This window comes from Citrobacter cronae (assembly GCF_016893685.1).
GTDB classification, from domain to species: domain Bacteria; phylum Pseudomonadota; class Gammaproteobacteria; order Enterobacterales; family Enterobacteriaceae; genus Citrobacter; species Citrobacter werkmanii.
On the sequence record NZ_CP069763.1, the window covers coordinates 3544186 to 3601630 of the forward strand.

Here is a 57445-nt window from a genome sequence, read left to right on the forward strand (position 1 = left end):
ATTCGTGTTCAGAACACCGGTAAACCCAGCCCTTGTTTCACTTCTCTTAATGTCTGCTGTGTGACTTCGTGCGCCTGTTCACTGCCTTTTTTCAGCATCGCCATCAGCATGCCTTTATCCTGAATGTAAGTTGCCCGACGCTCACGCATCGGCGCGATGAGTTCTTGCAAGCACATCTCCAGCTCATTTTTGCATGCCCTGTCACCTAATCCGCCGCGCTGATAATGCGCTTTCATCTCCGCAACTTTGATTTTATCTGGGTGAAACGCGTCGAGGTAGGTGAATACGATATTGCCGTCAATCTGCCCCGGATCGGACACTTTCAGATGATTAGGGTCGGTGTACATTGCGCTGACGGCGCGATGAATGGTTTCCTCGCTGGCGGACAACAGAATTGTATTACCTAGTGATTTCGACATCTTGGCGTTACCGTCGATACCGGGCAGACGACTGGTTTCACTCAGCAACGCTTTGCAATGCGACAAGACTGGGGCAGGTAACAAGCTATTCATTTTGTGCACGATTTCATTGGTCTGTTCGATCATCGGCAGTTGATCGTCGCCGACCGGAACCACTTCAGCTTTGAAGGCTGAAATATCTGCCGCCTGACTGATGGGATAAACCAGAAAGCCAACCGGTAACGAGCGGGCGAACCCTTTCTGCGCAATTTCGTTTTTGACCGTAGGATTACGTTCCACGCGCGCCACGGTAACGATGTTCATATAAAGCGCGGTCAGTTCGGCAAGGGCGGGCAAGGCCGATTGCAAACAAATGGTGGTGAGTGAGGGGTCTATGCCCGCGGCGAGATAGTCAGCCAGCACTTCGGGAATGTTGTTTTGGATCTTTTGTGGCGTACTGCCGTTATCGGTCAGTCCTTGCAGGTCTGCGACCAATATAAACTGCTGATAATCGTACTGCAGCGTGGCGCGTTGGCGCAACGAGCCAACATAGTGGCCGAGGTGCAACGGGCCAGTAGGACGATCGCCAGTGAGGATGATGGTTTTGTTGTTCATATAAGACTCCTTAAGCGTAAAACCGAAAGGGGTCTTCAAATGCAAATAACCGCCTTTCGGCGGTTATTTAAAATGGGGAAACACATTCTGACCGCCTTTAAGAAGGCAGCCACCACAGATTATGAGTAAAAGCGTTGATATCGTGTCTGGTGTTCATCCCGTCAACTTACCACTACCTGACGTAGAGGTAAAGCAATGCGCCGACAACTGACATAGTTCAGCTCGCTTCCAGCATGCCAAAGCTCACAATGCGCGAGCGCCCCAGTTCTTTTGCGCGATACAGCGCGACGTCTGCGGCACGCAGCAGATTATCGCTTTGGGCATGCTGCGGGTAGCTGGCAACACCGATAGAGACATCCACGTGGCCAATATCGGATACGCCAAAGCGCAGTGACAATTCGCGTACGCCGTTGTAAATATCCGTCGCAAAACTATTGGCCGCCTGTTCATCCGCACCTGCCAGCAGTACCAGAAACTCTTCGCCACCGTAACGGAAAGCCATGCCGCTGTCGTGGACAACACGCTGAATAACGGCGGCGATACTTTTTATCACACTATCGCCGGCCTCATGACCAAAGCGGTCATTGATGTTTTTGAAATGGTCGATATCGATCATCAGGCAACTGATCGGTTCTTGGGTACGAACCGCCTGGCTCATCTGGGTACGGAGAGTATCTTCAAGATGATGACGATTGCGCAGGCCGGTTAGGGGGTCGTACAGCGCTTTCTCCAGCAACGCATCGCGCAGGCGTTGGTTGGCTAATGCCAGACCGAGTGCTTCTGCCATCAGTTCCAGGTAGGCGCGAGATGAGGTGGAATCCTCGCTGAGATTCTGGAATGAGAGCAGGCCGATGGCTTCACCCTGGGCAATCAGCGGCACGCATAAGGTATGCCGCTGGCACGATTCTGGCAGATGGTAGCAGGCGATATCCGGTTCGTCTTGTACCGGTGGATGGCTCTGGCCGCGGCGTACCGCCCAGCATTCGTCCGGGTGAAACGCATCGGCTTTACCCTCTGGTGAGAGCCACTGCGCAACGCAGCGCATCTGCCAAGGCTCCCGATCCAGTATGTACAGTCGGCCGGCGATACCTGGAGCAATATTCGGCGCGAACAGTTCCGCCACATTAATAACATCGGCAAAACTTTCGCACCCCTGCAGACGCTGCGTCATGCGCGCCAGTAGTTCGCGGATCCCCCAGTCGGCGTCTCTCTCTTTCTCCAGCCGCTGACGGGCCAGCCCGTTCTCGCGAAAAATCCGGATCGCCTGGGCCATATCGCCAATTTCATCGATCTGGTTAAAGCTGGGTGTCTCGACAGCATAATCTTGCGATGCCAGACGGTTAACTACATCGCTCAAACGCACCACCGGGCGCAACACACGGCGCTTCAATATAAACCCAAGAACGAACAAAAATAGCAGCGCCGTAAGACCGACCATCACTTCAGAGGCTGTGCGCAGTGTACGTGACGCCTGAGTGGCATCTTCAATGGCATTGAGTACACGGTTGTCGAGCAACTGGCGGAAATGGTCTATCCGGTCCTGTGCCCGCTCCAGTTCCTGTTCATAGGTTTTGCTGAAGAGCAGGGCAATCGCTTGTGTGTGTTCTCCCCGCGCGACGCTGGCCAGCGCTGCAGTTTGTTCGTCCTGCAGAGCATCAACAATCTGCAATCCTTCATGCAATAGCGCCAGTTCTTCACCTGTCGCTCCGGCATCTTTCAACGCTGCCAGGCGATGCTCAACGGCTTTCAGTGACGCCTCTTTCTGACGATAGTTGTTCAAAGCATCAGGGTCTTTACTGACCACGTAGAGACGCGCCATATCAGACAGCGACCAGGCGTCGAGTTCCACTTCTTCGGTCAGTTGGTCAAATTTATAACGTTGTTCCACCACCTGGCGTTCGGTGTTATCGGCGTTGGACGCCATCAGCATGACAACGCCGGAGGCGATGGTCAGGCATACCGTCGCGCTGTAGGCCCAGTTGGTGATTGTGGCTATTCGCACTGATTAGTTCCTTCTGCGACGATTAATCAATTAGCATGATTGAAATTATAGGAAACGTATGATTTTGCGTGAAAATAAAAAAGGCGGCTCTGGGCCGCCTTCTGTTATCGTCCTGACATCATAAATCTGGAGGATTTTTTCCTTCTTCCATAAAGGCTTCGTCGATACCTTCCACGTTACCGGCATGATCGCGCCCGGAAAACAGGTTCCAGCAGGTAATGAACAGCGCGGCGATCAGCGGGCCAATCACAAACCCGTTAATGCCGTAAATCTCCATCCCGCCGAGGGTGGTTATCAGAATCAGGTAGTCCGGCATTTTGGTGTCTTTTCCTACCAAAAGCGGGCGCAGGATGTTGTCCACCAGACCGACGATAATCACGAAGAACCCGACGATAAACAGCCCTTGCCAAAGTTGGTGCGTAGCGAAGAGGAATATGGCTGCGGGTACCCAGACGATTGCCGAGCCGACGGCAGGCACCAGAGAGAGAAACGCCATTAATGCGCCCCACAGAACGCTGCCGTCGATATCCACAATCGCAAACGCGATGCCGCCAAGAATCCCCTGAACTAAAGCCACAACTGCTGTGCCCTTGACGGTTGCGCGCGTTACACCGACAAATTTGGCGAACAAATGCTGTTTGGCAAAATCAGAAAGTGGTAATGAGTCCAGAATCTGGCGTACCAGATAAGGTCCATCTTTTAACAAGAAAAACAGCAGATACAGCATGATGCCAAAGCTGATGGCAAAGCCGAATGTCCCTTTACCGATCAGGAACGCGCTGCCCGCAAGGTACTGGCCGCCTTGCAACACAATGTCGGACAGCTTTTTCTGGATTTCTGCAACATTATCCAGATTGTGTTCTGCGAGGAATCCTCGCGCCCAGCCAGGAAGATACGAAAGAATAGAGGTGACGACTTCGGGAAACTGCGTGTCGTTTTGTTGCAGTTTGTTGTAAACCACATTGAGTTCAATGGCCAGCGATGACAGGATCACCATGAGTGGGATAAAGACAATTAAACAGATAATGGCGATGGTTATTAACGATGCCAGCCCGTTGCGTTCGCCAAGTGCGCTGCGCAACCTGTTTTTTACCGGGTTAAAAATAGTCGTTAAGATCGCGGCCCACAAAATGGCGGAAAAGTAGGGGGACAGCACGTCGAAGAACGCCCAGGTAACGAGGGCAAGTATGAAAATGAAGAAACCTTTGGTCAGTCCGTTAAATCGCATCGGTGAATCCTGTAATGAGAAGCAGTCCCGACTATAGAACCGTTCTGAGGATTTACCAACTTTTGCTGAAGATCTCTGCTCAATACTTGCGGATACCGACTCACGTAAGCTCAGAGAGGATATCGTCCCATCATTTTTTTTAAACAGGTAATGAAACAGGTCATTTCCGTAAAACCTACATAGTGGGGCAACAGTGTTGTTGCCCCACTTTAGCTGCCAGGGATATCCGTTCTGATTTAGCCGTGTCTGATTTTCCCATCAATTCCCGGTTGAGGTTTACCAAACAGATATCCTTGTGCGAAATCACAGCCCAGTGCCTGAAGTTTTTCCAGTTGTTCCTGTGTTTCAACGCCTTCTGCAACAGCCTTCATATTAAGGGATTTCGCCATGCCTGTAATGAGTTTGATAATATTAAGGGCATCGTCCTGGGTAGATAGTGAATGTACAAAGGACTTATCTATTTTTATTTTATCGAAGGCCAGCCGGCTCAACCGGGAAAGAGAAGAATACCCGGTACCAAAATCATCGATGGAGATTTTCACGCCCAGCGCCCTGAGTTTATTCAGCGTATTCATCGGTGTATTACTCTCAGTAAAGATGGAGGATTCAGTGACCTCCAGTTCAAGGCGTTGAGCGGGGAGTCCTGTTTCTTTCAGAATAGTCAGCACTATTCCGGCAAAGGCTTTGCTGCTTAGCTGTACCGGCGAGACATTGACTGAAATTTTGGCCGGAATCGCCCAGGAAGCCGCTTCCGTACAGGCAATTTCCAGCACAAATTTTCCCATCTCGTTAATCATGCCTGTTTTTTCAGCAACAGGAATAAAACTATCCGGCGACAGGAGGCCCTTTAGAGGGTGAACCCAACGAATAAGGGCTTCATAGCTGTAAATTTCCCGGCTGAAAGAATCCACAATAGGCTGATAATAAACCACGAATTCTTTATTCACTATGGCCATCGCCATATCATGCTCAAGCGTTCTGCTTTCTTGCAGCTTTTCTAACATCCATTGCCGGAAGACTTTTATCTTACCTGAACCTTCATTTTTGGCTTCATACAGGGCCAGATCTGCAAATTTATAAAGATAATCGGAGCGGCGTTCTGTTTCTGATATAACAATCCCAACACAGGTAGTTATGTTTATAATTGTGTTATAAATCGTGTAGGGTTGGCTGATAAAATCGCATATCTTTTGGGCGCGCGAAACGGCCTGGCTCTCTGTCAGACCACTTGAGAGAAACGCAAACTCATCTCCACCTAAGCGATACAGCGTATCTGAAGTGTGGCTCATTGAAATCAGACGGTCCGATATCTGGCGTAATAAAATATCACCGGCATCATGACCATAGGTATCATTTACCTCTTTGAATCGGTCTAAATCAAACAGCATCACAGTCACGGAATCGTTGTTTTTTTCTGCCATCTCGATTGTTTGATTTAAATTCCCCCAGAAGAATTGGCGGTTATTCATATCAGTAAGCGAGTCATGGTAGACGTCATATTCCAGTTTTGCATTCTGGATTTGCAACTTTTCTTTAGAATTCTGAAGTTCTTCAGCGAGACTCTTTACCTGAAGATGCGCTCGCAGAATATTTCTGTTCTGAAAGAATATCAGTACACCCAGTATCGCACTCAGTATGATCAGCAGAACAGAGGTTGCCGAGTAAATATAGTACAGCGTTTGAATTTTAAGGTTGGCGTTATTGATCGAGTTAACATCCTTATTTAACGCACCGGATGAAAGGCGGCCAAGTTGCGAATCCAGCGCATGCATTTTTTTCACGTATGCCTGGAGTTCTGAACGGTTCATTTTCTCGAGGTTAACGTCCAGATAGTTAAGCGTATTTTCAAGTTTTAACGCCAGTTCACTGTGCGCCTGATTGCTCGCTATATAGTGCCCTAAATCACCTTCTTTTATCAAATCACTCTGGCTAAGCATAATGTCGAGGCGCAGGCGTACCTCATCGAGGCCCATCGTTTCATCGATAGTGTAAAGACCAAGCAATGATTCGAATCGGTAATATTGCGATACCATTTGCGCAGCGGACCATGAATCGGTGTAATGCGTTAATTTCTGTAACTCTTGCTGCCTTTCATGCACCAGGAAGGAAATATACCCAGTAGATATAAAAAGAAAAAATATGATGCCAGCCAGTATTCTGTTCATGATGTTCCTCTGAACGCTTACTCAATATCCATTCTACTGACCTGCCATGCTGACCTTGAGTAATAAATCTGATTATTCAGTTCAGATATGCTGTCATAGGGATACACAATGAATAACGGCCCTTTATCACGGATTTGCATATATTTTCCGTTGATTTTTAAAGCAAGAATGACATTGTACTTCTTGAAATCATTGAGAGGGATAACGGTGGTGTAGTCATTGAGCGCAGTAACTTTTACAACCGTGCCTTTCGCCCCAACAAAATCCATGAGCTTTTGTAGTGGAATACCCGTAAAAGTCGTGCGTCCATTATACCAGGGAGAAGTGGTCTGAAAACTTACCATGCCCAGTTTCTCGAGGCTGGCGGTATCAAAAGTGGCTTTCCCGTCTTCATTTGTATTTTCTATATTACCGGACACGGTTAAAAGGACTTTGCCCGTAGGTTTGGAAAGTTCACCCGCCCAGAGCTGTGTGGAGACGACCAAGCTTAACAACATGACAAATAACCGCATTCTGACCTCACCTGACTTCCGGATGTAAAAAGATTATAATTTAGATATTATGCTATTTATATATACTGTATGGACATTATTTTACAGTACGCCTGTTTCTTTTTTAACTTAATGAAATCAGTGGGTTAGTGTGGGGTCATTTTATGCATTGATTAAGTAAGGCCGATGCTGTCATTTAAAGTACCGCTAAAATTTACCCCGTCTGTATAAAAATAAGCTATCAATTCAGTCAGCGCAAATAAATACCTACGAATGCCAAGGTTTATTTTTTGCAGTCATAAGGTGACGTTTTTTCGTTGGATGATAATTTCTGGCTGTAAAGCAGCCCCGTAAGTGGGCTTGCTGCGTGCCAGCAATGATTGACAGGCAAGTTGAGGCAGTTATGCCTGTCTGATCAGCTTAATCGCGCATGTGTGCCGACTGGCGCGCATACAGGTAAGCGGTGGCTCGCGACACGCCTAAATGCTGCGCGACGGTATCCATTGATTTTCGTACGTTCAGCAAACCTTCTTTACGGAGTTGTTGAATCAATAACTTACGGTCTTCAGGTTTGAGCGCGCGCGCCGTGGTCGCGCGTTTAGCGGCAAAGTCATCAATACGCTGGCGAATAACTTCATTACTACCGGGATCGATATGTTCTTTTATGGGGGAGTCTTCGGTTTCAGTAAATTGTGCAAGCGCGCTCTGTATACCCCGAAACAACGTCATATCAACATTAAGGCACAGCGCCGCGACGTATTTACCGTCCTCATCCTTGATACCAATGGAAGTGCTTTTTACCGGACGACCATCAGCAAACTGATTGCTATAGTTGGCGATGATGCTGGGAAAGTCTGGTGATGCTATGCGCGCCAGACCCAGTTCTGTTGCTGGTTGGCCTGGTTTACGTCCGGAAAGATTATTATGGATGGATAAAATGGCATGTTCAGGTTTTTTGAGGTCGTGAACAACCACTTCACAAAAGGGAGAAAAGGTCTCGCTTAACCCTCTGGCGATAGTATCAAGTTGGCTGAGAAGCGAGTTATTGTCGGTTTTTGGCATGCCAGTCTCCTGCAGTGGTGGCTTTTGCCACGATGACGAGCAGTTTACAGTGAGCAGGGCTCGCTTTTCCAGACGGGAATGTACAGACAGGAATAAGGTATCTGCATGGCAGATACCTTGCTTATCATCCAGCCAGCAATTCACCATAGCGGCTGATGTCCACGTTTCCACCGCTGATAATAATGCCGATTTTCTTACCCTGAAGTTCAGATTTCCGTGCTCTGGCGGCGGCAAACCCCAGACAGCCAGTTGGCTCTACGACGATTTTCATTCGTTCTGCGATAAATTTCATCGCGGTGACTAATTCAGTATCTGAGACAGTCAGAATATCGTTCACGTTTTGCTGAATAATCGCAAACGTATATTGCCCAAGGTGTTGAGTCTGAGCGCCATCGGCTATGGTTTTCGGTGTATCAATATGAACAATGTTGCCGCTGCGAAACGACTGCTGACCGTCATTGCCTGCCTCAGGTTCTACGCCATAGACCACACAGTCAGAGGAAAGATGCCTCGCTGCCAGTGCGGAACCGGATAGCAGGCCGCCACCACCCAGACATACGAAAAGGACGTCTAACGGTCCCACTTCCTCAATCAACTCTTTCGTTGCGGTGCCCTGGCCCGCAATAACGTGCGGATGATCGTAAGGAGGGATCAGCGTCAGCCCTTGTTTCTCAGCCAGGTCCTGACCAATTTTTTCTCTGTCTTCAGTATAGCGATCGTAAATCACTACATTTCCGCCATACCCTTTGGTCGCGGCAACTTTGGCAGCCGGGGCATCATGCGGCATGATAATTGTCGCCGGAATCCCCAATAATTTTGCCGACAAGGCTATGGCTTGCGCATGATTCCCCGAAGAAAAGGTCACGACGCCCGCAGCCCGTTGTTGTGGCGTGAACTGGCGTAGCGCATTCATAGCGCCGCGAAATTTGAACGCGCCCATCCTCTGGAAGTTTTCGCATTTAAAGAAGACTTCAGCGCCAAATTCTTCATTAACCGTGCGGGACGTCATTACCGGCGTTTTGTTGGCATAATTTGCGATGCGCTCTGCCGCAGCGACAATATCATTATAATCAGGCAGTGTCATATCAGTCATTTTTATTCACCTGTATGCAGTTAAAAATCAGGCCTGTGGGGCCAAAGCCATCGCTTCGATTTCTACGGCAAAACCGTAATGAAGTTCGGCAACGCCAGCGACAGCACGGGCAGGGCGAAAATCACCGATCCACTCACCATAGATCCTGTTAAATGTCGGCCACTGGTTGATATCCGTCACATAGACACGCACTGAAACCAGATGTTGCCGCGAGACTCCAGCACCAGCCAGACAGGCATCGACATTTTGTAAGGCCAGTCTGGTTTGTTCTTCAAAAGACGCATCGGCTTTTTTTTCGCCATCCAGGGGGACTGGCAGTTGCCCGGAAATGAACACAAAACCACCTGCCGTTGTACTGTGCGAGTAATGACCCGCCGGGGGGAAACTTCCTGGTGAAGCATTGAGCGTAATGTCTGGGGACATAAGCGATCTCCTGTGTTTTTGGTAATTCATTTTGTATAAAATAATACTGTTTGTATCATTTATACGCCTTCATGCTCCGGTCGGCTAGTGATAGTTTTCATGGGCGCTGATTTTGTGAACTAAAACAAACGTGACACACGCTATATAGCGGATGTTGGGATATGAGTGAGGGGAAAACTGGGGGGGGAGGTATCGCCCCACAACGGGGCGTTTAAGCCAATAACGTTAGCCAATATGACCGTGGTTAATCTTACTCAATGGCTCATTGATATCGAAGATTTTGAAAAACACTTCTTCCACACCCAGATGTTTCAGGCGGGCAGTATGTTTTTTGATATAAGCCTGTGCGGAGTCTTGATCCTGAAACAGATAGATGCCACCAGCTTCATGATTGGCTTCGTTCTCGGTCCAGATTTTCCAGATAAAGCCCGGCTCCTGATTGATGGATTCGGCCAGTTCGACAAGTTGTTGCGACATCTCGGCGCCAAACGGACCATGAAAATTAAAGTGAATCTGCACCAGTTTGTTCGACATATATCCTCCCTGGATTGGGTTGTGTAACGGATAAGAGGGTTAGCGTAGCAGCACTTTACCCGTCAGGTAAGTTGTTGCCTGCCCGCCAATATAAACGCGAGAGTCCGCCAATTGACAGCGTAAATCTCCCCCGCGTTCAGATACCTGACGCGCCAACATTTCTGTTTTATTCAGTTTTGCGGCCCAGTAAGGAATGAGCATGCTATGCGCCGAACCCGTGACGGGATCTTCTGCGACGGCCTCGCCCGGGCAGAAGAAACGGCTGACAAAATCATATTCCCCGTCGCCAGGCGCGGTAATACAAACCATTTTGCCTAGTGGAACCATGGCGTGGATATTCGGACGTACAGCCTCGACCTGGTGCTGATCCTCCAACACCACCATGTAATCGCGCCCCACGCGAACTTCTTTATATTCTGCGATGCCTAACGCTTCCAGCAGTAAGGCGGGCGGTACGACAGGCTCGCTTTGCCAGGCAGGAAAATCAAGCGTCAGCCATTCACCGCTGCGTGTGACCATCAGCGGACCTACAAATCGGGTGGCAAAATGGATCGTCGTGTCCGGGTAATCCAGATGTTCGAAAATCACATGCGCCGCGGCAAGCGTGGCATGCCCACAGAGATTAATTTCTCCCTGCGTGGTAAACCAACGTAGCTCAAAGCCATTATCATTGGCGACAAAGAAAGCGGTTTCCGACTGGTTATGCTGCTGCGCCATTTTTAATAATGTTTCATCGGGCAGCCAGTCCGTGAGGGGACATACAGCGGCGGCATTACCTGCAAACGTCGTGGTGCTAAAGGCGTCTACCATATAAAAATCGATTTGTTGCACTGTGTAACCCTCTCTTTGCACTCGGGATAACCTCCACTCTACCATGTAATGATTGCCATTAGTTACGCGGGTCGATTCGCCAGTGCAGTGAAAATTCGTTATCATCCGTGCCCACATTCCATCCTGGCTGTCTGATGTCTACAATCCTTGATACCTTTATTGCCCCGCCTTGTCATGACGAGATAGAGATTCTCTATCAGGACGAGCATCTGGTGCTTATCAATAAACCCACAGGGCTGCTTAGCTTGTCGGGGAAAAATCCGCAGAATCTCGATTCGGTACATCACCGGCTGGTACAGATTTATCCCGGTTGCACGTTGGTCCATCGGCTTGATTTCGGCACCTCCGGGCTGATGGTGGTGGCACGTAACAAGGGTATTAACGCCGCGCTGTGCCAGCAGTTTAGTCAGCGCATGGTGACGAAGGTATACAGCGCGCTGTTATGCGGGCATTTGGAAAACAATGCAGGGGTTATCGACGCAGCGATTAGCAAAGATCCGGCGCGGTTTCCGCTGATGACGATTTGCGCCGTTAACGGCAAGCCCGCGCGTTCGCGTTATCAGGTTGTTGAGCGTTTTCTCCATCGCCAGAAGGACGGGGGATTACTCCCCTTAACGCGGGTACAACTGACGCCTGAAACCGGGCGTACCCATCAACTCCGGATCCACTGTCAGCAGTTGGGACATCCTATTTTGGGGTGCGATTTGTATGGTGGGCGTTTGCTGCCAGGTACAGAACTCACCCCGCGACTGATGCTGCATGCCAGCGCATTGCGTTTCAGGCATCCTGTCAGCGAACAGTGGGTGAATGCCGAAAACGCCAGTCCCTTTTGAAGGCGTAAAAAAGCCGCCTGACGGCGGCTATTGTGAGCTTATCGTGCAGCGCGTTGCAAAATGACGGCAGACGGCTGGCGTTGCAGATAACGCATCCGCAGCATCATTAATACGGCCGCAGAGGTCAGACCGATAATAAAGCCCATCCAAAAACCTGCAGGTCCCATCCTGTCGACCACCAGATCGGTAAGCGCCAGAATATAGCCGCTTGGCAGACCCAGCACCCAGTAGGCTGTAAAGGTGATAAAGAAGATAGAGCGCGTGTCTTTATAACCGCGCAGGACACCGCTGCCAATAACCTGGATAGAGTCCGATATTTGATACACTGCGGCCAGCAACATGAGTTGCGCCGCCAGAGCGACAACTTCCGGATTATCGTTGTAGAGCAGGGCAATGTGCTCACGGAAGGTCACGGTGAAAATCGCCGTTATTACCGCCATGCAGACACCAACGCCCAAACCCGTTCTGGCCGCCGTTTGCGCCTCAAGCGTGGAACCTTGACCCAAACGATAACCGACACGAATAGTGACGGCGGCAGCCAGCGACATCGGCAAAACGAACATTAACGAACTAAAGTTCAGCGCGATTTGGTGCCCGGCCACATCGACGATCCCCAGCGGGGAAACCAGTAGCGCAACCACAGCAAACAACGTCACTTCAAAAAATAACGCCAGCGCGATGGGTAAACCCAGTTGTACCAGACGCTTCATCACTGCAGTGTCTGGCTTCTGGAATCCTCGCTCATTACGGATGTCACGCATTGAACGCGCGTGTTTGACGTAAGACAGCATGGCGGCAAACATCACCCAGTAAACCGCCGCCGTGGCCACGCCACAGCCTACGCCGCCAAGTTCCGGCATACCTAAATGACCATAGATGAAAACATAGTTAACCGGGATGTTCACCAGCAGGCCGATAAACCCCATCACCATCGCCGGTTTAGTCTTGGCCAGGCCTTCGCATTGGTTACGGGCTACCTGGAAAAACAAATATCCCGGCGCGCCCCACAGCAATGCGCGCAGATAACCGACGGCTTTATCGGCCAACGCCGGGTCGATGTTATGCATGGAGCGGATGATATAACCCGCATTCCACAGCACGACCATAATCAAAACGGAGACGCTACCAGCCAGCCAGAATCCCTGGCGTATCTGATGGGCGATACGATCGCGGCGGCCGGAGCCATTGAGTTGGGCGATTACCGGCGTCAACGCCAGCAGGAGTCCGTGGCCAAACAGAATAGCCGGCAGCCAGATCGACGTACCAATGGCGACGGCCGCCATATCCGTCGCGCTGTATCCGCCCGCCATGACGGTATCGACGAACCCCATTGCGGTTTGAGCGATTTGCGCAAGAATCACCGGTATTGCCAGAGCTAATAACTGACGCGCTTCACTTACATACTTTTGCACGTGTACACCACTATATTGTTGTTATTTGAGAGACTAAAAAAGCCGCCTTATATGGCAGCAAGGAGAAAAAGCTGGGGAAATTTCAGTCTATTGTAGCGAGGAATACGTAATTCTCCAGTGAAAAAACAGGCAGCGGTGGCGCACTGCTGGCAACCTGAATTTCCACCTGCTATTGTGCTGGGCAGAGATGTCTTAATTGAGTTCAGGAGTGAGAAGTATGTTTACGGGTATTGTGCAGGGCACCGCAAAATTGGTGTCCATTGATGAAAAACCAAATTTTCGTACGCATGTCGTGGAGTTGCCTGAATATATGCTGGATGCGCTGGAGACCGGCGCATCGGTTGCCCACAATGGCTGTTGTCTGACGGTAACCGAAATCAACGGTAATCACATAAGCTTCGATCTGATGAAAGAGACGCTGCGTATCACCAACCTGGGCGACCTTAAGGTCGGGGATATGGTTAACGTTGAGCGTGCGGCAAAATTCAGCGATGAGATTGGCGGGCATTTAATGTCAGGCCATATTATGACCACCGCCGAGGTGTCGAAAATTCTGACTTCTGAAAATAACCGGCAGGTATGGTTTAAAGTTCAGGACCCATCGCTGATGAAATATATCCTGTATAAGGGGTTTATCGGCATTGACGGCATCAGCCTGACGGTCGGCGAAGTCACGCCAACGCGCTTTTGCGTGCATTTGATCCCGGAAACGCTGGAGCGTACGACGCTGGGTAAGAAAAAGCTGGGCGCGCGGGTTAATATCGAAATCGATCCGCAAACGCAAGCGGTTGTTGATACCGTTGAACGTGTGCTGGCTGCGCGTGAAAGCGCCATCAGTAACATAGCGGGCGAGGCCTGAGTCCGGCCTGAAACAAAATGCCCCCGTGAGTACGGGGGCGGCAGCCATTAGCGGGGGACGCGCAGACCGTGTTCGACACCGCGGGAGAAAACCACCTGCCAAAGCTGGATATCGCGAGCACGAAACGCACCGGCGCAGGCGTTCAGGTAATAGCTGAACATCCGTTTAAAACGCTCGGTATAGTTATCGGCGATTTCAGGCCAGGAACGCATGAAGCGTTCGTGCCATGCCATCAGCGTGGTATCGTAATCCGCGCCAAAATTATGCCAGTCTTCCATCACAAAATGCGGCTCGCTGGCGTTGGCAATCTGGCGAACTGACGGTAAACAGCCGTTCGGGAAGATGTATTTATTGATCCACGGATCAACATTATTGTCGGTTTTATTCGAACCGATGCTGTGCAGTAAAAACAGACCGTCCGGCTTTAAATTGCGATCGACAACGTCGAAATAGGTGTTGTAATTTTTCGGGCCGACATGCTCAAACATGCCGACGGAGACAATGCGATCAAATTTGTCGTTCAGGTCGCGGTAATCCTGCAGCAAAATGGTGACGTCCAGTCCCGCGCAACGCGCTTGCGCCATTTTCTGCTGCTCTGCTGAGATGGTCACACCTACCACGCTCACACCGTATTGCGATGCCATAAAATGGGACAAGCCACCCCAGCCGCAACCAATATCGAGCACCCGCATTCCCGGCTTTAACTGCAATTTTTCGGCAATCATTTTTAACTTCGCCTGTTGGGCAGATTCCAGGGTATCGGCATCTTTCCAGTAGGCGCAGGAATACTGCATGTAAGGATCAAGCATGCGGCTAAAGAGGTCGTTGCCCAGATCGTAATGTTCTTTGCCGACAACCCAGGCGCGCTTTTTGGTCTGTAAATTAAACAGTCGTGCCGTGGCGATACGTAAGGTATCTTTGAAGTGGCGGGGGAGTTGATTTTCAAGCCCGGCGCGCAATACCTTGGTGAAAAATATGTCCAGCCGATCGCACTCCCACCAGCCGTCCATATAGCTCTCACCCAAACCTAACGATCCTTCCTGCAGTACGCGTTTGAAAAAATCGGGGTTCTTGACACGAATATCCGCCGCAGCCGAACCATTAATGGTAATGCCTGCACGGCTCAATAATTCATTGGTGATGCGGTACCAGTCATCATCCGGTACGCTGACGTCTTCTATACACGATGAACTCATAGCTTCTCCATCACTGGTCGGTGATCAGAACCTTAAAACAGCGTAGACGCTTTTTTGGGCTTTGTGAGAAATCTCACGGAATTAATCCGCGAATCTTTAATCCGACGTAGAACAGAGGAAGGGAGGAACCCTTACCGAAAAGGCCATCCGTGGAAAAACGGGAACGTTCTTGTCCCCGTTAATACCTAAAAATTATCGTTTTTGTAACAACTGGAAATCAGTATAAGCCTGATTTTTTGACGATTCAATAGAAAATTGTTAGCGGGCTAACTATGTGCCCGCGACAATGATTAGTGAGACTCACCGTGGGCAATTTGCGCCCGGTCATCTGTTTGACGGGTGTTATCGGTCTGCGATTGCATTTTGTAACCGATGGCTGCCAGCAGCACTGTTGTCAGCATCACGCTGGTGGTGGTGAGCAGCGGGGTGGCGATCAGCCACGACACCACAAGACTTGCCAGGAAGCATAAACCCAGTTGCAGGGTATTTTGCAATGCGGCTGCGCGTCCTGTGGCCTGTGGGAAAGGACGTAACGCCTGAGCGACAACGATAGGATAGATTGCGCCGTTGGCAATCGCCATTACGCAGAATGGGATCAGAATTTCAGCCAGCGCAACATGATGAATAAAGCCGGTAGCCCAGGTGGCAACAACGCTGATGGCATAAAGAATCAGTAACCATGGCAGCATCTGACAACCTTGCCATTTTTGCAGCGCCGCACGACAGCCGTAACCACCAATTAAGAAGGCGATAGTTTGCGGAACATAGCTCAGGCCAATCACTGCCGGGCTGTAGCCCATTTCGCTGAGGATAAACGGTGAACCCGTCAGCCATGCGAAAAAGCTTGCGGAGCAGGCGGCATAAATCAGTACGTTTCCACGATAAGCTTTCGAGCGCAACAGTGTGGCGAAAGTCAGTTTATCCTGGCTGTCGTCGCGTGCTTTAACCGTCGGTTTTAAACGCAGGGCCGGAAGCATCAGAATCAGGGTAATAGCAAACAGGGTGGCGAAAATGGCCTGCCAGGAGAAATGGACCAGAATCCAGCTGCCCAATAACGGCGCGAGAGCCGGTGATAACCCGACCAGCGGCATAATGGTGGCAAAGATGCGGTTTACTTTTTGTGAAGGGTAATAGTCTGTAACCAGCGCCTGCCAGATAACCGACGCGGCACAGACGCCAACGGCCTGAATAAAGCGTAGCGCCAGCAAACCAGTGGCGTTTTCAACCCACAGCATACCCAGACTACCCAGCGCAAAAATAGATAAACCCAACAGTAAAATCGGTTTACGGCCATAGCGGTCCGAGAGCGGTCCCCACAGTAGTTGTGCGACGGCGAAACCCGCTAAAAATAAACTTAGGCTGGCGCTGACGGCAGATGCAGGTGTTTGCAGATCGGACTGAATCGCGGCAAAGGCGGGCAGATACATATCCGTCGCCAGAAAGCCGAGCACGCTAAGGCCCGCCAACCAGACTAAAAAACCTTTCCCAGGTTGCATCATCATTTCTCTTTTTTTAGCAATAGAACAATGCCGCTGAGTGTAGTGAGTGTAATTCACGCTGTGAAACGCTAATATTTGCTTACTGATTTCAAATTTTTTGTAGGCAGAATATGTGGTCGGAATATTCACTTGAAGTGGTTGATGCGGTTGCACGCAACGGCAGTTTCAGTTCAGCCGCGCAGGAGTTACACCGCGTACCTTCGGCGGTAAGCTACACCGTGCGCCAACTGGAGGAGTGGCTGGCTGTACCGCTTTTTGAGCGACGCCATCGCGATGTGGAATTAACGCCTGCCGGCGCGTGGTTTTTAAAAGAAGGGCGCTCTGTTATCAAAAAAATGCAGATCACTCGTCAGCAATGTCAACAAATCGCCAACGGCTGGCGAGGACAACTGGCAATCGCGGTAGATAACATTGTCCGTCCCGAACGTACCCGACAGATGATTGTGGATTTCTATCGCCACTTTGATGATGTGGAACTGCTGGTTTTTCAGGAAGTCTTTAATGGTGTCTGGGATGCGCTTTCCGATGGGCGTGTGGAGCTGGCTATTGGCGCCACACAGGCCATTCCGGTAGGGGGGCGCTATACCTTCCGCGACATGGGCATGCTGAGCTGGAGCTGCGTGGTGGCCAGCCATCATCCGCTGGCGTCAATGTCGGGGCCGCTAAGCGATGATACGTTGCGCAACTGGCCGTCACTGGTGCGCGAAGATACCTCGCGTACATTGCCGAAGCGTATAACCTGGTTACTGGACAACCAAAAGCGCGTTGTGGTGCCTGACTGGGAATCTTCCGCAACCTGTTTATCTGCGGGATTGTGTGTAGGCATGGTACCAACACATTTTGCCAAGCCGTGGATTGATAGCGGTAAATGGGTGTCGCTGCAGTTGGAGAATCCCTTTCCTGATGCCGCGTGTTGTCTGACATGGCAACAGAACGATACCTCGCCAGCACTGAGCTGGTTGCTGGACTATTTAGGTGATAGCGAAACGCTGAATAAAGAATGGTTGCGGGAGCCAGATGAGGCCCCCGCACAACAGGCTTAACGACGATAATCGCGGAATGGACCGTCAGCAACGGAGCGGCGCTCTACCAGACGCGGATGAACCTCGATAGACTGCGACTCTTCGCGTTTATTCACGATGCGGTCTAACAGCATATTAAAGGCCGTTTCACCCAGTGAATCCTTAGGCTGGTGAATGGTGGTCAGCGCTGGCGTGAAGAAGCGGGCGTTGCGCACGTTATCATAACCGATGAGCGAGACATCCTGCGGTACGCGCAGTCCCATCTCATCAGCAGCGCACAGCGCGCCCATCGCCATGATATCGCCACCGCAGAAGACGGCGGTCGGACGATGCGACTGTGAAAGAATTTGCTGCATGGCGCGATAACCGGATTCAGGTTCAAAATCGCCCTGTACAATCCAGTTTTCGGGAACCTTAATCAGCGCTTCTTCCATCGCTTTCATAAAGCCAGCCAGACGACCGGCCCCGGTATTCCGCTCCATAGGGCCCGGGATTGCGCCAATCTCGCGATGGCCGCGTTCTATCAGATACCGACCCGCCATGTAACCGCCCTCGAAAGCGTTATCAATGACCGTATCGGTAAAATCAGCTTTAGCTTCGCCCCAGTCCATAACAACCATCGGAATATGGCGATACTCTTCGAGCATCGAAAGCAGTGATTCCGGATACTCAGAACACATCACTAACAGACCATCAACGCGCTTTTGCGCCATCATCGACAGATAGGCCTGCTGCTTTTCAAGACTGTTCCATGCGTTGCCCAGAATCAGGGTATAGCCTTTCTGGAAACAGTTTTTCTCAACGGCTTCGATAATTTCGGCGAAATAGGCCGCTTCGCTGCTGGTCGCCAGCAAGCCGATAGACTTGGTGTGATTCACCTTCAGGCTGCGCGCAACTGCGCTTGGAGAATAGTGCAGCTCTTTGATCGCCGCCCAAACCGCATTACGCGTTTCTTCCGCGACAAAGCGCGTCTTGTTAATTACGTGTGATACGGTTGTAGTGGAAACGTTTGCTCGCTTCGCTACATCTTTAATTGTTGCCATTACATCTCACTCCAGACCATATCCTAAGCTCCTGAGAATACTCCAGGTAAACGTTTGCCTTCACACACCCTTAACGCAACGTAGGGGTTGCGGCACGCCGGGAAAACGACACGGAACGTCAGGAAGGGGTCAATGGCCGGTACGCTAATCAAGTAAGCGTGGAATTTTGTCTGATCTTAACGAAAAGGGGAAGAGTTAAAAGCAGTTATCAATATAAATCGTGAGAGATTTTTGCTTTCAAGTGTGTAAAAATGCGCAATATCACTTTTTGTGTGGGAATAAAAAGGAGAAAACTTGATGAGCACCGATCTGAAATTTTCGTTAGTGACTACCATTATTGTTCTGGGTTTGATCGTCGCGGGTGGCCTGACCGCAGCACTGCATTGATTTCCCCGAGGGAGTTAGCTCTCCCTCATCCTTTCCGTATCTATTCCCCCTCTATTGTTTGCGAATAAGCAAAAGTCTTTTGCAATTTTGTTAACTTTATTAATTTTGCGATCAATGTCATGCTTTTGACTCTTATTTTATGTCGCGCCACGGCTCGACGTTACGGAGTCGATATATGAAAATCAATTATCCCTTACTGGCGCTGGCGATTGGCGCGTTTGGCATTGGCACCACCGAGTTTTCGCCAATGGGATTATTGCCCGTGATTGCCAAAGGGGTGGATGTCTCGATTCCCGCGGCCGGGATGCTGATTAGCGCGTATGCGGTTGGCGTGATGGTGGGGGCTCCGCTGATGACACTGCTGCTGTCCCATCGCGCGCGACGTAATGCGCTGATATTCCTGATGGCTATTTTCACGCTGGGCAACGTGCTTTCCGCTATCTCGCCGGATTACACCACGCTGATGCTGTCACGTATTTTGACCAGTCTTAATCACGGAGCCTTTTTTGGTCTCGGCTCTGTGGTCGCCGCAAGCGTGGTACCTAAACATAAGCAAGCCAGTGCCGTGGCAACCATGTTTATGGGGTTAACGATTGCCAATATTGGCGGTGTTCCCGCGGCGACGTGGCTTGGTGAGACAATCGGCTGGCGGATGTCGTTTATGGCGACGGCGGGTCTGGGCGTCATCGCTATGGTCAGCCTGTTCTTCTCATTACCGAAAGGTGGGGCAGGAGCGCGCCCTGATGTCCGCAGCGAACTGGCGGTACTTATGCGCCCACAGGTGCTGTCGGCTCTGCTGACCACTGTGCTGGGCGCAGGCGCGATGTTCACGCTTTATACTTACATCTCGCCGGTGCTGCACAGCATTACCCATGCCACACCGGTGTTTGTGACCGGAATGCTGGTATTAATTGGCGTCGGATTCTCGATCGGAAACTATCTTGGCGGCAAACTGGCGGATCGTTCTGTCAACGGTACGCTTAAAGGCTTTTTGCTGTTGTTGATGGTTATTATGCTGGCCATTCCCTTCCTCGCGCGTAATGAGCTGGGGGCGGCGGTCAGTATGGTCGTCTGGGGCGCGGCGACGTTTGCGGTGGTTCCGCCGTTGCAGATGCGGGTGATGCGCGTTGCCAGCGAAGCGCCAGGGTTATCATCGTCAGTCAACATTGGCGCGTTTAACCTGGGAAATGCGTTAGGTGCGGCAGCCGGTGGGGCGGTGATTTCCGGTGGTCTGGGCTACAGTTTTGTACCCGTGATGGGAGCGATTGTGGCGGGGCTTGCGTTACTGCTGGTCTTTATCTCGGCAAGAAGGCAATCTGAAGAAGTCTGCACTGCCTCCAGCTAAGGCTAAAACGCAGAAGGGGGGCCCTTCTGCGTTATCATTTTATGCTGCGAAGTTCTTCGCAACAAATTCCCAGTTCACCAGCGCCCAGAAGTGCTCCAGGTAGCCAGGACGGGCATTGCGATAATCGATGTAGTAGGCGTGTTCCCATACGTCAACGGTCATCAGCGGCGTCGCGTCGGTCGTCAGCGGAGTTCCTGCGTTGGAAGTAGAAACGATAGCCAGTTTGCCATCCGTTCCTTTAACCAGCCAGGTCCAGCCAGAACCGAAGTTTTTGATAGCGGCATCGGTGAATTGCGCTTTGAAATCCGCAAAGCTGCCAAAGGAGGCGGCAATTGCATCGGCCAGTTTACCGGTCGGCTCGCCACCTGCGTTCGGCGCCAGGCAGTTCCAGTAGAACGTGTGGTTCCATACCTGTGCAGCATTATTGAATACACCGCCTTCAGAGCTACGAACGATCTCTTCCAGTGATTTACCTTCAAACGCCGTGCCTTTGATCAGGTTGTTCAGGTTGGTCACGTAGGTTTGATGGTGTTTGCCATAGTGGTATTCCAGCGTTTCGGCAGAAATGTGCGGTGCCAGAGCATCTTTGGCATACGGTAATGCAGGTAATTCAAACGACATTGCTTCTCTCCTTATTATTTATATTGAGTACACACAATAGCCTCATTGTGAGTAAGGATAGGGTAGCAAATTGAAAGGTTATGCAAAAGAAGAACTTACCCTACAGCATGTTCTGTAGGGTAAGTTTTTAGCGAATTGTTTTTGGTGTCATTACCCGACGCGCGCCGACATAGTGGCGCTGCCAGTAATCTTCGCTCAGAGAAGTGATTTGAATTTCCTGACCGCTGCGCGGTGACTGAATAAATTTACCGTTACCCACGTAAACACCGACGTGATCGGCTGTACCGCGACCTTGGGTACGGAAAAAGACCAGGTCACCGTTTTTCAGCTCGCCACGTTCAATCGGTGCGGCGTCACGCAGGTGGTACATTTCATTCGCCGTACGCGGAATGCGGAATTTAACCAGATCTTTATAGGCGTAATAGACCAGACCGCTGCAATCAAAGCCGGTTCTTGGCGAAGAGCCGCCCCAACGGTAAGGTTTGCCGATTTGGTTCATCAGGGTGGACATAGCGGTTTTCGTCGCTTTCTGCACTTTAACTTTATGCGCCTCAGCAAGCGTTGTCGGTGCGGCGGTTTTCACTTTCACACAGCGCGGTTTATGACCTTTGCGCGGCGTACATTTTTCAGTCCAGGTAACGGCAGCGGTTTGTGCTGCGGCATTTTTGCTGCGGCGGTTTACCGTTTTAGTCGATTTTGCCGGAGTGGCTGTGCGTTTTTTAGAAGAGGAGGCTGTTTTGCTACTGGTTTTGCTGGTGGTTTTTGTCGCCGATTTCTTGTTGGTCCTGGCTGTTTTTTGGCTGGTTGTTGCGCTTTTCTTTTTATCTACCGTTTTGACGGTGTGGGAACTGGTAGGTGTCGTCCTGGCCTGCTTGGAAGCATGCGCCATAGGCGTAAAAGGCAGTGTAGTAAAAAGTAAAGCACAGAGCGTGATCGAGATTCGGTTTATCCGCGCCACTGAGCAGTCCTCTGTTAAGGCAGGTCTATCATACCTGCGTGTGATTTTCAAAACTTGATGATTCTAATCTATCGAAACGGGGAAAGTTAATAGCTTTTTTTGTTTAACGCGGCGTTTCGTTACCGACCGCAAAAAAAAACAGCAAATCAAAGTGTAGCCGGTGAATAAATAATCAAAACCATACACTTCGAGCGGGTAAGTAAGATTAAGAATGCAACTTTTAACGGCAGGCGATAAAATAATAACGCGTAATAAAAATGTTATTTTCCGTTGCCTGCCTGACCCGCTACAATGTCAGACTACTGCCGTAAAAGAAGTTTAAGGAAGCAAGATAATGAGCACCACTATCGAAAAAATCCAGCGCCAGATCGCTGAAAACCCAATTCTCCTGTACATGAAGGGTTCCCCTAAACTGCCAAGCTGCGGTTTCTCCGCTCAGGCCGTACAGGCGCTGTCCGCCTGTGGTGAACGCTTTGCTTATGTTGATATTCTGCAGAACCCGGATATTCGCGCCGAGCTGCCGAAATACGCAAACTGGCCGACCTTCCCGCAGCTGTGGGTTGATGGCGAGCTGGTTGGCGGTTGTGACATTCTCATTGAAATGTACCAGCGCGGTGAGTTGCAGCAGCTGATTAAAGAAACAGCGGCGAAATACAAAACCGAAGAGCCGGACGCTGAGTAATATCAGCTGAAATAAAAAAGCGACCTGTGAGGGTCGCTTTTTTTATCGGTCCGTTATGCGTCTTCCGGCACGGGGAGAGGCCAGCCGCCGAGGCGTTTCCAGCGGTTAACGATTTCACAAAACAGCACGGCCGTACGTTCGGTGTCATACAGCGCCGAGTGCGCCTGAGTGCCATCAAATTCCATTCCTGCCGCCAGGCATGCTTTTGATAACACAGTTTGCCCCAGCGACAGACCGCTTAATGCCGCAGTATCAAAGGTAACGAACGGGTGAAACGGGTTACGTTTCAGTGAGGCGCGTTCTGCAGCGGCCATCATAAAACTGTGGTCGAATGTGGCGTTATGCGCCACCATGATTGCCCGATTGCAGCCGCTGTCTTTAATGCCTTTACGTACCATTTTAAAGATGGCATGTAGAGCGTCGTATTCGCTGACCGCGCCACGTAAAGGATTGTTAGGGTCAATACCGTTAAAGGCGAGCGCTTCAGGCTGCAAATTTGCCCCTTCAAACGGCTCTACGTGGAAATGTAACGTCGTGTCCGGCATCAGCCAGCCTTGTTCATCCATTTTCAATGTGATGGCTGCGATCTCAAGCAGCGCATCGGTTTTGGCATTAAACCCTGCGGTTTCGACATCAATGACGACAGGGTAAAAACCACGAAAACGGTCACACAGACCGGAAAGTTGAGCGTTATCGGACATCTGGGTCTCTTAATACGGGAAAATTGCAGCGCGTATTATGGCAAAATGATGATGATAAAACTACGGGCACAGACGATCTGCGCCCGAGGGGGAGGTTAGTCGCCCAGGCCGCGCCCGGCGTCTTTCTCTTCAATTAATTCAATTTTGTAGCCGTCCGGATCTTCAACAAACGCGATCACGGTTGTGCCGCCTTTTACCGGGCCAGCTTCACGCGTCACGTTACCACCGTTCTGACGAATACGTTCGCAGGCTTCAGCCGCGTTGTCTACGCTCAGGGCGATATGACCGTAGGCTGTGCCCAGCTCATAGTTGTCAACGCCCCAGTTATAGGTCAGTTCGATCACGGCTTCACTGGTTTCAGGACCGTAGCCAACAAAGGCCAGAGAGTACTTGTATTCAGGGTTTTCGCTGGTACGCAGCAGCTTCATGCCCAGCACGTTGGTATAAAACTCGATGGAACGCTGCAGGTCACCCACGCGCAGCATGGTATGAAGTAAACGCATCTTTTTCCCCTTCGAAAATGGCTAATACATTCAAAATGTTGTTTTAGTATAGCGGCGTTGTTACGCCGCTATCAATGGCAGAACGGAGATTGTGAAGTTAGAGGGTCGGGTAATCGGTGTAACCTTCCGCGCCGCCGCCGTAGAAGCTTTCGGCACGCTGTGGGTTCAGTTCCGCTTTATGTTGCAGACGCGCCACCAGATCCGGGTTAGCGATATAAGCGCGACCAAAAGCAACGGCGTCGATCAGACCTTTCTCGATCAGCGTTTCGGCTTTTTCAGGCGTGTAAGCGCCCGCGCCAATGATCGGACCGTGGAAACGGGCACGCACTTTCTCGCGGAACGCGTCGGAATACGGCTCACCACCAGCCCAGTCCGGTTCAGACATATGCAGATAAGCGATACCGCGCTTGCCCAGTTGTTCAATCAGATACAGCGCGTCGGCTTCTTCATTCGGACCGTTGTCGACGTTCTGGAAAGAGCCAATCGGAGAGACGCGAATACCAATGCGGTCGGCACCCCATTCTTTAATACCGGCATCGACAACTTCCAGCACCAGACGCGCACGATTCTCGACGCTACCGCCGTATTGATCGGTACGCTGGTTAGAGGTTGGCGACAGGAACTGGTGCAGCAGGTAGCCGTGGGCGGAGTGCAGTTCTACCATGTCGAAACCCGCTTCACGCGCGTTAGCAATTGCCTGACGGAAATCATTAACGATACCCGGAATTTCTTCCGTTTCGAGTGCGCGCGGCATAGTCGTATCGGCACGCGTCGCCAGACCGTTTTCATCGCGCAGTGAGGTGCGGGTACCGGCGCTAATCGCGGAAGGTGCTACCGGTGGCTGGCCGTTTGGCTGCAGACTGGCGTGGGAGATGCGCCCGGTGTGCCACAACTGGACAGCAATATGACCTTGCTCAGCATGTACGGCTGCAGTGATTTTCTTCCATGCGGCAATCTGCGCTTCGCTGTGTAGTCCCGGCGCACCGGCATAGCCTTTCGCCTGGGCGGAAATCTGCGTCGCTTCACTGATGATGAGTCCCGCGCTGGCGCGTTGACGGTAATACTCGGCCATCAGCGGAGTAGGGATGTCGCCAGGCTCAATGCTGCGCAGACGCGTCAATGGCGCCATAAAAACGCGGTTTGCTGCCGTAATGGCACCCACTTTCAGTGGGGAAAACAATTTTTCAGATGACATGTGGCACTCCTGAATAGACCGGTCGTCTAGTAATAAAAGAAATAAAAACGCCTGTTAAACGGCAGGCGTTGTAATGATGGTTTTAACGTGCGCCAGCGCATTTTCCAGCGGCGTGGCGCTACGAGAAATCTTGGCCTGAAGATTGGCGCCCAGCCACAGCGCATACAAAACCTGCGCCTGCTGTAATGGCTCGCCAACAAAAGACAGACAATGATTGGCCTGACCTTTCTCCAGCGCCTGGGCCAGCAACGCAATAATGTGTCGCGCGCCTTTATCCATCGCGGTACGCATATCTTCTGACAGATCGCACACTTCGGCAGACAGTTTAACGGTTAAACAACCGCTAATAATGCCGTGCTGGCTAAACTGATTCAGGGTTTCCTGATAGTAAGCCAGAATCCTGTCGCGGTAATTTCCCGCCCCCGTATCAAAATGCGTAGCCAATCGCTGATGATAAGCCGCATAGTGGCGTTCCAGCATCGCGACGCCGAACGCTTCTTTTGAGCGAAAATAGTGATAAAACGAACCCTTAGGCACTTCAGCGGTTTTCAGTAGCTCACTCAGACCCATGCCGGTAAAGCCACGCTGCATGCACAGCAGCTCGCCAGTCGCCAGAAGATGTTCGCGTGTATCGTGTTCAGTGACTTTGTTCATGAAAGAAGCATAATAGACCAGTCGGTCTAATGCAATAGCGCTTGCGAGAAATTCAGTTAACGTCTTCAATAGATATATCAATCTTACTACAGGAGGGGATGTGGCCGAACAGCTGGAATTTTTCCCCGTCCAGAGCCCATGCCGTGGTATATGTCAGTCTGACGAGCGCGGCTTTTGCCGTGGCTGTTTTCGTAGCCGGGATGAGCGTTTTAACTGGCAAAAAATGAGCGATGCCGAAAAGCAGGACGTGCTGCGTCTTTGTCGTCAGCGCCTGATGCGTAAATTACGTGCAAACAAACCCAACCCGCCGGAAGAACCGCAACAACCTTCACTCTTTTAAATGCGTAATTGCGTATACTCGATGCACATTCATTTATAAGGAAGCTGCTATGGTTCAGCGTATTACTATTGCGCCGCAAGGCCCGGAATTTTCTCGCTTTGTGATGGGTTACTGGCGCCTGATGGACTGGAATATGTCCACGCGTCAGTTAGTCAGCTTTATTGAAGAGCATCTTGACCTGGGCGTTACCACCGTCGATCACGCCGATATCTACGGCGGATACCAGTGTGAAGCAGCGTTTGGCGAGGCGATGAAGCTGGCTCCGCATTTACGTGAGAAAATGCAGATTGTCACCAAATGCGGGATCGCCACGACGGCACGCACGGAAAATGCGCTCGGGCACTACATTACCGACAGCGCCCATATTATTGCCAGCGCGGAACAATCGTTAAAGCTGTTGGCGACCGATCATATTGATTTGCTGCTGATTCATCGTCCCGATCCACTGATGGATGCAGACGATGTGGCCGACGCATTTAAAAAATTGCACCATAGCGGCAAAGTGCGTCACTTTGGCGTCTCTAACTTCACCCCTGCGCAGTTCTCGCTGCTGCAATCGCGTCTGCCGTTTACACTGGCGACCAACCAGGTTGAAATTTCACCGGTGCATCAGCCACTCCTGCTGGATGGCACATTAGATCAATTACAACAGCTGCGTATCCGCCCGATGGCCTGGTCCTGCCTCGGAGGCGGTCGTCTGTTTAATGACGATGCCTTCCAGCCGCTGCGCAATGAACTGGCCGCGATCGCAGAAGAGTTGAACGCACAGTCTATTGAGCAGGTGGTGTACGCCTGGATCTTACGTCTGCCTTCGCAACCGCTGCCGATTATTGGTTCGGGTAAAATCGAGCGTGTTCGTGCCGCCATTGAGTCCGAAGCGCTGAACATGTCTCGCCAACAATGGTTCCGAATCCGTAAAGCCGCGCTCGGTTATGACGTGCCTTAATCGCGTTTTTGGCGCCTCACCGTTCAAATTTGTGTCACTGGTTTACACTTATCAATCAGACACCTTTTAGACGGAGGTCTTATGAAGCGTTTGAGTTTAGCCATTATTACCTTACTGGCCTGTGCAGGTGCGCAGGCTGCCAGTGAAGAAAAAGTGACGATGAATCTGGTGACGTCGCAAGGCGTCGGCCAGGCGATTGGTACTGTCTCAATTACTGAAACCGGAAAGGGGCTGGAATTTACCCCCGATTTGAAAGCGTTGCCGCCGGGTGAACATGGTTTCCATGTGCATGCCAACGGCAGCTGCCAACCGGCGATTAAAGACGGGAAGGCGTCAGCGGCGGAATCAGCGGGAGGGCATTACGACCCTCACCAAACGGGTAAACACGAAGGCCCGGAAGGGGCAGGCCACATGGGTGACCTGCCGCTGCTGGTGGTGAATAACGATGGTAACGCCACAACACCGGTCGTTGCGCCCCGGCTTAAATCCCTGGATGAGGTAAAAGGTAAGGCGCTGATGATTCATGTGGGCGGCGATAATATGTCCGATCAACCGAAACCGCTTGGCGGTGGCGGAGCGCGCTACGCCTGTGGCGTTATCAAATAATCAGCTGCTTAGCGTACCCGGTGGTGGTGCCTGTTCAAGCTGTGACAGCGAGCAATGCAGCCGCCAGACGAGGGCCGACAACTCCTGCGCAGCAGGTTGGTGATGGTGGGCGAGCGTATCGCAGATACGCTGTAGCTCGTTTAGCGTGGCATTCAACGGTCGTTGTTGGACGCCGCGCTCACTCATCACGTCGCGAAGCAACGCGATACACACGTCCCTGACGCGAGCCAGCGGATCTGAGCGCGCCTCCCAGGTACGTAGTTGCCACACCACATGCGAGCAGTTCAGCAAGACAACCCCCCAACGTAATAACCAACGCCTCGCCAGCGCATCCTGACTGTTACTCAGCTGGCTGACGTGATGATAGGTCAACGACTCAAATTCATTCTCACTGAGTGCAGGATGTCGGCTGAGCTGATCGACAAAATCCCGACGCAGGGCGCGAATATGACGGCGGCTTTTCCGCGCATCCGATCCGGGGCGTAGAATAGCGAATGCCAGCCATGACAGCGCAACGCCGGTGATTTTCGCCAAATTGTCATTCAGAAAATCAGCAAAATCGTATACCGGGGGATTCGTTACCGCGATGAACGATCCCATAAACACGATAAGCTGCCCCCAAAGCCCCGCCAGCGCAGGCATTTGTAGCTTTAACAACTGCATGGTGGCGAGGAGCGGGAAGAGAAACAGGATGAACTGCCAGAGGTCGGTAATTTGTACCATCAAACCAAACTTGACCACAAAGCTAAACAGCGACAACAGAACCAACGTGCGCATTAACAAGGAAAGTGATTTGAAGGGCGTGGCAACGGCGGAATACAACACGCTGCTGATGGCCGCGAGCGTGAGTGCGCCAGATCCTGATTCCCATTGTGCGCCAATGCTCCATGCGCCGATAAGCATCAAAGTGCAGAACGTGCGCAACCCGCTCCAGATAGCTTCCGCATTATCGGTATGGCGGGCAAGCCCTGGCGTACGAGCAACATTGATACGTTCGGCGGTAACGCCATTTTCCAGCAAATGCAGGTAATGGCTGCTACGTAAGTAGAGGCGGCAAAAATAGCGCAGCCGTTGCCAGAAGGCGACGTGTCGATAATCGCGGGCATCGACGGGCCGCAGTGGGGCGATGATACGCGCGACGGTATAGCTGTCGGTATTGGATTTGACCAGCGCGCCAAGTAATTGCTCAATGATATCGCGGGTATTAGCGGGAGGATTAGGCCAGTTCAGCAGCATTCTGCGCAGGCTGGAAATCACGCTGGTCATACGTAGTTGCTGATGCAACAGCGAATTGAGTAAGGCATTTTGGCGGCGAAAGCGGTAGTGACTCCAGAACGCCTGTATACGCAACAGGTTCATGGTCAGAATCTGACCGATAACACCTTCATGTGCCGTGCGGATGGCATCCGTTGTCTCCGGTTGCCAGAGCAAACTGGCATGTTCCAGCAAACGCGTATGCATGTTTTTCAGTGCTGTAAGCAACGTGGTGCCATCGGAGGTGCTGGGTAGGATATCATCATCATCTACCCCCGCACAAGATACCGACAATGACCTCGCATACGCGGGCCTGCGCGATATCCCATAACTGCGTGATCTCGACGGTATTGACCATGGGAAACGCGATGATCGCCGCCGTGTAACCCGCCAGTTGAAAGGCGTAGGCGACGTTATTAGTAAAATGCGCGCAGGCCCAGGTACAAAAGCCGATCCAGACTGACATGCTCAGCAGAAAAAGCCACGGTTCATTAAGGGTATGGCCGGCAATAATCAGTGCGGCTGTCGCGCCAAGTAAACTACCGGCTACACGGCCCAGGCTTTTGCTGATCACCCCGCCGACGGTAGGGAAACTCACCACCGCCGCCGAAGTCATCGCCCAATAGGGCTCGTCCAGATTGAGATAATAGGCGAAGGTTAACGCCAGACACATTGCAATGGTGTTACGCAGCGCATAACGCCACTGTGCCGGCGTGGCTTTAAACCACGGCCAATTGCCTGGCGTCAGGGGGGGCATTTTCATTTACGCTGGCCGATGGAGACGCTACAGGTGGTACCAGAGACCAGTGTGACATCCTGCGGCAAAGCGTCAAATTCAATGCGTACAGGGACACGCTGCGCCAGACGTACCCACGGCACGTTAGGTTTGATGTCGGGAATCAGACCGGAATCGCTTTCAACACTTTGGTCATAAATTGCGCGACCGATACTGGAAACGTGACCCTGTAACTTAACGTTGCCGCTATAGAGTGTAATTAACGCCGGTGCGCCTTCGCGTATGTGACGCAACTTCGTTTCTTCAAAATACCCCATCACATAAAAAGAGTGGCTGTCGACAAGAGCAAACAGCGGCTTACCGGTTGAGGCGTAGTCGCCGGTGCGGGTTGAAAGGTTGGTGACCCAGCCCGCTACGGGCGCTTTGACGACCGTTTGCGACAGTTGCCATTGCGCCTGGCGCAAACTGGCCTCGGCTGCTTCAACGCTTGCCTGCATCGCTTTTACGTTGAGGTTGGCGGTATCCAGATCTTCGGCTGAGATATAATTTTGCGATAAGTGACGACGGCGATTGGCTTCGTTATTCGCTTTTGCCAGATCGGATTGTGCTTTCGCCAGCTGTGCTTGCGCATTCAGTTCAGCAATGTGAAACGGCGTCTTGTCGATAGTAAACAGGACATCACCTTTATTCACGAACTGGTTATCTTTTATATTGAGTTCATTAATGCTGCCCGAAACCTGCGGTGTGATGCTGACCTGTTCTGCGCGCACTTTGCCATCACGTGTCCAGGGCGATTGCATATAGTAATTCCACATCCACCACCCGGCAAAAACTGCGATTGCAGCGACTATAATGGTTGAGAAGTATTTAATGGTTTTGAGCGACATAATCACCACACAATCAGCATAACAAAGGCCAGACCTACGCTAAGCGTAAAGAGAGACAGATCCATCAACAGGGGATGCCATATCTCACCGGAATAAATCCAGTCGCGCAGCAGGCGATGAACAACCAACCAGAGAATAAACCCTGCGACAAACGCCTTGAAAATGGGAGGGAAGTAGACAGATGCACCGATCATTAAATCTTGTAGGGGCAATCCTGTTGCATTAAACATAAACTTCACGGGCAAAATCCTTGACGGAAGAGAGCATTGCTATAGGTTTAGCAAAAAAGAGACGATGAGTCTCTGTAACACATAATGTCTGAAAAAATGTCAACCGGTAAGCAAATTTGGCAATACATTTGTTTTGAGAATACAAATGCTGCACACTATTCTAAAATCAGTACAATAACTTAGCAAGCTAATTATAAGGAGATGAAATTGGAATCGCCATTAGGTTCTGATCTGGCACGGTTGGTGCGCATTTGGCGTGCTCTGATTGACCATCGCCTGAAACCTCTGGAGTTGACGCAGACGCATTGGGTTACGCTGCACAACATTCATCAGTTGCCACCGGATCAATCGCAGATCCAGTTGGCTAAAGCGATTGGCATCGAACAGCCTTCGCTGGTACGTACGCTTGACCAGTTGGAAGAAAAGGGACTCATTTCACGACAGACTTGCGCCAGCGATCGTCGGGCAAAGAGAATTAAACTGACTGAGAAAGCCGAACCACTGATCGCAGATATGGAAGCGGTTATCAACAAGACACGTGGAGAGATTCTGGAAGGGATTTCAGCTGAGGAAATTGATCTGCTGATAAAACTGGTCGCCAGACTGGAACACAATATTATTGAACTGCAGTCTCAGGGCTGAGACGAGAGATGACGTGTGGCCAGAGCCTGACCACACGTAAATTCGATTAACGTGGAGACACGGTAACCTGGCTGCCGTTGTTCGCCATAACAACACGCTGACCCGCAGAGAATTTGGTCGCGCCCTGTTTCTGAACCACCATGATGGTATTACCATCATCCTTACGGATTTCCAGTTCGACACCCTGAGTTTTATTCATCGCGCCTTGCACGCCCTGGCCCGCAACGCCACCGGCAACTGCGCCTGCAGCCGTCGCTAATGAACGACCCGTACCGCCGCCGACGGTGTTACCCAGGAACCCGCCGAGCACCGCACCACCGATAGCGCCAATTACGTTTGCGTCATCGCCACCCTGGATTTGCACCGGACGAACATGAACAATCGTACCGTAGGTAACGTTCTGAACTTGTTTCGCTTCGGATGCGGTATATACGTCGCCTGAAAGGCTATCATTGTTCACGCAGCCCGCTAAAGATACGCCCATTAATGAAACAATCAGCACACGTTTAATCATTTACAAATCTCCTTTGTCACCACGAAACGCTAATAAAGCCCCATCATGGTTAAATTATATGGCATTTGTGAGCCTGAGGTCACATGTTCCACTGGCACAATATGAAAATCTTAACCGAAATCGGATCAACCGAGTATAAACGAATCATTCATATAATTGATGTAATTAAGCGACCGTTGGCATGATTTCCTCTCAAAAATCATTCAGGAAGCATGGCATTAGTCTGCACTTTATGGTTGAGTGTCAAGGCTAATTTGCTTAAAAGGATGACGTATGAAATCGGGCCGTTTTATCGGTGTTATGTCTGGAACCAGCCTTGATGGCGTCGATGTTGTGCTGGCGACAATAGATGAAACGATGGTTGCACAGCAGGCGAGTCTGACCAGGCCTATCCCTGGTCATGTAAAACAGGCGATTCTGGATATCTGCCAGGGGCAGCAGCTTACGCTTTCTCAGTTTGGTCAACTGGATGCGCAACTGGGTTATCTTTTTGCTGAGGCGGTAAACGCGCTACTGGCGAAGGAAAAATTGAAACCGCAGGATATCGTGGCGATTGGTTGCCACGGACAAACCGTGTGGCATGAACCGAACGGCGCCGCGCCGCACACGCTGCAAATTGGTGATAACAACCAGATTGTGGCGCGTACCGGGATAACCGTCGTCGGCGATTTTCGTCGACGTGACATCGCGCTCGGTGGGCAGGGCGCGCCACTTGTTCCTGCGTTTCATCAGGCACTGTTGGCTCATCCTACGGAACGGCGGATGGTGCTGAACATCGGCGGAATTGCCAATTTGTCTCTGCTTATTCCGCAACAACCCGTTCGTGGATACGACACCGGGCCGGGCAATATGCTGATGGATGCCTGGATCTGGCGGCAATGCGGTCAACCTTACGACAAAGATGCGCAGTGGGCCATTTCAGGAACGGTAGTCCTGCCGTTGCTGCAAAATATGCTTAACGACCCTTATTTTTCCACGCCTGCGCCCAAAAGCACTGGTCGTGAGTATTTCAATTACGGCTGGATAGAGCGTCATCTGGCGCAGTTTCCGGGAATCAGCCCACGCGATGTACAGGCGACGCTTGCCGAGCTGACGGCCGTCACCATTTCAGAGCAGGTCTTGTTAAGCGGCGGTTGCGATCGCCTCATGGTATGTGGCGGTGGAAGCCGTAATCCGCTGCTGATGATGCGTCTGGCGGCATTATTGTCAGGTACCGAAGTCACCTCTACCGATGAAGCCGGGATCAGCGGCGACGATATGGAAGCGTTAGCCTTTGCCTGGCTGGCGTGGCGAACGCTGGCTGGATTACCGGGAAATTTACCTTCTGTGACCGGGGCGTCAGAGCTGAGCGTGTTAGGGGCGATTTATCCTGCCAATCCGCGAACTCAGAGTTAACTGAAATTATTCAGCGCGGCATACCGGTAAACTAGGGATATTAGGGAGGGTGCCATTACCCTCCGGGACCAGGAAAGTCTTCAGGATAGGGCTATGAAAAAACTGTTGTTAGTATGTCTGCCGGTACTGCTTAGCGGGTGCAGCGTGTACAACCAATTTGTTGAGCGTATGCAAACCGACACGCTTGAATACCGCTGTGATGAAAAACCGCTTACCGTGAAGCTGAACAATACGCGCCAGGAAGTGAACTTTGTTTATGATAATCAGCTATTGAACCTCAAACAGGGCATGTCGGCATCAGGGGCGCGCTATACGGATGGTATCTACGTCTTCTGGTCTAAAGGCGACGAGGCAACGGTCTATAAACGAGACAGAATTGTGCTAAATAACTGTCAGTTACAGAACCCGAAGCGTTGAGATTTTCACCTGGGCGGCGCACAATAGCGTCACCCACTGACAATCCGTAGCCCAACATCATGTCTGATAACGACGAATTGCAGCAAATCGCGCATCTGCGCCGTGAATACACGAAAGGCGGTCTGCGCCGCCACGATCTTCCCGCCGAGCCCCTTGCGCTGTTTGAGCGTTGGCTGGGGCAAGCCTGCGATGCCAAACTGGCAGACCCTACTGCTATGGTTGTTGCGACCGTTGATGAAAACGGTCAGCCGTATCAGCGCATCGTGTTGCTCAAACATTATGATGACAAAGGGCTGGTTTTCTATACCAACCTCGGTAGCCGCAAGGCGCATCAAATCGAGAAGAACCCCCGTATCAGTCTGTTGTTCCCATGGCATACCCTGGAACGGCAGGTGATGGTGATTGGCAAGGCTGAGCGCCTTTCCACGCTTGAGGTGGTGAAGTACTTCCACAGTCGCCCACGCGACAGCCAGATTGGCGCCTGGGTATCTAAACAGTCTAGCCGGATCTCCGCTCGCGGTATTCTTGAAAGCAAATTCCTTGAGCTGAAGCAGAAGTTTCAGCAAGGGGAAGTTCCGTTGCCCAGTTTCTGGGGCGGCTTTCGCGTAAGTATTGAACAAATGGAGTTTTGGCAGGGCGGCGAAAATCGTCTGCACGATCGTTTTTTATACCAACGTGAAGATAACGCGTGGAAAATTGATCGTCTGGCCCCCTAAAGATGCAAAATTCTTGTTTTAAGCGCTGGTGCTGATCAATCCGGCGCTTTATTCTATGTTTCTTTCGCATCAGGCGAAAAGTCGTGTACCGGCAAAGGTGCAGTCGTTTTATACATGGAGATTTTGATGGCAAGCAGTAACTTGATTAAACAATTGCAAGAGCGGGGGCTGGTGGCCCAGGTGACGGACGAGGAAGCGTTAGCAGAGCGACTGGCGCAAGGCCCGATCGCGCTCTATTGCGGCTTCGATCCTACCGCTGACAGCTTGCATTTGGGGCATCTGGTTCCATTGTTATGCCTGAAACGCTTCCAGCAGGCAGGCCATAAGCCTGTTGCACTGGTAGGTGGCGCGACCGGTCTGATTGGTGACCCGAGCTTTAAAGCCGCCGAGCGTAAACTGAATACCGAAGACACCGTGCAGGAGTGGGTGGATAAAATCCGTAAGCAGGTTGCACCGTTCCTCGATTTCGACTGTGGCGACAACTCGGCGATTGCTGCGAACAACTACGACTGGTTTGGCGGTATGAATGTACTGACTTTCCTGCGTGATATCGGCAAACACTTCTCTGTTAACCAGATGATCAACAAAGAAGCGGTTAAGCAACGTCTGAACCGTGACGATCAGGGGATCTCCTTTACCGAGTTTTCTTACAATCTGCTGCAGGGCTATGACTTTGCCTGCCTGAATAAACTGCACGGCGTGACGCTGCAGATTGGTGGTTCTGACCAGTGGGGTAACATTACCTCAGGTATCGACCTGACCCGCCGTCTGCACCAGAATCAGGTATTTGGTTTGACCGTTCCGCTGATCACCAAAGCGGACGGCACCAAATTCGGTAAGACCGAAGGCGGCGCAGTGTGGCTGGATCCGAAGAAAACCAGTCCGTACAAATTCTACCAGTTCTGGATCAACACCGCCGATGCGGACGTTTATCGCTTCCTGAAATTCTTCACGTTCATGGACATTGAAGAGATCAATGCGCTGGAAGAAGAAGATAAGAACAGTGGTAAAGCACCGCGCGCCCAGTATGTTCTGGCTGAGCAGGTCACACGTCTGGTTCACGGTGAAGAAGGTCTGGTTGCGGCAAAACGCATTACCGAAAGCTTGTTCAACGGCAACCTGAGCGATTTGAGCGAAGCGGATTTCGAACAGCTGGCGCAGGATGGCGTGCCGATGATTGAGATGGAGAAAGGTGCGGATCTGATGCAGGCGCTGGTCGATTCCGAACTGCAACCGTCTCGCGGCCAGGCGCGTAAGACCATTGCGTCTAACGCGGTGACCATCAACGGTGAGAAGCAATCCGATCCGGAATATTTCTTCCAGGAGAGTGATATCCTCTTCGGGCGCTACACCTTATTGCGCCGTGGCAAGAAGAACTATTGTCTGATTTGCTGGAAGTAAGATTTAGTTAGCAGGGGCGTGGGAAACTACGCCCCTTTATTTTTTCAGGGTTGTGATAAGTAAAATGAAAAATATCCTCGCCATCCAGTCCCACGTTGTTTTTGGTCATGCGGGCAACAGCGCGGCTGAATTTCCGATGCGTCGTCTTGGCGCAAATGTCTGGCCGTTAAATACCGTGCAGTTCTCTAACCACACGCAGTACGGCAAATGGACCGGTTGCGTTATGCCGCCGACTCATCTGACTGAAATCGTGCAGGGTATTGCCGATATCGATAAACTCCAGACCTGTGACGCAGTACTAAGCGGCTATCTTGGCTCGGCAGAGCAGGGTGAGCATATTCTGGGTATTGTGCGCCAGGTTAAAGCGGCCAATCCGCGGGCAAAATACTTTTGTGACCCCGTGATGGGGCATCCGGAGAAAGGGTGTATCGTCGCGCCGGGCGTGGCGGAATTTCATGTGCGTCATGCGCTTCCCGCCAGCGACATTATTGCCCCGAACCTGGTTGAACTTGAAATTCTGTGCGAACATGCGGTTCACAATGTGACTGAAGCGGTGATGGCTGCCCGTGAACTGATCGCCCAAGGGCCAGAAATTGTGCTGGTGAAGCATCTGGCCCGCGCAGGTATTAGCACCGATCGTTTCGAGATGCTGCTGGTCACTGCGCAACAGGCGTGGCATATCAGCCGCCCATTAGTCGATTTTGGCGCGCGTCAGCCGGTTGGCGTGGGTGACGTTACCAGCGGCTTGCTGCTGGTGAAACTGCTCCAGGGCGCGTCTTTACAGCAGGCGCTTGAGCATGTGACGGCGGCAGTGTACGAAGTGATGATCGCCACCAAAGAAATGCATGAGTATGAACTGCAGGTAGTGGCCGCTCAGGATCGTATCGCGAAGCCTGAACACTACTTTAGCGCGACGCAGTTGTAATCAATGCCCGATGGCGCTCACGCTTATCGGGCGTACGTTTGGCCGTCGGCCAGCCAAGTAAGTAGGCCGGATAAAGCGCCTGGCGCCGCCATCCGGCACATTAGTGATTAGCTCAACCCTTCTGCTTTAAGCGCTGCGGCAACCGCCGGGCGTTCAGCCATACGCGCCATATACGCCTCGATATGGCTTAATCCTGCCATATTCAGCTTAACCGCATAAGCCCAACGCAGCACGGTGAACAGATAAGCGTCTGCAATGCTAAAGCGTGGGCCGCAGATCCATTGCCCATCTTTCAGCGATTCATTCACGTACTGCATTTTTTTCTCCAGCTGCGCGCGAACGGTTGGCTTGAAGTCTTCCGGCGTATCGGGACGGAACAGCGGGGTAAAACCTTTATGCAGTTCTGTCGCAATGTAATTAAGCCATTCGATGGTTTTGTAACGGGATAGGCTGCTGGTAGGGGCGAGGAGGTGGCGGTCTGGCACTGTGTCCGCCAGGTACTGCATGATGGCGACGCCTTCGGTTAGTAATGTACCGTCGTCCAGCAGCAGCGCGGGAACTTGTCCTTTGGGGTTTACCGCGAAAAAATCATCGCCGTTTTCCAGACGTTTCTTCATCAAATCGACACCATCCAGCGTGAAATCTTTACCGCTCTCACGCAGCGTGATGTGGGAAGCGAGAGAACAAGCGCCCGGTTTGTAGAATAGTTTCATCGGTAACTCCTTTTGGCTGAGGTTTATCGTATGGTAGTGCTACCTTTGGCAAAAAAAAAGCCGCTAACAACAGTTAGCGGCCTGAAAATGAGTTTCCCTGAGAATTACGCTGTCGCGGCCTTAGAGGCTTTCTCATTAGCGTCATCGTCCTGAGTCATACGATTCAGTTTCGGCGCCGTCAGCAGCATCAGAACAGCGATAACCGCCGTTGCAACACCAATCTGCAGGAACACACGACCGTAGACTTCCAGAGACATCAGCGGGTCAGTCACGTTTTCTGGAACTGCCATCATGTTGGCGACGTAACCGCCGATGATGTTTGCACCGGCAGTGGTCAGGAACCAGCTCCCCATGATGAAGCCCATCAGACGCTGCGGAACCAGCTGCGCCACCATGGCCAGACCCAGACCGGAAATCATCAGCTCACCGATGCTTTGTAGGCCGTAGCAGATGATCAGCCAGTTAACAGAAACGATGCCCGCATCGGTGGCGAATTTCGCACCCAGCGGCAGGATCAGGAACGCACCGGAGCACAGCACCATACCAATCGCGAACTTGGTCGGCATCGGCAGCGTATCACCCATCTTGTTATAGATAGCGGCGAGGATTGGGCTACCAATGATGATCCAGAACGGGTTCAGCGCCTGGTACTGCTCAGGTTCAAAAGCAATACCCAGAATAGAGTGTTCAACGTTACGAATCGCGAAGAAGTTCAGTGAAGTCGGCATCTGGCTGTACAGCACGAAGAAGATAATCGCTTCCAGCATCAGAATGAAGGCGACGATCATTTTACGACGCGCAGCACCGTGCATGGTGAAGGCTTCTTTACCGAAGATAAATACGATACCAATGGCAATCACACCCAGAACCATACGGGCGATTTCCTGGTTGTGCAGCAGCCAGGTCGCAATCGCAATCAGAACCACAACCCCAGCGATGGTCAGCAGCAGGTTACGGAAGTTGATCGGCTCAAAGTCAGGTTTAGAACCGTACTGTTTAACCCAGCGCTGACAAAATGCGAAGTTAACCACGGTGATCAGCATACCTACGACGCTCAGCGCGAACGCGGTGCTCCAGCCGTAACGCGCAGCTAACCATGGCGTTGCCAGCATAGAGAAGAATGAACCGATGTTGACGGACATGTAGTACATGGTAAATGCACCATCAAGACGCGGGTCATCTTTTGCATAGCAGGTAGAGAGCAGGGAGGATGGGTTGGCTTTAAACAGGCCGTTACCGACCGCGATGGCCGCCATGCCCATATAAACAATACCGGCATCGTGACCGGACCATGCAACCAGCGCATAACCGATGGCCAGAACAATGGCGCCCAGCATAATGACACGTTTTGTTCCCAGAACTTTATCACCTAACCAGCCGCCGATGGCAACCAGACCATACACCAGGGCGCTAAAGGACGAGAAAAGGGTGATGGAATCCGCTTCTGACATACCCAGTTGCTTAACCAGGTAGACGGCCATAATCCCTTGCAGGCCGTAATAACCAAAACGTTCCCACAGCTCTATCGAGAAAATGAGATAGAACGCTTTCGGTTGTTTGAAGGCGTTTAAACTAACGCTTTCTGTTGGTTTATTGTTTGCAGTAGACACTTTTACCTCTTTTTTTACATCCCATATCAACGGGGGTGTTCAGGTACGTGATGAATCAAGTTCATCCGTCCGATTGTTATAGTGGGAGGGGAAACGGCAAGTAATGTTCACTATCTTGACCATTCAGACAAGTGGTTTGTAATAATCTGTTACATATATCCTGGGTGGTGAAATCATCGGTACAGAGAAATGTTATCTAGCGTTAAATTTTTTCATTTGAAAAATCGCAGATTTTTACACTGTTTAAGTGACCCAAAAACCACAATGCGGCGATATGTTCTGCTATTTGCGGTTGAATCCAGTGATATAGGCCATTATCTGAAAAATAGCCAGTGTAATGTTTTGTTTAGAAACTGTTCAGTAAGGTCATCTGATTGTCACTTTAACTAAAAAATAAAAATTATTTAACATTGTGTTGTCTGAGTGATCTGCATCACGTATAGATAGAAATTTCTATTACTAAAAAAACGATTAACCTGCTCAGGTGTTTATACACAAGAATAATGCGTTAGATATGCGCAGTTGAATGGCATCATCGACGGGAAAAGATTGTTTAGGGAGTGCATAACTAATCGTTATGTGTCAAAGGGGCAAAGGGAACGTCCCATCAGTATCAGATATCAACTTTCTCTTTGAATTCGCAGAGATCTTCGATGATGCAAGAACCGCAGCGCGGTTTTCTGGCAATACAGGTGTAGCGGCCATGAAGGATTAACCAGTGATGGCAATCGACTTTAAATTCACTCGGTACGACTTTCAGTAATTTTTCCTCTACCTGCTCGACGTTTTTGCCTGGCGCAAATTGCGTGCGATTACAGACGCGAAAAATATGGGTATCTACCGCAATGGTAGGCCAACCGAAGGCGGTATTTAACACCACGTTGGCTGTTTTTCGCCCAACCCCGGGCAGGGCCTCTAATGCGGCCCGGTCTTCTGGCACTTCGCCATTATGTTTGTCCAGCAGAATGCGGCAGGTCTTAATCACGTTCTCCGCTTTGCTGTTGAACAACCCGATTGTCTTGATGTAGGACTTAACCCCGTCTACGCCGAGTTCCAGCATAGCGGCAGGTGTATTGGCGACAGGGTACAGCTTAGCCGTGGCTTTATTGACGCTGACATCGGTGGCCTGCGCGGAGAGCAAGACCGAAATCAGCAGTTCGAACGGCGATGTAAAATTCAGCTCAGTGGTCGGATGCGGATTGTTATCACGCAGGCGTGTCAGTATTTCCAGCCGTTTTGCTTTGTTCATTACACATTCCCTGTTTCACCAACCGGACTGTCTGCAACAGCCGCTTCGGCACGACGTTTCTTCATTTTCTCATCGATCAGATATTTCACCGCCAGCATCAGGCCCAGACCAATGAAAGCGCCCGGTGGCAGCATGGCCAGCAGAAACGGCGTATCGGTATGGAAGATCTCTACGCGTAGTACTTTAGCCCAACTGCCTAACAGACCGTCTGCGCCATCAAATAGCGTGCCGTTACCAATTATTTCACGCAGCGAGCCCAGAACAAACATGGCCCCAGTTGCGCCCATACCGATGGAGAACCCATCAAGGGCGGATAATGCCGGGCCTTTTTTAGCCGCGAAGGCTTCAGCACGACCAACAACAATACAGTTGGTCACAATCAGCGGAATAAAGATCCCCAGAGACTGATACAGGCCAAAAGCGTAAGCATTAATCAGCATCTGTACCGCACTCACGACGGAAGCGATGATCATGACATAAATCGGAATACGAATTTCAGACGGTGTCCAGCGACGCAGGGCTGAAATGGTCAGGTTCGTCAGCGTCAGGACGAGCGTAGTCGCCAGTCCCAGACCTAACGCATTGGTGGCGGTAGACGTTACCGCCAGCAGCGGGCACATACCAAGTAACTGCACAAGCGCGGAGTTATTTTTCCATAACCCCTGGACAATGACATCTTTAATTTCGCTCATGGTTTATTCTCCACAGGCGCTAAGTTGAGGGAGTTGCGCAGGCAGCGTCTGCGCATACAAACCGGCGCGTTTCACCGCATTAACTACCGCACGCGGCGTAATGGTTGCGCCAGTAAACTGGTCGAAGTCGCCGCCATCTTTCTTCACCGCCCAGTGGGCATCGTTACCCGCGCCGATCGTTTTGCCGCTAAAGTGGGTGATCCAGTCGGACAGACGCAGCTCAATTTTATCGCCCAGCCCCGGCGTTTCATGGTGTTCAGTCACGCGTGTGCCCAATACGGTACCTGTGAAATCCACACCAACCAACAGCTGAATAGCGCCGGAATAACCATCTGGGGCAGTGGCTTCGAGAATTGCCGCAACAGGTCGATCGTCCTGGCGCGCGATATACACACGGTGAGTCCCTTTACCTAACGCTTGCGCATTCACCAGATAGCAACTCTCAGACAACGCGTTATTGTAGCGATCGCCAGGCAGAACCTGATCAAACAATACTTTTTGCTGCAACGCCGCTTGTTCATTGATAGTGGATTTGGTTAATTGATTGATTGCCGCGGTTAACCCCGTAGATCCCGCGGCAAACAGCGCCAGAGTAATACCGTGTTTACGAATCGTTTTCAGCATATGTTGTCCTTAGCGATGTCCGTACACGCGAGGGCGGGTGTAATAATCAATCAGGGGAACCGTAATATTTGCCAGCAACACGGCAAAGGCCACGCCATCAGGATAGCCACCAAAACTGCGGATTAACCACACTAACAAACCCGCAAGCGCGCCAAAAATCAGGCGACCACGGTTGGTGGTCGATGCCGTAACGGGATCGGTAAGAATAAAGAAAGCGCCGAGCATCGTCGCGCCAGAAAGTAGATGTAACTGAGGCGATGCCAGCGACTCTGGCGAGAAAATCCAGCCTAAAGTAGCACAAACAGCGAGCGACAGCAGGAAACTAACCGGGATATGCCAGCGAATCGCTTTTTGCCATAACAGCACAATGCCGCCAGCCAACCAGGCAAGGTTAACCCACTGCCATCCGGCGCCCGCGAGCATGCCGCTGTAAATCGGGTACTGCATTACCTGTTCAACCGTTCGTCCCGCATGCAGAGACGTCTTGAAGGTATCAAGGGGCGTAGCCTGGCTGATGCCGTCGATTCCCATACGGAGCGCGTTCATATCGCTGCCGCCCGCGGTATGTCCGGTAAAGATTACGTTCAGAGCGTCAAAGAATCCGGGTACCGTGGCTGCAATTTCCTGCGGCGGCAGCCAGCTTGTCATCTGCACCGGGAATGAGATAAGCAGTACGACGTAGCCAATCATGGCGGGATTGAACGGGTTTTGTCCGAGGCCGCCATACAGCTGTTTTGCAATGATAACGGCAAATACCGTGCCTAATACCACCATCCACCAGGGGGCCAGCGGAGGAATACTCACGGCCAGCAGCAACCCGGTGAGGAGCGCGGAGTTATCTTTTAAAATCGGCGCAATGGGTTGTTTACGCAGTTTAAGTACGACCGCTTCGGCGCCGATAGCGCTAATGGCGGCCAGAACGATCTGCAACAACGTCCCCCAGCCAAAGAACCATAGCTGCGCGACGATTCCCGGCAATGCAGCAAGTAACACCAACATCATGATGCGTGATGTCTGACGCTGGCTATGGGTATAAGGGGAGCTTGCTATTCTGAATACCATTTATTCCTCGTTTACAACCTGCTGCTGTGCGGCTTTTTTAGCCTGGGCGCGTGCGATAGCGGCCGCGACTGCGGCTTTACGCGGATCCACCGGTTCAGCGGTTTCAGTCACCGACTGCTGCTCCAGCTTACGGGCTTTGGCGCGGGCGATTGCCGCTTCGACGGCGGCTTTACGCGGATCCAYCGGTTCWGCKGTTTCAGTCACCGRCTGCTGCTCAAGCTTACGGGCTTTGGCGCGGGCGATTGCCGCTTCRACKGCGGCTTTACGYGGRTCMACCGGTTCAGCGRTTTCAGTSACCGRCTGCTGCTCAAGYTTACGGGCCTTGGCGCGGGCGATAGCCGCTTCGACTGCCGCTTTACGCGGGTCGGTACCCGCGCTGCTGTCTTCAATTTTGTGTGAATTTTCCGTCCGGGCCGCACGAGCCTGTGCTTTACGCGCCTCGCGAGCGGCAATCACTGCGCTATTGTCAGGTTTTTCGCCAGCCTGAATAACAACCGGTTGCATTGCCTGAGCCTGTTTCTCTTTTACGCGAGCCAGCGCGGCGGCGATGGCATCATGATCTTTAGCCGCAGGCTGTACGGCAGCGCTTTTGTGGCGTTCAAGACGTGCGGCTTTTTCACGCTCAAGTCGCGCCTGTCGGGCTTCAAAACGTGCTTTGGCTTCCGCGGCGCGTTTTTCTTCCTGGCTAATAGCATAAATCTCGGCCTTTTCCTGGCGGAAATACTGTACCAGCGGAATGTTGCTCGGGCATACCCATGCGCAAGCGCCGCATTCGATACAGTCTGCAATATTGTGAGTTGTGGCTTTATCGTGCTGCTGCCCTTTACTGAACCAGTAGAGTTGCTGCGGCAGAAGATCGGCCGGGCAGGCATCGGCGCAGGCGCTACAGCGAATGCAGCCTTTCTCCTCCGGTGTTTCACCCATTTCACTGGCAGAGGGGGCCAGAAGGCAGTTGGTGATCTTCACTACCGGTACATCCAGCCATGGCAGCGTAAACCCCATCAGCGGCCCGCCCATAATCACCATCTGGTCGGCGGAAGGGCAGAAACCCGCGTCGCTGAGTAGATGACGAACCGGCGTACCTAAACGTGCCCAGACGTTGCCCGGACGGCTGACGGCTTCGCCTGTAAGCGTCACAACACGCTCGGTAATAGGTTCTCCGTCAATGACCGCACGTTTAATCGCGTAGGCGGTCCCGACGTTTTGCATCAGCACGCCAATATCTGAGGAGCGTCCGCCATGAGGTACCTGCTTACCGGTCAGAATTTGCGTTAACTGCTTGGCGCCGCCGGACGGGTACTTGGTTGGGATCACGCGTAAGCTGATATCGTGCGAATTGGCCAGCACCGCACGCAGCATGGAAATTGCCTGCGGTTTGTTATCTTCTATTCCCAGCAGGATCTCACGCGGCTGAAGAATGTGCGCGAGGATGCGGATACCCTCGACGACCTGAGCCGCGCAGTCCTGCATCAGACGGTCATCCGCCGTAATGTACGGCTCGCATTCTGCGGCATTGATGATCAGCGTTTCAATTTTATCGCCGCCGCCCTGTAGCTTAACCCCGGTTGGGAAACCTGCGCCGCCCAGACCGGCGACGCCGTACTGATGAATACGTGCAATAAGCTCTTCCCGACTACGGGAACGGTAATCGGCCCAGCCATCACGCTCAATCCAGCGGTCTTCTCCATCGGCATCAATGACGACGCTTAGCTCGGCTAAAGCCGAAGGGTGTGCGGTGGAGTGCGGCGCAATAGCAACAATAGTGCCTGACGTTGGCGCATGTACCGGCAGCATTTTGCCACGCCCGATGGTTAACGCCTGGCCACGCAGGACGGTGTCGCCCACGTTGACACACAGTTCACCTTCCGCGCCAATATGTTGTTTCAGGGGAATAACGAAGCGCGGCGCCAGCGGAACCTGCCGCAGCGGCGTACCGTTTGACTGGGTCTTCATTTCTGGTGGATGAATGCCGCCATCAAAATCCCAGATTTTGTTTTTTCTGAATGCAGAGAATAACTTAAACATGTTGTTCCACAGGAATGATGCGCACAGGGATAGTGTTTAAATCCCATTTCCAGCTATCGGGCGTCTCAGCCACCGGGCGTAATTCGATACATTGCGTTGGACATGGGTCAACGCACAGGTTGCAGCCGGTGCAGAGATCGCTCATCACTGTGTGCATGGCGCGGGTCGCACCCACAATGGCATCGACCGGACAGGCCTGAATGCACTTTGTGCAACCAATACAATTATTTTCATCAATGACCGCCAGCATTCGCACGGGCGTAACTTCTTGTTCATCACCATCAATCGGCTGCGGGTCGACGTTCAACAGGGCAGCGATTTTTAACATCACGGCTTCACCACCGGGCGCGCAACGATTGATTTTTTCACCCTGCGAGCCTATCGCTTCAGCATAGGGATGACAGCCCGGATAACCGCACTGTCCACACTGGCTTTGCGGGAGAATTTCATCAATTTTCTCCACGACCGGGTCATCCTCAACGGCAAAGCGTCGCGAGGCGTAACCCAAAATAGCGCCGAACGCCAGACCCAGCAGACTCACTGCGGCAACGGCAATCCAGATAGCATTCATTACAACTTCACCAAACCACTAAAGCCCATAAAGGCCAATGACATTAAACCGGCGGTAATCAGCGCAATCGCATTACCGCGAAACGGAGCAGGGACGTCTGCCACAGCGAGGCGTTCGCGAATGGCGGCAAACAGTACCATTACCAGTGAGAAGCCGACGGCGGCAGAAAAACCGTATAGCGCCGACTGTAAGAAGTTATGGCCGAGGTTAATATTCAGCAACGCCACCCCCAACACCGCACAGTTTGTGGTGATCAGCGGTAAGAAGATCCCCAGCAGGCGGTAAAGCGCAGGGCTGGTTTTACGGACCACCATCTCGGTAAATTGCACGACGACGGCGATGACCAGAATAAAAGCCAGCGTGCGCAGATAGATGAGATTGAGCGGAATGAGGATCCAGGTATCAATCAACCATGCGCAAATAGAGGCCAGCGTCATGACAAACGTCGTGGCCAGGCCCATACCCATTGCGGTTTCCAGTTTTTTGGAAACGCCCATAAACGGACAGAGGCCCAGAAACTTAACCAGTACAAAGTTGTTGACCAGCACAGTTCCGACAAACAGCAGCAGGTAATCAGTCATTTTTCGGCCTGAAATAAAAAAGCCGCCTATTATCTGACAATCTACAACAGGCGACAACAGGTTAACTGTAGGGTTATTACGGGTTCACAAACGTCGACTTAACGCGCTGTGAGCGCTTGAAGTAGGGCACCAGCAGTGCTGCTGCTAACAAAGGGAACAGCAGTTGGCGCACGGCAAAGGCGTCCGGGACGGGTGAAAACGCAAACGCTTTAATCGCCAGTAACACGGAGATCAACAGCCATAAAATATAGTGCTTCGGCACGCAGGTTCTGCGTTTGAAAAACGCAATCGTCAGCCATAACGTGTAATACCACATGGCGATAGCCGTAATAAAAGAGACGCCCCATAACAACAAATTGGTCGTACTTTGCTCACCAAGCGTTTGGAAGGTTTGCGGTGTGGCCAGCGCAGTGACGTAAAGTAACAACGCCAGCGAAGCACTCAACAACGCAACTAACAGCCAGGCCAATGGCCCAAGTAGCCAGCCTCCGATACGTTGTGCCGGTGTGGTAGTCATCTCTTCTCCAGGTTTACGCGCGCGATCAAACATGCCATTCATTTTGGGGCAATTATTATAAAGCTTTTAACGTTGAGCGCTACTTTCTTCTTTATTGCACGTAATGCCAGACTGATTTAGGCACCTGACCGACGTCAAACAGACGACCTCCGGAGATAAGCTCCGCACGACGGTGGTCTGCTGCACGGTACATATTGATAATGTCGTTATCGTCGGTGAGCGTGTAGTTAAGATGATCGAACAGTTTTTCCAGACTTTCGAGTGAACTAATTTTACGGAATTTTAATAAGTAATCCTGAACAGTCATAAAGAGCAATCCATATATAAAATAATACCAACGGAGTAGAAAATATTAAGAAATAAACAACGTGCACAGGTAAAAGCGGATTTGCGCGCAAATGTAAGAAAGAGTATGCATACCTGTAAAAAGCAGGCGCTATGTACGCCTGCGGCAAGGTTAGCGCGCTTCGCGATCCCAGGCAATACGCGCGGGAGCGGGATGCGGCATAATTCGCTTTTTTTGACAGAATTGGATCTTTTACAGCCGGACCCAGCAATGCGTAAAGGTGAATTGCGGGTCGAAAAAAGCTGATGACGCTTATTTTTTCTGCACTGCTGCAATTGGCTCCGGTGGCTGGTAATTGTCAATATGATTGGCAATACCCAGCAGGATCACGGAGACCGCAAGAACAATCCAACCTGCTAACTCAATAAGACGATTCATTACTGATGACATTTGCTTTGATTTATCCATAAACACAGGCTGCAAATGTTACTAATCTCTCCATAATACAGCAAGAAGATTGGGAACGATTTCAGCCACTTTTTCGCGGCAAATTCAGCTTAAGAAGCATATGTTTGACTTAAGTTAATAAACAACCTTTGTAGCGCAAAGGTTATTAAACTATTGAGACGTTGCAATGTATGGTGTGAAATAGGTCAGTCTGAATTGAGAGGCAATAACATGAGTGACAACATCCGCGTTGGGCTAATCGGCTATGGTTACGCCAGTAAAACCTTCCATGCCCCCCTGATTGTGGGCACACCAGGCCTGGAACTGGCCGCGGTGTCCAGTAGCGATGAAGCAAAAGTGAAGGCCGACTGGCCTACAGTGACGGTTGTTGCTGAGCCTAAGCACCTTTTTAACGATCCTAATATTGACCTGATTGTGATCCCTACGCCAAATGACACGCACTTCCCGTTAGCGAAGGCCGCACTGGAAGCGGGTAAACATGTGGTTGTTGAGAAACCGTTTACCGTGACACTGTCACAAGCTCGTGAGCTGGATGCTCTCGCGCGTAGTCTGGGGCGCGTACTATCCGTTTTCCATAACCGGCGCTGGGACAGTGATTTTCTGACGTTGAAAGCGCTATTGGCGGATGGCGTTTTGGGCGAAGTTGCCTATTTTGAGTCCCACTTCGATCGTTTCCGCCCGCAGGTTCGGGACCGTTGGCGTGAACAGGGCGGTCCGGGCAGCGGTATTTGGTATGATTTAGCGCCACATCTTTTGGATCAAGCGATTAATCTGTTTGGTTTGCCGGTCAGTATGACGGTGGATCTGGCGCAACTGCGTCCGGGCGCACAATCGACAGATTACTTCCATGCCATTCTGACGTATCCACAGCGTCGTGTGATTCTGCATGGAACCATGCTGGCGGCCGCAGAATCGGCCCGCTATATCGTGCACGGCTCACGCGGGAGCTACGTCAAGTATGGTCTTGACCCACAGGAAGAACGTCTGAAAAATGGCGAGCGCCTGCCTCAGGAAGACTGGGGTTACGACATGCGCGATGGCGTATTGACGCGAGTTGAAGGCGATGAGCGGGTTGAAGAGACCTGGCTGACCGTGCCAGGTAATTACCCGGCGTACTATGCAGGCATCCGTGATGCGCTGAACGGTAATGGTGAAAACCCGGTCCCGGCGAGACAAGCTATCCAGATTATGGAGCTGATTGAGCTTGGCCTTGAGTCCGCAAAACACCGCTCCACGCTTTGCCTTGCCTGATAAGGCTCATGCCGGATGGCGGATGCCCCGGCATTTGCTCCGGCCTACAATGCAACGCCACGTAGGCCGGACAAGCGTCACGCTGCCGCGACTTTCTCGCGCAGCGTACGTTTCTCTTCGTTACTCAGGAATGCCATTTCCAGACCATTGATTTGCGCCTGGCGGATCTGTTCGCGAGTTAAACCTGCGGCAGGAGCGGCAATGGTGTACTCGTGAATAATATCGACACCCTGAACAGCCGGATCGTCCGTATTCAGACTGGCCACAACGCCATGTTCAAGAAATGTTTTCAGCGGATGGGTCGCCAGCGTAGCGACGGTGCTGGTCTGGATGTTCGATGTCAGGCAGGATTCAATGCCGATACGGTGTTCGGCGAGATAATCCATCAATGCGCGATCTTCGACCGCTTTAACACCATGACCAATGCGTTCAGCGCCCAATTCTTTAATGGCCTGCCAGATACTTTCTGGCCCCGCGGCTTCGCCGGCATGGACGGTGATATGCCAGCCTGCATCGCGTGCCTGGTTGAAATGTGACAGGAACAAACTACCCGGGAAGCCCAGTTCGTCACCGGCCAGATCCAGCGCAGTAATATGGTCACGGTGTGCTAACAGCGCATCAAGTTCCTGCAGGCAGGCGGCTTCGCCGAAGGTACGACTCATAATGCCAATTAAACGCGCTTCAACGCCAAAGGCCTTGCAGCCTTCGCGCACGCCTGCAATAACGGCTTCAACCACGCCTGCTACAGGGAGTTGATGGGTCATTGCCATGTAGCCAGGGGAAAAACGTAGTTCAACATAGTGCAGGCCGTTGCGTGCGGCATCCTCAATATTTTCAAACGCGACGCGGCGGCAGGCGTCCAGCGAGGCCAGAACCTTTACGCCCCAGTCTAGTTTGGATAAAAAGCTGACCAAATCAGGCTCGGTTGACGTCACTTGCACATGAGGAATCAACGTTTCCAGCGTCTGTGCCGGGAGGGTTAAATTGAACTGGCGACCCAGATCGAGGATCGTTTGGGCACGGATGTTACCATCAAGGTGGCGATGGACGTCGGTTAAGGGGAGAGAAGTATCAATCATGGTCGCACTCGTATTTTTAGGTAAAGTGCAGGGCATTATACAACAGAATCATAATTCTCTAATAACTTTGAATAAAGCGCGCCAACACTTCGTAAAAGGGTCACATTGTGGACATTTATTTCAGATTTTCAATGAGTCAGGCGATCGGCGTGCTATCCTGGTCAATGGTAGCCTTCTCCGTCAGATACTTTGCCGCGAAAGACATAGTAGCTCCATGCCGTATACATCAGAATGACCGGAATAATAATAAGCGTGCCAACCAGCATAAACATCTGACTTGCAGGAGGAGCCGCCGCATCCCATAAGGTAATATGCGGCGGAATAATATAGGGCCACAGGCTGATGCCTAAGCCGCTAAAACCCAGAAAGATTAATCCCAGCGTCAGGATAAAAGGTCGTGCATGGCTGGTGTTGTCGCTGCTCAGACGCCAAATCCACAGGCTGAATATCGTCACCAGAATGGGGACCGGCACAAACCAGTAGAAATTAGGTAGCGTGAACCAGCGCTCTGCGATGTATTGCCAGCTAAGGGGGGTCCAGATGCTGACCACGGCAATAACCGCCAGCAGAGCGAGCAAAACATAGCGCGTTAATTTACGCATCCGTTCCTGAAGCGCGCCATCGCTTTTCACTATCAGCCAGGTGGTGCCGAGTAACAGATAGGCGGCAACCAGTCCGAGGCCGCAAAATACATTAAATGGGGTCAACCAATCCAAGGCCGACCCGGCAAAGCGTCGTTCTGCTATATCGAAGCCGTTAATCATGGCGCCAACAACGATACCCTGACTCACGGTCGCCAGCAACGAGCCGCCGGCAAAGGCGTAGTCCCAAAATAGCCGATGCGAAGGCGTGGCTTTAAAGCGAAACTCAAATGCCACGCCGCGAAAAATCAACCCAATTAGCATCATCGTGAGTGGAATTGCCAGTGCGTCAGCAATCACAGCATAAGCCAGAGGGAATGCGCCAAAGAGACCGGCCCCACCGAGCACCAGCCAGGTTTCGTTCCCGTCCCAGACGGGGGCCACGCTGTTCACCATCACATCTCGCTCGCTGGGGGCATGTACAATGCTAAACAACATACCAATGCCCAAATCGAAACCGTCCATTACGATGTACATCAGCGTGGCAAAGACAATGATAATAAACCAGATTACGGTGATATCGATGTCCATCAGATTTTCTCCTCTTCATCCGTTACCGGTTCTGCGGCGGAAAGCGGACGCGCAGGGGTGCCATCGGTTTGTGAGGTCAGTTCACTGACCGGCTGAGGTCCTTTTTTAATCAGCCTGAATATGTAGTGATAACCCACGCCAAAGACGGTGCTATAAACGACGATAAATACCAGCAAACTGATGACCATTTGCGTTGTGCTGTGCAATGAAACGGCATCCCTCGTGCGCAAAAAACCGTATACGACCCAGGGCTGGCGGCCAACTTCCGTGGTCACCCAGCCGGCCAGTAAGGCCAATAGTCCGGCAGGCCCCATCAAAAGCGCAAACCACTGGAATGGGCGGGAATGGTACAGGCGTTTGCGCCAACGTAACCAGACACTGCAGACACCCAGGGCGATCATCAACACGCCCATGCCAACCATGATGCGAAACGACCAAAATACAATTGCGGAGTTGGGGCGATCTTCCTTGGGAAAATCCTTCAGCGCTGGAACCTGCTTGTCCAGGCTATGGGTCAGAATCAGACTGCCCAGCGCAGGGATCGCCAGAGCGTATTTGGTGCGCTCTTCCTCCATGTCAGGCATGCCAAACAGCGTCAACGGCGTCGCCTCTCCGGGGGGATTCTCCCAGTGTCCCTCAATGGCCGCTATTTTCGCAGGCTGATGCTCAAGGGTATTGAGGCCATGCATATCTCCAACAACGGCCTGAATAGGGGCGACAATCAGAGCCATCCACAACGCCATCGAAAACATTTTACGAATGGCAGGGGTATCGTTACCGCGGAGTAAATGCCAGGCGGCAGATGCGCCAACGAACATCGCGCTACTCAGAAAAGCAGCAATCGACATATGCAATAAGCGATACGGAAATGAAGGGTTAAATATGATAGCCAGCCAATCCTGGGGAATGACATGCCCATTTTCGAGGCTAAAACCTTGAGGTGTTTGCATCCAACTGTTGGAAGCCAGGATCCAAAAGGTAGATAGCAACGTGCCCAGCGCCACCATACAGGTGGTGAAGAAATGCAGCGCTGGAGATACTTTATTCCAGCCGAATAACATTACGCCAAGGAAGCCCGCTTCGAGGAAAAAGGCGGTCAGGACTTCATAAAGCAGCAGTGGTCCGGTAATACTGCCGGCAAATTGCGAAAAGCCGCTCCAGTTGGTACCAAACTGATAAGCCATTACCAGGCCGGATACGACGCCCATCCCAAAATTGACGGCGAAGATTTGCAGCCAGAAATTATAGAGCGAGCGCCAGAGATTGTTTCGCGTGCGCAGCCACATCCCCTCCAGCACCACCAGATAGCTGGCCAGTCCAATCGTAATCGCGGGAAAAAGAATATGGAAAGAGACAGTGAAGGCGAACTGAAAACGGGCTAAATAAAAAGCGTCAAGTTCAGGCACGGTACAGACCCCATCCGAGGAAGCTCTGCCTGAAGCAGAGCGTAATGAGATTATTTTTTGGCTACAACGCCGTCAGCGTCAGACCGTAAGAGAAATTGTTCTGTCGTTTGCGGAATATGTTTAATCAGCCAGTCGGCCATCTCACGTTCCTCTGCCAGAATCGTTTCAATAGCGGGGATAGAGGCGGTATCACCGACCTTTTTTGCGGCGGCCAAAAGCGATGTGTAGCAGGCTATTTCAAATTGCTCGAATACATAGCCGCTAATTGCGCCTTTTACAATTTCGTCAGAAGGAAACATGCCGCCAATCGACTGGCCAAAAGCCGCCATTTTACTCATTGAGTCTTTTAATACAGAGCGAGAGATATCGTTTCGATCGAGGATCTCTTCCAACAGAGTAATTTGCCGTTTTGTTTCATTAATATGTTGCTCAATTCTGGCACGCAAATCAGGATAATTATCGATACGACTCGCCATCGATTCCAGCATTGACTCCGCTTGCTTTTCCATCGCGTGCGCATCGCGTAGCCAGTCATGGTAATGTTCTAAGTGATTCATCGTAATTTCCTCGTGTCAGTATGGTTATCGTTTTTCAGCGTCTTTATTAATGTTACCAACCGCAAGATCGGTTAATTTCAGATCGGTTTGTTTCTCTTCTTCAAGCGTTTCTGCGAGGAGTTTTACGGCTTTTTTATATCCAAGTTGTTCTGCCAGGGTTGCCAGTGTGCCGTAGCTGGCAATTTCATAATGTTCCACTTTCTGTGCGGCTGCGATTAATGCCGCATCGCGTACTTCATTTTTCTCGGTGCTTTCAATAACCTCATTAGCCTCTTCAATTAAGCCTTCCATCGCCACACATTTCATGCGTTTAATCTTAATTCCCGGCTCTTGCTCAACGATTTGGTCAATACGTTCAATTTGCCCCTGAGTTTCTTCCAGGTGGACATTAAAGGCTTTGCTGAGCTTTTCACTTGATGCGGCTCTGGCGAGTTTAGCCAGTCCGCGCGTTAATTGTTTTTCGGCGCTATAGGTATCTGAAAGTAGGTGAATAAATACGTCTTCAATGCTTTTCATATGCATATTAATATCCTGTAGAGGTTAAAAATAACTGCGAGCCTCATACAGACCCGCAGGACACTCTTTTCATTAAAAGATGAAAATAACGCTAACTATCAGGAGTTGTCAGACTTACGGCCACCACCGTGGCTGCTTTGTCCACCTTTCTTGCCTGCTTCAGATGCGCGTTGCGGATCGTTTTTGAAGTTACCACCGCTATGTTGACCGCCTTTACGGCCCGCTTCTGATGCTTTTTCTCGGTCTTCTGCGAAGTTACCGGAACCACCACGATGCTCTGCCATATATCACCTCATATATCGGTTATGTCAGTCAGATACAAAAAATAATTTCGTATCCGTCGTTGTTCAAGGCTTAAAGTTAGCGGCTATTTGTATTAAGTCAAATTTAATGTTGATATGCGGATTAGTCCGTATTGATAATTTTCAATGGATTGCGGGAAATACCGCTTCGCTTATTATGGCTGACGTTTAATTAATAAGTCGCTGTAACCGCCTGAGATTTAGAAGGAATAAAGGCATGATTGCCTGATCAGGATTACTCTTGTAAATTTTCTTAAATTATAAATAGATCGCAATAAAATCGAAGCGTTCCGTTCATGCTTAAAATGACATTATTAAATGTCATGGTATTCATTTTGTTCTACGCTTACTACTCTTTTGGGCAAAAACAATACGGAGCGAAAACATGGTTAACTTAAATAATGAAGGAACCAGCCAAATACGATAATTTTTTACTTTTAAGATGATGACTTAAAGGAGAAAAATGATGAAAGCACTGACTTATCATGGCCCTCATCATGTTAGCGTTGATAATATGCCAGATCCCGGCATAGAAGAGCCGGATGATATCATTCTGCGTGTTACTGCGACTGCTATATGCGGTTCGGACCTGCATCTTTATCGCGGTAAGATCCCTGGAATTCATCATGGCGATATATTTGGTCATGAGTTTATGGGCGAAGTGGTTGAAACGGGATCGCAAGTGACGGCTGTAAGTAAAGGTGATCGCGTGGTGGTACCCTTTGTCATTGCCTGTGGCGAATGTTTTTTCTGTCAACTTCATCAGTATGCCGCGTGTGAAAGCACTAACAGTGGCAACGGCGCAGCGCTGAACCGCAAGAATATCACGCCACCGGCGGCACTGTTTGGCTACAGCGATCTGTACGGCGGTATTCCTGGCGGTCAGGCCGAATATGTTCGGGTGCCAAAAGCGAACACAGGTCCATTCAAAGTGCCGGATACGTTGGCAGATGAAAAGGTTCTTTTTCTGTCTGATATTTTACCGACGGCATGGCAGGCAGTGAAGAATGCCGACATTAAGCCAGGCTCCAGCGTTGCTATCTTTGGCGCTGGACCGGTAGGGTTATTAACAGCTGCCTGTGCTCGTCTCAACGGTGCCGAACAGATATTTATCATTGATCATAACGATTACCGACTTGAATTTGCACGACAACGCTATGATGCGATTCCCATTAACTTTGATAAAAACGACGATCCTGCAAAATGGATTATTGATAACACGGCAGGTCATCGTGGCGTGGATGCGGTGATTGATGCCGTCGGTTTTGAGGCAAAAGGGAGTCTCACTGAAACTGTACTCAGCACATTAAAAATTGAAGGCAGTAGCGGAAAAGCGCTCAGGCAATGCATTGCGGCAGTGCGCCGGGGAGGAATTGTCAGCGTCCCTGGCGTTTACGCCGGTTTTATCCACGGATTCATGTTTGGTGATGCCTTTGATAAGGGGCTGACGTTTAAAATGGGGCAGACACATGTGCATGCTTACTTACCTGATCTGCTTAATTTGATCGAGAAGGGATTGCTTACCCCGGAAGAGATTGTGACGCACCATATGCCGCTGGAAGATGCCGCAAGAGGATATGAAATTTTTGAGAAACGGGAAGATGGGTGTCGAAAAGTTATTCTGGTACCGGGAATGAAAGCGGGATTATCCACGGTGAATGATTGACGCTGGCTTAATGGAGGAGGCGTCAGGCTGATAAGGCGCGCAATGAGGTTTTCATTGCGCAAACCTGCTTAACGAATTGTACGGATGGCGTTAATCAATCCCTGAACGCCTTTTTCAAGTTTTGAGCGCGGGCATCCGGTATTCAGGCGCACAAAACCGCGTCCTTCTTCGCCGTAGGTGTACCCTGGCATGATGGCGACTTTCTGCTGGTGGATAAGCGCTTCCTGCAATTCGCGATCATCAATGTTGAGCGGACGCAGGTCAATCCACGCCAGATAGGTAGATTGCGGAACCTGCCAGCTCAGTTCGGGGAATGCGGCATTAAGCTCGCGGGAGACGTAATGCAGGTTGCTGGCAAGGTAATCCCGCAGCGCATCAAGCCAGCTTGCGCCCTGTTGATAGGCGGCAATATGAGCGGTCAGCGCCAGTACCGCCGGCGAGGAAAGACCATCGCGACCTTTTAATGCGCAGAGATAATCGTTACGACTTTGAGCGTCTTCAATCATCCCGTAAGCCCCGGTCAGTGCCGGAATATTAAAACTTTTTGAACCGGAAGTGAGCAGCGCCCAGCTGTCACGTGCGACGTTACTCCAGGGAATATGTGGGTGATCTCCCCATACCATATCCATATGGATCTCATCGGAAATAACTTTTACACCATGGCGCTGACACAGTTCCGCCATGGTTTCCAGCTCATCACGCGTCCACACTTTACCCGTCGGATTTTGTGGGCTACAGAGCAGAAGAATTTTGCTCTCTGGACGAGACAGGGCACTCTCCAGCGCGGCCATGTCGCAGTACCAACCGTCAGTGCGTTTTTCCAGTTCGACAGCGCGTACCACGCGCTGATTACCCTCGATAGCTTTGTAAAACGCGTCGTAAGCCGGAGTGTGGATAACCACCGCATCACCCGCGGAAGACCACTGGCGAATCAGCTCTGACACCATATAGATGACCGAGGGACCATATACCAGCGACTGAGGATCGATTTTGGTATTGTGACGCGTAAGAAACCAGTGCTGAATGGCCGCCAAAAATTCATCATTTTTCCAACGGCTATAACCCAATACGCCATGGGACAGGCGCTGGGTAAGCGCCTCAAGAATGCAGGGGGCAGTGGCAAAATCCATGTCAGAGATGGTGAACGGTAGCAGATCGGCTGAGCCAAAACGGTCGGCGACGTAATCCCATTGGGTACACCAGGTGCCGTGTCTGTCCACAACCTTTGAAAAATCAAACATAGTGTTGTCCTTAAGCCTGTACGGTATTCATCAGAACCGCGATTTCGTCTTTCACTGACTGGACCTGCGGACCAATAACAACCTGGAGGTTATGCTGATTGAGTTGTACTACGCCAATGGCACGATTGTCCTTCAGAGCTTGTACGTTAACAAGCGACATATCTTTTACTGACAAGCGCAAACGAGTAATGCAGTTATCCAGGCTAACAATGTTTTCCGCGCCGCCCAACGCCGCCAGAATAGCTGGCACGTTGTATCCCGATTTACCTGGCGCTCCAGCCATCACTTTTTCGATAGTGCTGGCCATTTCGACTTCGCGACCCGGTGTCTTCAGATTGAAGCGCGTGATGGCGAAGCGGAAGATAACGTAATACACCGCGAACCAGATAGCTGCGACGACAGGGACCAGATACCACTTGGTAGACAATCCATGCAGGATGCCGAACACCACGAAGTCGATCAGGTTACCGTCAGTATTACCGATGGTAACGCCAAGCACCGCCATCACGGTGAAGCCGAGGCCGGTAAGCAAAGCGTGGATCACATACAGAACCGGGGCCACGAACAGGAACAAGAACTCAAGAGGTTCGGTCGTACCACCAATTACACAGGCAATCAGACCGGAAATTAATAACCCTTTAATTTTATGACGATTCTCTGGACGTGCGCAGTGATACATCGCTAACGCTGCACCCGGTAACCCGCCGAGGAACGCTGGCATTTTACCCTGGGACAGGAAGCGGGTTGCGCTTTCAGAGAAGCCTTGGGTTGTCGGGCAGCTCAATTGAGCCTGGAAAATAGTCAGTGCGCCGCTCACGCTATGACCACAGACTTCCTGCGTGCCGCCAGCTTCGGTAAAGCGAATCAATGCCACCAGAATATGATGCAGGCCAAAAGGCAGCAACAGACGTTCGCCGGTGCCAAACAGCATAGGACCAAATTCACCTGCACTGTTGATGATGTGACCGAGTCCGGTAATGCCCATGGCGAAAACCGGCCAAATCAGGGGAATGACCAGACCGACCAGGCCCATCACTACCGAGGAGATGATGGGAACGAAGCGAGTGCCGCCGAAGAAGGCGAGAGCATCCGGCAG

60 protein-coding genes and 1 pseudogene (1 of these 61 cut by a window edge) are annotated in these 57445 nt (G+C 51.2%); 17 read left to right on the forward strand and 44 right to left on the reverse strand.

The window, feature by feature from the left end:
- Window positions 1–8: 8 nt before the first annotated feature.
- The 10 genes from trpS to JSN25_RS15265 all read right to left on the reverse strand — a co-directional run bounded on the left by trpS (window position 9) and on the right by JSN25_RS15265 (window position 10842).
- Window positions 9–1013 (reverse strand): tryptophan--tRNA ligase, encoded by a 1005-nt coding sequence (gene trpS, locus JSN25_RS15220; RefSeq protein WP_137347227.1) that lies wholly within the window; start codon window positions 1011–1013, stop codon window positions 9–11.
- Between the two features lie 217 nt (window positions 1014–1230).
- On the reverse strand, window positions 1231–3015 hold the full coding sequence (locus JSN25_RS15225; RefSeq protein ID WP_121529000.1) for a diguanylate cyclase: 1785 nt from the start codon (window positions 3013–3015) through the stop codon (window positions 1231–1233).
- A gap of 118 nt (window positions 3016–3133) precedes the next feature.
- Window positions 3134–4243, reverse strand: coding sequence for an AI-2E family transporter (locus tag JSN25_RS15230; protein ID WP_069324210.1), 1110 nt, complete (start codon window positions 4241–4243; stop codon window positions 3134–3136).
- Window positions 4244–4479: 236 nt separating this feature from the next.
- Window positions 4480–6408 (reverse strand): putative bifunctional diguanylate cyclase/phosphodiesterase, encoded by a 1929-nt coding sequence (locus JSN25_RS15235; RefSeq protein ID WP_199966817.1) that lies wholly within the window; start codon window positions 6406–6408, stop codon window positions 4480–4482.
- Window positions 6409–6425: 17 nt separating this feature from the next.
- On the reverse strand, window positions 6426–6920 hold the full coding sequence (locus JSN25_RS15240) for a putative pterin-binding protein (protein ID WP_038640347.1): 495 nt from the start codon (window positions 6918–6920) through the stop codon (window positions 6426–6428).
- Between the two features lie 399 nt (window positions 6921–7319).
- Entirely contained in the window at window positions 7320–7961 is a 642-nt protein-coding gene (locus JSN25_RS15245; RefSeq protein ID WP_069324208.1) for a helix-turn-helix transcriptional regulator, read from the reverse strand.
- A gap of 124 nt (window positions 7962–8085) precedes the next feature.
- Window positions 8086–9054, reverse strand: coding sequence for a threo-3-hydroxy-L-aspartate ammonia-lyase (locus JSN25_RS15250; protein WP_204525089.1), 969 nt, complete (start codon window positions 9052–9054; stop codon window positions 8086–8088).
- 27 nt (window positions 9055–9081) lie between these two features.
- Window positions 9082–9477, reverse strand: a complete 396-nt coding sequence (locus JSN25_RS15255) for a RidA family protein (RefSeq protein WP_204525090.1) — start codon at window positions 9475–9477, stop codon at window positions 9082–9084.
- Between the two features lie 225 nt (window positions 9478–9702).
- A complete protein-coding gene (locus tag JSN25_RS15260) occupies window positions 9703–10011 on the reverse strand; it encodes a monooxygenase (protein ID WP_038640354.1) in 309 nt (102 codons plus the stop codon).
- A 39-nt stretch (window positions 10012–10050) separates the two neighbouring features.
- Window positions 10051–10842 carry a PhzF family phenazine biosynthesis protein gene (locus JSN25_RS15265; RefSeq protein ID WP_087856342.1) on the reverse strand — a complete coding sequence of 264 codons (792 nt, stop codon included), beginning with the start codon at window positions 10840–10842 and terminating at the stop codon, window positions 10051–10053.
- Window positions 10843–10976: 134 nt separating this feature from the next.
- Here JSN25_RS15265 and JSN25_RS15270 point away from each other — a divergent pair, with 134 nt between their 5' ends.
- A complete protein-coding gene (locus JSN25_RS15270; protein WP_087856343.1) occupies window positions 10977–11675 on the forward strand; it encodes an RluA family pseudouridine synthase in 699 nt (232 codons plus the stop codon).
- 38 nt (window positions 11676–11713) lie between these two features.
- On the opposite strand, the gene mdtK is transcribed toward JSN25_RS15270, so the two are convergent.
- Complete coding sequence (gene mdtK, locus JSN25_RS15275; protein WP_038640359.1) at window positions 11714–13087, reverse strand: multidrug efflux MATE transporter MdtK; 1374 nt, start codon at window positions 13085–13087, stop codon at window positions 11714–11716.
- Between the two features lie 217 nt (window positions 13088–13304).
- Here mdtK and JSN25_RS15280 point away from each other — a divergent pair, with 217 nt between their 5' ends.
- Window positions 13305–13946, forward strand: a complete 642-nt coding sequence (locus tag JSN25_RS15280) for a riboflavin synthase (protein ID WP_038640361.1) — start codon at window positions 13305–13307, stop codon at window positions 13944–13946.
- Window positions 13947–13993: 47 nt separating this feature from the next.
- Here JSN25_RS15280 and cfa read toward each other — a convergent pair whose 3' ends face one another.
- Window positions 13994–15142, reverse strand: a complete 1149-nt coding sequence (gene cfa, locus JSN25_RS15285; protein WP_085049407.1) for a cyclopropane fatty acyl phospholipid synthase — start codon at window positions 15140–15142, stop codon at window positions 13994–13996.
- Between the two features lie 290 nt (window positions 15143–15432).
- Window positions 15433–16638: a purine nucleoside transporter PunC gene (gene punC, locus JSN25_RS15290; protein ID WP_204525734.1), complete on the reverse strand. Its 1206-nt coding sequence runs from the start codon at window positions 16636–16638 to the stop codon at window positions 15433–15435.
- 113 nt (window positions 16639–16751) lie between these two features.
- Here punC and punR point away from each other — a divergent pair, with 113 nt between their 5' ends.
- Window positions 16752–17684: a DNA-binding transcriptional activator PunR gene (punR, locus tag JSN25_RS15295; RefSeq protein ID WP_038640367.1), complete on the forward strand. Its 933-nt coding sequence runs from the start codon at window positions 16752–16754 to the stop codon at window positions 17682–17684.
- On the opposite strand, the gene purR is transcribed toward punR, so the two are convergent.
- Window positions 17681–18706: an HTH-type transcriptional repressor PurR gene (gene purR / locus JSN25_RS15300; protein ID WP_038640368.1), complete on the reverse strand. Its 1026-nt coding sequence runs from the start codon at window positions 18704–18706 to the stop codon at window positions 17681–17683. The two genes, punR and purR, sit on opposite strands and share 4 nt — an antisense overlap.
- 297 nt (window positions 18707–19003) lie before the next feature.
- Here purR and cydH point away from each other — a divergent pair, with 297 nt between their 5' ends.
- On the forward strand, window positions 19004–19093 hold the full coding sequence (cydH, locus tag JSN25_RS15305) for a cytochrome bd-I accessory subunit CydH (RefSeq protein ID WP_003029209.1): 90 nt from the start codon (window positions 19004–19006) through the stop codon (window positions 19091–19093).
- A gap of 175 nt (window positions 19094–19268) precedes the next feature.
- Window positions 19269–20438, forward strand: a complete 1170-nt coding sequence (locus JSN25_RS15310) for an MFS transporter (RefSeq protein WP_150344990.1) — start codon at window positions 19269–19271, stop codon at window positions 20436–20438.
- 39 nt (window positions 20439–20477) lie between these two features.
- On the opposite strand, the gene sodB is transcribed toward JSN25_RS15310, so the two are convergent.
- Together sodB and JSN25_RS15320 are read right to left on the reverse strand one after the other, a co-directional pair.
- On the reverse strand, window positions 20478–21059 hold the full coding sequence (gene sodB, locus JSN25_RS15315; protein WP_003029205.1) for a superoxide dismutase [Fe]: 582 nt from the start codon (window positions 21057–21059) through the stop codon (window positions 20478–20480).
- Between the two features lie 127 nt (window positions 21060–21186).
- The gene (locus JSN25_RS15320) at window positions 21187–22017 is read right to left on the reverse strand and encodes a C40 family peptidase (RefSeq protein WP_038640372.1); all 831 of its coding nucleotides are present in this window, start codon (window positions 22015–22017) and stop codon (window positions 21187–21189) included.
- 334 nt (window positions 22018–22351) lie between these two features.
- Here JSN25_RS15320 and grxD point away from each other — a divergent pair, with 334 nt between their 5' ends.
- Complete coding sequence (gene grxD / locus JSN25_RS15325; RefSeq protein ID WP_003832760.1) at window positions 22352–22699, forward strand: monothiol glutaredoxin 4; 348 nt, start codon at window positions 22352–22354, stop codon at window positions 22697–22699.
- 53 nt (window positions 22700–22752) lie between these two features.
- Here grxD and rnt read toward each other — a convergent pair whose 3' ends face one another.
- From rnt to JSN25_RS15345, 4 genes are all read right to left on the reverse strand, one after another.
- On the reverse strand, window positions 22753–23400 hold the full coding sequence (rnt, locus tag JSN25_RS15330; RefSeq protein ID WP_038640374.1) for a ribonuclease T: 648 nt from the start codon (window positions 23398–23400) through the stop codon (window positions 22753–22755).
- Window positions 23401–23495: 95 nt separating this feature from the next.
- A complete protein-coding gene (gene gloA, locus JSN25_RS15335; protein ID WP_038640376.1) occupies window positions 23496–23903 on the reverse strand; it encodes a lactoylglutathione lyase in 408 nt (135 codons plus the stop codon).
- Between the two features lie 97 nt (window positions 23904–24000).
- Window positions 24001–25098, reverse strand: a complete 1098-nt coding sequence (nemA, locus tag JSN25_RS15340; RefSeq protein ID WP_038640378.1) for an alkene reductase — start codon at window positions 25096–25098, stop codon at window positions 24001–24003.
- A 54-nt stretch (window positions 25099–25152) separates the two neighbouring features.
- Complete coding sequence (locus tag JSN25_RS15345) at window positions 25153–25752, reverse strand: TetR/AcrR family transcriptional regulator (RefSeq protein ID WP_038640379.1); 600 nt, start codon at window positions 25750–25752, stop codon at window positions 25153–25155.
- 100 nt (window positions 25753–25852) lie between these two features.
- Between JSN25_RS15345 and JSN25_RS15350 the strand changes: the two genes are divergently transcribed.
- The 3 genes from JSN25_RS15350 (at window position 25853) to sodC (ending at window position 27644) form a co-directional block, all read left to right on the forward strand.
- The gene (locus JSN25_RS15350) at window positions 25853–26092 is read left to right on the forward strand and encodes a DUF1289 domain-containing protein (RefSeq protein ID WP_038640381.1); all 240 of its coding nucleotides are present in this window, start codon (window positions 25853–25855) and stop codon (window positions 26090–26092) included.
- Window positions 26093–26141: 49 nt separating this feature from the next.
- The gene (locus JSN25_RS15355) at window positions 26142–27038 is read left to right on the forward strand and encodes an aldo/keto reductase (protein WP_038640383.1); all 897 of its coding nucleotides are present in this window, start codon (window positions 26142–26144) and stop codon (window positions 27036–27038) included.
- 81 nt (window positions 27039–27119) lie between these two features.
- On the forward strand, window positions 27120–27644 hold the full coding sequence (gene sodC / locus JSN25_RS15360; protein WP_038640384.1) for a superoxide dismutase [Cu-Zn] SodC: 525 nt from the start codon (window positions 27120–27122) through the stop codon (window positions 27642–27644).
- On the opposite strand, the pseudogene JSN25_RS15365 reads toward sodC, so the two are convergent.
- The 3 genes and pseudogenes from JSN25_RS15365 to JSN25_RS15375 all read right to left on the reverse strand — a co-directional run bounded on the left by JSN25_RS15365 (window position 27645) and on the right by JSN25_RS15375 (window position 30760).
- Window positions 27645–29661: pseudogene (locus JSN25_RS15365) on the reverse strand (FUSC family protein).
- Window positions 29658–30521 (reverse strand): efflux RND transporter periplasmic adaptor subunit, encoded by an 864-nt coding sequence (locus tag JSN25_RS15370; protein ID WP_038640386.1) that lies wholly within the window; start codon window positions 30519–30521, stop codon window positions 29658–29660. The pseudogene JSN25_RS15365 and the gene JSN25_RS15370 overlap by 4 nt, the downstream one beginning before the upstream one ends.
- A gap of 2 nt (window positions 30522–30523) precedes the next feature.
- Window positions 30524–30760, reverse strand: coding sequence for a DUF1656 domain-containing protein (locus tag JSN25_RS15375; protein WP_038640388.1), 237 nt, complete (start codon window positions 30758–30760; stop codon window positions 30524–30526).
- A 192-nt stretch (window positions 30761–30952) separates the two neighbouring features.
- On the opposite strand from JSN25_RS15375, the gene slyA reads away from it, so the two are divergent.
- Complete coding sequence (gene slyA, locus JSN25_RS15380) at window positions 30953–31393, forward strand: transcriptional regulator SlyA (RefSeq protein WP_019076732.1); 441 nt, start codon at window positions 30953–30955, stop codon at window positions 31391–31393.
- Between the two features lie 46 nt (window positions 31394–31439).
- Here slyA and slyB read toward each other — a convergent pair whose 3' ends face one another.
- Window positions 31440–31907, reverse strand: a complete 468-nt coding sequence (gene slyB, locus JSN25_RS15385; protein WP_003029175.1) for an outer membrane lipoprotein SlyB — start codon at window positions 31905–31907, stop codon at window positions 31440–31442.
- Window positions 31908–32180: 273 nt separating this feature from the next.
- On the opposite strand from slyB, the gene anmK reads away from it, so the two are divergent.
- From anmK to pdxY, 5 genes are all read left to right on the forward strand, one after another.
- Window positions 32181–33302 carry an anhydro-N-acetylmuramic acid kinase gene (gene anmK, locus JSN25_RS15390; RefSeq protein WP_204525091.1) on the forward strand — a complete coding sequence of 374 codons (1122 nt, stop codon included), beginning with the start codon at window positions 32181–32183 and terminating at the stop codon, window positions 33300–33302.
- Between the two features lie 93 nt (window positions 33303–33395).
- On the forward strand, window positions 33396–33719 hold the full coding sequence (gene mliC / locus JSN25_RS15395) for a C-type lysozyme inhibitor (protein ID WP_038640393.1): 324 nt from the start codon (window positions 33396–33398) through the stop codon (window positions 33717–33719).
- A 59-nt stretch (window positions 33720–33778) separates the two neighbouring features.
- Entirely contained in the window at window positions 33779–34435 is a 657-nt protein-coding gene (gene pdxH / locus JSN25_RS15400) for a pyridoxamine 5'-phosphate oxidase (protein WP_038640396.1), read from the forward strand.
- A 126-nt stretch (window positions 34436–34561) separates the two neighbouring features.
- Window positions 34562–35836, forward strand: coding sequence for a tyrosine--tRNA ligase (gene tyrS / locus JSN25_RS15405; protein WP_038640399.1), 1275 nt, complete (start codon window positions 34562–34564; stop codon window positions 35834–35836).
- Window positions 35837–35900: 64 nt separating this feature from the next.
- A complete protein-coding gene (pdxY, locus tag JSN25_RS15410; protein ID WP_061381401.1) occupies window positions 35901–36761 on the forward strand; it encodes a pyridoxal kinase PdxY in 861 nt (286 codons plus the stop codon).
- Between the two features lie 107 nt (window positions 36762–36868).
- On the opposite strand, the gene gstA is transcribed toward pdxY, so the two are convergent.
- From gstA to blr, 12 genes are all read right to left on the reverse strand, one after another.
- Entirely contained in the window at window positions 36869–37474 is a 606-nt protein-coding gene (gstA, locus tag JSN25_RS15415; protein WP_069324194.1) for a glutathione transferase GstA, read from the reverse strand.
- 104 nt (window positions 37475–37578) lie between these two features.
- Window positions 37579–39084: a dipeptide/tripeptide permease DtpA gene (dtpA, locus tag JSN25_RS15420; RefSeq protein WP_042308624.1), complete on the reverse strand. Its 1506-nt coding sequence runs from the start codon at window positions 39082–39084 to the stop codon at window positions 37579–37581.
- A gap of 613 nt (window positions 39085–39697) precedes the next feature.
- Entirely contained in the window at window positions 39698–40333 is a 636-nt protein-coding gene (gene nth / locus JSN25_RS15425; protein WP_137347238.1) for an endonuclease III, read from the reverse strand.
- The gene (locus JSN25_RS15430) at window positions 40333–41025 is read right to left on the reverse strand and encodes an electron transport complex subunit E (RefSeq protein ID WP_038640410.1); all 693 of its coding nucleotides are present in this window, start codon (window positions 41023–41025) and stop codon (window positions 40333–40335) included. Before JSN25_RS15430 ends, nth begins: the two co-directional genes overlap by 1 nt.
- A 3-nt stretch (window positions 41026–41028) precedes the next feature.
- A complete protein-coding gene (gene rsxG, locus JSN25_RS15435; RefSeq protein ID WP_204525092.1) occupies window positions 41029–41649 on the reverse strand; it encodes an electron transport complex subunit RsxG in 621 nt (206 codons plus the stop codon).
- 9 nt (window positions 41650–41658) lie between these two features.
- Entirely contained in the window at window positions 41659–42711 is a 1053-nt protein-coding gene (gene rsxD, locus JSN25_RS15440) for an electron transport complex subunit RsxD (RefSeq protein WP_204525093.1), read from the reverse strand.
- Entirely contained in the window at window positions 42712–44736 is a 2025-nt protein-coding gene (rsxC, locus tag JSN25_RS15445; protein ID WP_204525094.1) for an electron transport complex subunit RsxC, read from the reverse strand.
- Window positions 44729–45307 carry an electron transport complex subunit RsxB gene (gene rsxB / locus JSN25_RS15450; protein ID WP_204525095.1) on the reverse strand — a complete coding sequence of 193 codons (579 nt, stop codon included), beginning with the start codon at window positions 45305–45307 and terminating at the stop codon, window positions 44729–44731. Before rsxB ends, rsxC begins: the two co-directional genes overlap by 8 nt.
- Window positions 45307–45888, reverse strand: a complete 582-nt coding sequence (rsxA, locus tag JSN25_RS15455) for an electron transport complex subunit RsxA (RefSeq protein WP_003029144.1) — start codon at window positions 45886–45888, stop codon at window positions 45307–45309. Before rsxA ends, rsxB begins: the two co-directional genes overlap by 1 nt.
- A gap of 76 nt (window positions 45889–45964) precedes the next feature.
- Entirely contained in the window at window positions 45965–46405 is a 441-nt protein-coding gene (locus JSN25_RS15460; protein WP_038640418.1) for a DUF2569 domain-containing protein, read from the reverse strand.
- A 91-nt stretch (window positions 46406–46496) separates the two neighbouring features.
- Window positions 46497–46712 carry a transcription modulator YdgT gene (ydgT, locus tag JSN25_RS15465; protein WP_008784684.1) on the reverse strand — a complete coding sequence of 72 codons (216 nt, stop codon included), beginning with the start codon at window positions 46710–46712 and terminating at the stop codon, window positions 46497–46499.
- Between the two features lie 291 nt (window positions 46713–47003).
- The gene (blr, locus tag JSN25_RS15470) at window positions 47004–47129 is read right to left on the reverse strand and encodes a division septum protein Blr (RefSeq protein WP_038643149.1); all 126 of its coding nucleotides are present in this window, start codon (window positions 47127–47129) and stop codon (window positions 47004–47006) included.
- 240 nt (window positions 47130–47369) lie between these two features.
- On the opposite strand from blr, the gene JSN25_RS15475 reads away from it, so the two are divergent.
- Window positions 47370–48410, forward strand: coding sequence for an oxidoreductase (locus tag JSN25_RS15475; protein ID WP_204525096.1), 1041 nt, complete (start codon window positions 47370–47372; stop codon window positions 48408–48410).
- Between the two features lie 77 nt (window positions 48411–48487).
- Here JSN25_RS15475 and add read toward each other — a convergent pair whose 3' ends face one another.
- From add to JSN25_RS15505, 6 genes are all read right to left on the reverse strand, one after another.
- Window positions 48488–49489 carry an adenosine deaminase gene (gene add / locus JSN25_RS15480; RefSeq protein WP_038640426.1) on the reverse strand — a complete coding sequence of 334 codons (1002 nt, stop codon included), beginning with the start codon at window positions 49487–49489 and terminating at the stop codon, window positions 48488–48490.
- A 161-nt stretch (window positions 49490–49650) separates the two neighbouring features.
- Window positions 49651–50661 (reverse strand): cytochrome d ubiquinol oxidase subunit II, encoded by a 1011-nt coding sequence (cydB, locus tag JSN25_RS15485; RefSeq protein ID WP_204525097.1) that lies wholly within the window; start codon window positions 50659–50661, stop codon window positions 49651–49653.
- Complete coding sequence (locus tag JSN25_RS15490) at window positions 50661–52067, reverse strand: cytochrome ubiquinol oxidase subunit I (RefSeq protein WP_204525098.1); 1407 nt, start codon at window positions 52065–52067, stop codon at window positions 50661–50663. The genes cydB and JSN25_RS15490 overlap by 1 nt, the downstream gene beginning before the upstream one ends.
- A gap of 50 nt (window positions 52068–52117) precedes the next feature.
- Window positions 52118–52624 (reverse strand): ferritin-like domain-containing protein, encoded by a 507-nt coding sequence (locus JSN25_RS15495; protein ID WP_038640433.1) that lies wholly within the window; start codon window positions 52622–52624, stop codon window positions 52118–52120.
- Between the two features lie 24 nt (window positions 52625–52648).
- Window positions 52649–53146 carry a YciE/YciF ferroxidase family protein gene (locus tag JSN25_RS15500; protein WP_204525099.1) on the reverse strand — a complete coding sequence of 166 codons (498 nt, stop codon included), beginning with the start codon at window positions 53144–53146 and terminating at the stop codon, window positions 52649–52651.
- A 92-nt stretch (window positions 53147–53238) separates the two neighbouring features.
- On the reverse strand, window positions 53239–53424 hold the full coding sequence (locus JSN25_RS15505) for a con-10 family general stress protein (protein ID WP_006684659.1): 186 nt from the start codon (window positions 53422–53424) through the stop codon (window positions 53239–53241).
- A 484-nt stretch (window positions 53425–53908) separates the two neighbouring features.
- On the opposite strand from JSN25_RS15505, the gene JSN25_RS15510 reads away from it, so the two are divergent.
- Window positions 53909–55108 (forward strand): zinc-dependent alcohol dehydrogenase, encoded by a 1200-nt coding sequence (locus JSN25_RS15510; RefSeq protein ID WP_121529017.1) that lies wholly within the window; start codon window positions 53909–53911, stop codon window positions 55106–55108.
- Between the two features lie 68 nt (window positions 55109–55176).
- On the opposite strand, the gene JSN25_RS15515 is transcribed toward JSN25_RS15510, so the two are convergent.
- Both JSN25_RS15515 and malX read right to left on the reverse strand, forming a co-directional pair.
- Window positions 55177–56349, reverse strand: a complete 1173-nt coding sequence (locus tag JSN25_RS15515) for a MalY/PatB family protein (protein WP_204525100.1) — start codon at window positions 56347–56349, stop codon at window positions 55177–55179.
- Between the two features lie 10 nt (window positions 56350–56359).
- Window positions 56360–57445, reverse strand: the 3' portion of a protein-coding gene (gene malX / locus JSN25_RS15520) for a maltose/glucose-specific PTS transporter subunit IIBC (protein ID WP_038640441.1). The gene runs 507 nt beyond the window's last position; only the last 1086 of its 1593 coding nucleotides appear in the window; its start codon lies beyond the right edge, outside the window — the gene reads right to left on this strand; it ends in the stop codon at window positions 56360–56362.

Coding starts and splice junctions, on each gene's coding strand:
- trpS (WP_137347227.1), bottom strand. CDS start 1,013: ATGAACAACAAAACCATCATCCTCACTGGCGATCGTCCTACTGGCCCG.
- JSN25_RS15230 (WP_069324210.1), bottom strand. CDS start 4,243: ATGCGATTTAACGGACTGACCAAAGGTTTCTTCATTTTCATACTTGCC.
- JSN25_RS15235 (WP_199966817.1), bottom strand. CDS start 6,408: ATGAACAGAATACTGGCTGGCATCATATTTTTTCTTTTTATATCTACT.
- JSN25_RS15240 (WP_038640347.1), bottom strand. CDS start 6,920: ATGCGGTTATTTGTCATGTTGTTAAGCTTGGTCGTCTCCACACAGCTC.
- JSN25_RS15245 (WP_069324208.1), bottom strand. CDS start 7,961: ATGCCAAAAACCGACAATAACTCGCTTCTCAGCCAACTTGATACTATC.
- JSN25_RS15250 (WP_204525089.1), bottom strand. CDS start 9,054: ATGACTGATATGACACTGCCTGATTATAATGATATTGTCGCTGCGGCA.
- JSN25_RS15255 (WP_204525090.1), bottom strand. CDS start 9,477: ATGTCCCCAGACATTACGCTCAATGCTTCACCAGGAAGTTTCCCCCCG.
- JSN25_RS15260 (WP_038640354.1), bottom strand. CDS start 10,011: ATGTCGAACAAACTGGTGCAGATTCACTTTAATTTTCATGGTCCGTTT.
- JSN25_RS15270 (WP_087856343.1), top strand. CDS start 10,977: ATGTCTACAATCCTTGATACCTTTATTGCCCCGCCTTGTCATGACGAG.
- JSN25_RS15280 (WP_038640361.1), top strand. CDS start 13,305: ATGTTTACGGGTATTGTGCAGGGCACCGCAAAATTGGTGTCCATTGAT.
- cfa (WP_085049407.1), bottom strand. CDS start 15,142: ATGAGTTCATCGTGTATAGAAGACGTCAGCGTACCGGATGATGACTGG.
- punC (WP_204525734.1), bottom strand. CDS start 16,638: ATGCAACCTGGGAAAGGTTTTTTAGTCTGGTTGGCGGGCCTTAGCGTG.
- punR (WP_038640367.1), top strand. CDS start 16,752: ATGTGGTCGGAATATTCACTTGAAGTGGTTGATGCGGTTGCACGCAAC.
- purR (WP_038640368.1), bottom strand. CDS start 18,706: ATGGCAACAATTAAAGATGTAGCGAAGCGAGCAAACGTTTCCACTACA.
- cydH (WP_003029209.1), top strand. CDS start 19,004: ATGAGCACCGATCTGAAATTTTCGTTAGTGACTACCATTATTGTTCTG.
- JSN25_RS15310 (WP_150344990.1), top strand. CDS start 19,269: ATGAAAATCAATTATCCCTTACTGGCGCTGGCGATTGGCGCGTTTGGC.
- sodB (WP_003029205.1), bottom strand. CDS start 21,059: ATGTCGTTTGAATTACCTGCATTACCGTATGCCAAAGATGCTCTGGCA.
- grxD (WP_003832760.1), top strand. CDS start 22,352: ATGAGCACCACTATCGAAAAAATCCAGCGCCAGATCGCTGAAAACCCA.
- rnt (WP_038640374.1), bottom strand. CDS start 23,400: ATGTCCGATAACGCTCAACTTTCCGGTCTGTGTGACCGTTTTCGTGGT.
- gloA (WP_038640376.1), bottom strand. CDS start 23,903: ATGCGTTTACTTCATACCATGCTGCGCGTGGGTGACCTGCAGCGTTCC.
- nemA (WP_038640378.1), bottom strand. CDS start 25,098: ATGTCATCTGAAAAATTGTTTTCCCCACTGAAAGTGGGTGCCATTACG.
- JSN25_RS15345 (WP_038640379.1), bottom strand. CDS start 25,752: ATGAACAAAGTCACTGAACACGATACACGCGAACATCTTCTGGCGACT.
- JSN25_RS15355 (WP_038640383.1), top strand. CDS start 26,142: ATGGTTCAGCGTATTACTATTGCGCCGCAAGGCCCGGAATTTTCTCGC.
- sodC (WP_038640384.1), top strand. CDS start 27,120: ATGAAGCGTTTGAGTTTAGCCATTATTACCTTACTGGCCTGTGCAGGT.
- JSN25_RS15370 (WP_038640386.1), bottom strand. CDS start 30,521: ATGTCGCTCAAAACCATTAAATACTTCTCAACCATTATAGTCGCTGCA.
- slyA (WP_019076732.1), top strand. CDS start 30,953: ATGAAATTGGAATCGCCATTAGGTTCTGATCTGGCACGGTTGGTGCGC.
- slyB (WP_003029175.1), bottom strand. CDS start 31,907: ATGATTAAACGTGTGCTGATTGTTTCATTAATGGGCGTATCTTTAGCG.
- anmK (WP_204525091.1), top strand. CDS start 32,181: ATGAAATCGGGCCGTTTTATCGGTGTTATGTCTGGAACCAGCCTTGAT.
- mliC (WP_038640393.1), top strand. CDS start 33,396: ATGAAAAAACTGTTGTTAGTATGTCTGCCGGTACTGCTTAGCGGGTGC.
- pdxH (WP_038640396.1), top strand. CDS start 33,779: ATGTCTGATAACGACGAATTGCAGCAAATCGCGCATCTGCGCCGTGAA.
- tyrS (WP_038640399.1), top strand. CDS start 34,562: ATGGCAAGCAGTAACTTGATTAAACAATTGCAAGAGCGGGGGCTGGTG.
- pdxY (WP_061381401.1), top strand. CDS start 35,901: ATGAAAAATATCCTCGCCATCCAGTCCCACGTTGTTTTTGGTCATGCG.
- gstA (WP_069324194.1), bottom strand. CDS start 37,474: ATGAAACTATTCTACAAACCGGGCGCTTGTTCTCTCGCTTCCCACATC.
- nth (WP_137347238.1), bottom strand. CDS start 40,333: ATGAACAAAGCAAAACGGCTGGAAATACTGACACGCCTGCGTGATAAC.
- JSN25_RS15430 (WP_038640410.1), bottom strand. CDS start 41,025: ATGAGCGAAATTAAAGATGTCATTGTCCAGGGGTTATGGAAAAATAAC.
- rsxG (WP_204525092.1), bottom strand. CDS start 41,649: ATGCTGAAAACGATTCGTAAACACGGTATTACTCTGGCGCTGTTTGCC.
- rsxD (WP_204525093.1), bottom strand. CDS start 42,711: ATGGTATTCAGAATAGCAAGCTCCCCTTATACCCATAGCCAGCGTCAG.
- rsxB (WP_204525095.1), bottom strand. CDS start 45,307: ATGAATGCTATCTGGATTGCCGTTGCCGCAGTGAGTCTGCTGGGTCTG.
- rsxA (WP_003029144.1), bottom strand. CDS start 45,888: ATGACTGATTACCTGCTGCTGTTTGTCGGAACTGTGCTGGTCAACAAC.
- JSN25_RS15460 (WP_038640418.1), bottom strand. CDS start 46,405: ATGACTACCACACCGGCACAACGTATCGGAGGCTGGCTACTTGGGCCA.
- ydgT (WP_008784684.1), bottom strand. CDS start 46,712: ATGACTGTTCAGGATTACTTATTAAAATTCCGTAAAATTAGTTCACTC.
- blr (WP_038643149.1), bottom strand. CDS start 47,129: ATGAATCGTCTTATTGAGTTAGCAGGTTGGATTGTTCTTGCGGTCTCC.
- JSN25_RS15475 (WP_204525096.1), top strand. CDS start 47,370: ATGAGTGACAACATCCGCGTTGGGCTAATCGGCTATGGTTACGCCAGT.
- add (WP_038640426.1), bottom strand. CDS start 49,489: ATGATTGATACTTCTCTCCCCTTAACCGACGTCCATCGCCACCTTGAT.
- cydB (WP_204525097.1), bottom strand. CDS start 50,661: ATGGACATCGATATCACCGTAATCTGGTTTATTATCATTGTCTTTGCC.
- JSN25_RS15495 (WP_038640433.1), bottom strand. CDS start 52,624: ATGAATCACTTAGAACATTACCATGACTGGCTACGCGATGCGCACGCG.
- JSN25_RS15500 (WP_204525099.1), bottom strand. CDS start 53,146: ATGCATATGAAAAGCATTGAAGACGTATTTATTCACCTACTTTCAGAT.
- JSN25_RS15505 (WP_006684659.1), bottom strand. CDS start 53,424: ATGGCAGAGCATCGTGGTGGTTCCGGTAACTTCGCAGAAGACCGAGAA.
- JSN25_RS15510 (WP_121529017.1), top strand. CDS start 53,909: ATGAAAGCACTGACTTATCATGGCCCTCATCATGTTAGCGTTGATAAT.
- JSN25_RS15515 (WP_204525100.1), bottom strand. CDS start 56,349: ATGTTTGATTTTTCAAAGGTTGTGGACAGACACGGCACCTGGTGTACC.